Source organism: Actinomadura pelletieri DSM 43383 (assembly GCF_003634705.1).
GTDB lineage: Bacteria > Actinomycetota > Actinomycetes > Streptosporangiales > Streptosporangiaceae > Spirillospora > Spirillospora pelletieri.
In genome coordinates this window covers 173,015-230,685 of record NZ_RBWU01000008.1, presented here as the reverse complement: position 1 = coordinate 230,685, position 57,671 = coordinate 173,015, and the positions used below count along the sequence as shown (strand labels likewise).

At 72.2% G+C, this 57,671-nt stretch carries 12 protein-coding genes (2 of these 12 running past the window's edge); 9 read left to right on the top strand and 3 right to left on the bottom strand.

All coding sequences use genetic code 11. The annotated features are described in order from the left end of the window. The 5 genes in view from BZB76_RS31795 to BZB76_RS31775 are tightly spaced (at most 40 nt apart) and all read left to right on the top strand, a layout consistent with a single transcriptional unit that may run on beyond the window. A protein-coding gene (locus BZB76_RS31795; RefSeq protein ID WP_121438126.1) for an NAD(P)/FAD-dependent oxidoreductase crosses the window boundary here: on the top strand, positions 1 to 164 show its 3' portion. 1,198 nt of this gene lie to the left of the window's left edge; only the last 164 of its 1,362 coding nucleotides appear in the window; the start codon falls outside the window, past its left edge; it ends in the stop codon at positions 162 to 164. A 23-nt stretch (positions 165 to 187) separates the two neighbouring features. Then, the gene (locus BZB76_RS31790; RefSeq protein ID WP_121438125.1) at positions 188 to 457 is read left to right on the top strand and encodes an acyl carrier protein; all 270 of its coding nucleotides are present in this window, start codon (positions 188 to 190) and stop codon (positions 455 to 457) included. A gap of 40 nt (positions 458 to 497) precedes the next feature. Continuing rightward, positions 498 to 1,832, top strand: a complete 1,335-nt coding sequence (gene ccrA, locus BZB76_RS31785; protein WP_121438124.1) for a crotonyl-CoA carboxylase/reductase — start codon at positions 498 to 500, stop codon at positions 1,830 to 1,832. Between the two features lie 25 nt (positions 1,833 to 1,857). Next, entirely contained in the window at positions 1,858 to 2,952 is a 1,095-nt protein-coding gene (locus BZB76_RS31780) for a 3-oxoacyl-ACP synthase III family protein (protein ID WP_246007339.1), read from the top strand. Continuing rightward, positions 2,949 to 4,703: a 3-hydroxyacyl-CoA dehydrogenase family protein gene (locus tag BZB76_RS31775; protein WP_211343297.1), complete on the top strand. Its 1,755-nt coding sequence runs from the start codon at positions 2,949 to 2,951 to the stop codon at positions 4,701 to 4,703. The genes BZB76_RS31780 and BZB76_RS31775 overlap by 4 nt, the downstream gene beginning before the upstream one ends. 7 nt (positions 4,704 to 4,710) lie before the next feature. Here the strand turns inward: BZB76_RS31775 and BZB76_RS31770 are convergent, their stop codons facing one another. Genes BZB76_RS31770 through BZB76_RS35060 form a run of 3 tightly spaced genes read right to left on the bottom strand, consistent with a single transcriptional unit; the run spans position 4,711 to position 24,515 of the window. After that, entirely contained in the window at positions 4,711 to 5,781 is a 1,071-nt protein-coding gene (locus tag BZB76_RS31770) for a glucose-1-phosphate thymidylyltransferase (protein ID WP_337959800.1), read from the bottom strand. Next, positions 5,778 to 11,285 (bottom strand): type I polyketide synthase, encoded by a 5,508-nt coding sequence (locus BZB76_RS31765; RefSeq protein ID WP_121438121.1) that lies wholly within the window; start codon positions 11,283 to 11,285, stop codon positions 5,778 to 5,780. The genes BZB76_RS31770 and BZB76_RS31765 overlap by 4 nt, the downstream gene beginning before the upstream one ends. Before the next feature lie 18 nt (positions 11,286 to 11,303). Then, positions 11,304 to 24,515 (bottom strand): type I polyketide synthase, encoded by a 13,212-nt coding sequence (locus BZB76_RS35060; protein ID WP_246007363.1) that lies wholly within the window; start codon positions 24,513 to 24,515, stop codon positions 11,304 to 11,306. Positions 24,516 to 24,864: 349 nt separating this feature from the next. Here BZB76_RS35060 and BZB76_RS36505 point away from each other — a divergent pair, with 349 nt between their 5' ends. The 4 genes in view from BZB76_RS36505 to BZB76_RS36195 are tightly spaced (at most 44 nt apart) and all read left to right on the top strand, a layout consistent with a single transcriptional unit that may run on beyond the window. After that, positions 24,865 to 29,493: a type I polyketide synthase gene (locus BZB76_RS36505; RefSeq protein ID WP_121438120.1), complete on the top strand. Its 4,629-nt coding sequence runs from the start codon at positions 24,865 to 24,867 to the stop codon at positions 29,491 to 29,493. A 44-nt stretch (positions 29,494 to 29,537) separates the two neighbouring features. Next, a complete protein-coding gene (locus tag BZB76_RS36200) occupies positions 29,538 to 45,029 on the top strand; it encodes a type I polyketide synthase (protein ID WP_121438119.1) in 15,492 nt (5,163 codons plus the stop codon). A 31-nt stretch (positions 45,030 to 45,060) separates the two neighbouring features. Beyond that, positions 45,061 to 50,424, top strand: coding sequence for a type I polyketide synthase (locus tag BZB76_RS35055; protein ID WP_170180853.1), 5,364 nt, complete (start codon positions 45,061 to 45,063; stop codon positions 50,422 to 50,424). Further along, positions 50,421 to 57,671, top strand: partial view of a type I polyketide synthase gene (locus tag BZB76_RS36195; RefSeq protein ID WP_121438118.1) — the 5' portion only. 4,482 nt of this gene lie beyond the right edge of the window; 7,251 of the gene's 11,733 nt are visible here — the first part of the coding sequence; the start codon lies at positions 50,421 to 50,423; its stop codon lies beyond the right edge, outside the window. Before BZB76_RS35055 ends, BZB76_RS36195 begins: the two co-directional genes overlap by 4 nt.

Sequence of the window (57,671 nt, the reverse complement as noted above, 5' to 3'; positions counted from 1 at the left end):
TCGACGTGATCAAGATGCTGCAGGGCGACTTCTACGACGGCGAGGAGCCGGCCGCGCTGGTCGCGATGAAGAAGCTCGTCACGACGGTCGAGAACGACCCGGACCATCTGTGGCACCCCTACCTCGGCACCCTGCGCGCCCCCACCGCGGCGCCCACCTTCTGACCCCGTCCCGCGAAGGAAGCGCCATGACACAGGAAGAGATCACCGGCAGGCTCGTCGCCTTCATCCAGGAGAACCTGCTGGCCGACGAGCAGGACATCACGATCGCCGCGGACACCCCGCTGCTGGAGCTGGGCATCCTCAACTCGCTCAGGACGGCGATCCTGCTCAACTACATCCGCGACGAGCTGCGCGCCCACTTCCCGCCCGAAATGATCACCGCGCGCAACTTCGGGACGCCGGACGGCATCGCCGCCATCGTGCACGGCACCATCGCCCTCACCCCCGGCAGCTGACCCGGCAGACCGCAGACACGCCGAGCCACTGGAGGTCACGGTGCAGAAGATTCTCGACGCGATCCTCGCCGACGAACTCAATGTCGTCGGCGCCCTGGAGGTCCCCGAGTCCTACCGGGCGGCCACGGTCCGCGCCGAAGACGTGGAGATGTTCGCCGGGCTGCCGGTCCGGAAGAAGGACCCGCGACGGTCGATGCGCGTGGCGGAGGTGCCGACGCCGGAGCTCGGCCCCGGGGAGGCGCTGGTCGCCGTGATGGCGAGCGCCGTCAACTACAACACCGTCTGGAGTTCGATCTTCGAGCCGCTGCCGACCTTCCCGTTCCTGCGCCGGTACGGGAAGACGTCGGCGCTGGCGGCCCGGCACGACCTGCCGTACCACGTCCTCGGGTCGGACCTCGCGGGCGTCGTGCTGCGCACCGGCCCCGGCGTGCAGTCCTGGCGGCCCGGGGACGAGGTCGTCGCGCACTGCCTGTCGGTCGAGCTGGAGCATCCGGACGGGCACGACGACACGATGCTCGACCCCCAGCAGCGCATCTGGGGGTACGAGACCAACTTCGGCGGGCTGGCCGAACTCGCGCTGGTGAAGGCGAACCAGCTGATGCCGAAGCCGGACCATCTGACCTGGGAGGAGGCCGCCGCCTCCGGTCTGGTGAACTCCACCGCGTACCGGCAGCTCGTGTCCCGCAACGGCGCGGGGATGCGGCAGGGCGACACGGTCCTCATCTGGGGCGCGTCCGGCGGTCTCGGCTCCTACGCGACCCAGCTGGCGCTGAACGGCGGCGCGACGCCGGTGTGCGTGGTGTCCAGCGAGGAGAAGGCCGACATCTGCCGCAGGATGGGCGCCGAGCTGATCATCGATCGGAACGCCGAGGACTACCGGTTCTGGTCGGACGAGCACACCCAGGACCCGCGCGAGTGGCGCCGTTTCGGGGCCCGGATCCGCGAACTCACCGGCGGGGACGATCCGGACATCGTCGTCGAGCACCCGGGCCGGGAGACCTTCGGCGCCAGCCTCTACGTGACCCGGCGCGGTGGCACCGTGGTGACCTGCGCGTCCACGTCGGGGTTCGAGCACACCTTCGACAACCGCTACCTGTGGATGCACCTGAAGCGGATCGTCGGCACGCACTTCGCCAACTACCGGGAGGCGTGGGCGGCGAACCGGCTGATCGCCAAGGGTCGGATCCATCCGACGCTGTCGCGGACCTACCCGCTGGCGGAGATCGGGCAGGCCACCTACGACGTGCACGCCAACGCCCACCGCGGGAAGGTGGGCGTGCTCTGCCTCGCGCCGACGGAGGGCCTCGGCGTCCGGGACCCGGAAATGCGCGCGCGGCACCTCCCGGCCATCGACCGGTTCCGCACCGCGCCGTGACCCGGGGAAGGAGCGGGATCCTGCCGTGAGCGAACCGTGGGCCGGGTCGTCCGGTGGTGGAGTGCCCGGTGGTGGAGTGCCCGGTGTCGGCGTGGTGGGCGTCGGCGGGTATCTGCCGGCCGAGGTGGTGCCGAACGGCGTGGTGGCCGAGCGGGCGGGCGTCACCGAGGAGTGGATCGTCCGCAAGACCGGCATCCACGCCCGCCGGTACGCCGCCCCCGACGAGGCCACCTCGGACATGGCGGCGGAGGCGGCGACGGCCGCGCTCGCCGACGCCGGGATCACCCCGGACCGGCTGGGGTGGATCGTGCTGGCGACCTCGACCCCGGACCACCCGCAGCCGCCGACCGCCGGTCTGGTGCAGGCCCGGATCGGGGCGGAGCGGGCCGCCGCCTTCGACGTCAACGCGGTGTGCGCCGGGTTCGTGTTCGCGCTGGTGACCGCGGCCCGGCTGCTGTCGGGCGGGTCCGCGGGCCGGCCTGCCGAGGGGGCCGACCACGCGCTGGTCATCGGCGCCGACCTCTATTCGCGCATCATCGACCGGAGCGAGCGCCGCACGGCGGTGCTGTTCGGGGACGGCGCGGGCGCGGTCGTCCTCGGCCCGGTGCGGCCCGGTTACGGGCTGACCGGCGCCGAGCTGTCGACTCGCGGTGAGCGGCACGACCTCATCCGGGTCCCGGCCGGGGGAAGCAGGCTGCCCGCATCGGAGAAGACCCTGGCCGACGGGTTGCACCATTTCGCGATGGAGGGCCGCGGCGTCCGCGAGTTCGTCACGGCGGAGCTGCCCCGTACCGTCCGGCGTCTCCTCACCGGGCACGGCGTCGACCCGGCGCTCGTCGACCACTTCGTTCCGCACCAGGCCAACGGGGTGATGCTGGACGAGGTGTTCCCGCTGCTCGGACTGCCCCGGGCGCGGACGCATCTCACGGTCGCCGAGCACGGCAACACCAGCGCGGCCTCCATCCCCCTCGCCCTCGACGACGCCGTCCGCAGGGGCGTCTTCGACGACGGCGACCTTCTGCTGCTGGCCGGATTCGGGGGCGGCATGTCGATGGGCGGAGCGCTGGTCCGCTGGGGCGGACTCGTGGAGACCAACGGCGAAAGGAACCAGGGGACATGACCGATGTGGAGATGACGGGGCCGGACGCGACGGTCGCGGTCCTCGGGCTCGGCACCACCGGTTCGGCGATCGCCGCGGCACTGGCCCGCGCCGGTCGTCGTGTCGTTGCCGTGGAAGCGGACGACACGGCGCTGGCGCGCGGACGCGCCCGGGTGGAAGAACTCACCGGGCCGGACGGCGGCGACATCGCGTTCACCACCGCGACGGGCCGGATCGCCGACGCGGAGCTGGTGATCGAGGCGGTGCCGGAGAGCGCCGCCCTCAAGATCGAGGTCCTGCGCGCGGCGAACACCGTGTGCCCGCCCGCGACGGTGTTCGTCACCACCACGACGGCGCTGCCGGTCGCCGAGATCGCCGCCGGGTCGGGACGGATGGCCCGCACCACCGGCCTGCACCTGGCCGATCCGGCGTCGGGGACCGTGGCGGAGGTCGTCACGACCCCGGTGACCGACGCGGACGCCCAGGACGGCACGCTGGCCTTGGCGCGGGCGCTCGGCAGGACCCCGGTGCGGGTCGGCGACCGGGCGGGGTTCATCGGCGGCGCGCTGACGATGGGCTATCTCAACGGGGCCGCCACGATGTTCGAGCGGCGCCACGGCACCCGCGACGACATCGACGCGGCGATGATGCTCGGCTGCGGTCTGCCGCTCGGTCCGCTGGCGCAGCTCGACCGGATGGGCCTTGACGTGGCGCACGACACGCTGCGGATCCTGTACGAACGCACCGGGGACCGGCGGTACGCGCCGTCGCCGGTGCTCGCGCACATGGCGGCGGCGGGCCTGCTGGGACGCAAGTCCGGCCGCGGCTTCTACGACTATGGCGAAGCGGGTGAAGGGGCGGGCGGCGATACGGGGACCGCGGCGACGGAACCCGCCGGCGAGGAGGGGGCGGCGCGGCCCGTCCGGCGCGTCGGGGTGGTCGGCTCCGGGACCATGGCGGCCGGGATCGCCGAGGTCTGCGCCCGCGCGGGGCTGCCGACCGTGCTGGTCGCGCGCACCGACGTCCGGGCGAAGGAGGCCCTGGCGGCGGTGGAGCGCTCGCTCGAACGGCGGGTGCGCCGAGGCAAGGTGTCGGCGGAGGACGTGGCGGCGACGATGGCACGACTGTCCGGCGCCTCCCGGTTCGACGCGCTCACCGACCGCGATCTGGTGATCGAGGCGGTCGTGGAGGACCTGAAGGTCAAGCGTGAGACGTTCCGGTCGCTGGACGAGGTGTGCCGACCGGGGACGGTCCTCGCGACGACGACGTCCAGCCTGCCGGTCATCGAATGCGCCACGGCCACGAGCCGCCCGCACGACGTGGTCGGAATGCACTTCTTCAACCCGGCGCCGGCGATGAAGCTGGTGGAACTCGTCCGCACCGCGCTGACCGGGGAACAAGCGCTCGCGACGGCCCGCGCGCTGTGCGCCGCGCTGGGCAAGCGCCCGGTCGACTGCGCGGACCGCACCGGGTTCATCGCCAACGCGCTGCTGTTCCCCTACCTCAACCACGCGGTCACGATGCTCCAGGACGGTCATGCCACCGCCGACGACATCGACGCGGTCATGACGCAGGGCCTCGGTCTTCCGATGGGCCCGCTGCAACTCCTGGACGTGGTCGGGCTGGACGTCTCCCTCGCCATCCAGCGCGAGCTGCACGCGGCGCACCGGGAGCCCGCGCTCACCCCGGCCCGGCTCCTGGAGGAACTGGTGCTGGCCGGATACACGGGCCGCAAGGCCGGACGGGGATTCCGCGCCCACGAACCGCGGTGACCCACGCTCAGGTGGGGACCTCGATCTGGCCGTGGTCGCCGATCATCAGCCGGTGGGCGGTCGCGACGCGCCGCCCCCGGCTGGCCTTCCCGCCCTTGCCGATGATGGAGCCGTGCACGGTGTGCAGCCCGTCGACGGACGCGTCCTCCAGGAGGATCGAGTACAGGACGCTGGCGTCGCGGAGCCGGCACCCGGCGCCGATCGAGGCGAACGGTCCCACCCTGCTGCCCTCGACGGTGGCGCCCGCACCGATGATCAGGGGACCGGCGAGGACCGAACCCGTCACCCGTGCCCCCTCCTCGATCAGTACCGGGCCGTAGATCCGGGTGGTGTCGTCGACCGTCCCGTGCACGCCGGGCGTGATGTTCTCCAGCAGTACCTCGTTGCACTCCAGCAGGTCCGCGGGGGTTCCGGTGTCCTTCCAGTAGCCGGCGACCGCGCGGGCGCGTACATTCCGTCCTGCCGCGACCAACCACTGGATCGCGTCGGTGATCTCCAGCTCGCCGCGGCGGCTCGGCGTGATGGCCCGCACCGCCTCGTGGATCCGCGAGGTGAAGAAGTAGGCGCCGGTCACCGCCAGGTCGCTGGACGGGACGGCGGGCTTCTCCTCCAGCGCGAGCACCCGCCCGTCGGCGTCCATGTCGACCACGCCGTAGGCGGTGGGGTCGGCGACCTTCGACACCACGAGTTGGGCGTCGGGGCGGTGCGTCCGGAAGTCGTCCAGCGGCGCGGCCAGCCCGGCGGAGAAGACGTTGTCGCCGAGGAACATGACGAAGTCGTCGTCGCCCAGGAACTCACGGGCGATCATGACGCAGTGCGCCAGCCCGCGCGGCTCGTTCTGCGGCAGAAAGGTGACCTTCATGTCGAAGAGCCCGCCGTCGCCGACGGCGGCGCGGATGGCGTCACCCGAGTCGCCGATGATGATCCCCGTCTCGGTGACCCCGATGGCGCGGAGCGCGTCGAGGGCATGGAACAGCACCGGCCTGTTCGCGACCGGGACGAGCTGTTTCGGCATGCTGTAGCTGAACGGACGCAACCGCGAACCGGTGCCTCCCGCCAGGACGAGCGCCTTCATCATGGTCCTCTCAGGTCGGGGATTCCGAGTTCGTTGTCGATGAACTCGAAGATCTCGTCGTCTCCGGCCGACTCGATCCTCGCGGTCACCGTCGCGCCGTTCGCGGCGTCGTCCGTTTTCAGGTCGTCCAGCTTCAGCAGGACCTTTCTGAGCCGGTCCGCGAGCCTCGCGCGTGCGTCCGGTGTGATCGTGTCGAGGGCCGACTCGATGCCCTCGATCTCGGCGAGTCCCGGCGTGTGCTCGCCCGCGCCGGCGGCGAGTTCGCCGTGCAGGAAGTCCGCGAGGCGGCCGAGGTCGGGGTGGTCGAAGGCCAGGGTGGAGGGCAGCCGCAGCCCGGTCGCCGCGGCGAGCCGGTTGCGCAGCTCGACGGCGGTGAGCGAGTCGAAGCCCATCTCCAGGAAGCCGCGTTCCGCGTCCACCCGGGCCGGTGAGTCGTGGCCCAGGACCGCGGCGATCTGATCGCGGACGAGGCGGAACACGGCGTCCCGCCGCTCCGGTTCCGGCAGGCCCGCGAGCTGCTCGGCGAGCGCTGCGGCACCCGCCGCATCGGCGGTGTCCCGGCCGCGGCTCGGCGCGGGCAACAGCCCGCGGAGCACCGGCGTCAGCATTCCCGTTTCGGCCTGGGGCCGGAGCCGCTGGAGGTTCAGCTTGGCGAGGACGGCCAGCGGCCGGTCGAGGGCGAGGGCCGCGTCGAAGAGCGCGAGCCCCGCTTCGGAGGTGAGCGGAAGGATGCCGGTGCGGGCGAGGCGGGTCCGGTCCGATCGGTCGAGCCGGTCGGTCATGCCGCTGCTCTCGGCCCACAGCCCCCAGGCCAGCGAGATGCCGGGCCGTCCGGCCGCCCGCCGGTGTGCGGCGAGTGCGTCGAGGTAGGTGTTGGCTGCGGCGTAGTTGGCCTGGCCTGGGCTGCCGAGGATGCCTGCGGCGGAGGAGAACAGCACGAACGCCGACAGGTTCGCGTCCTTGGTGAGGTGGTGCAGGTTCCAGGCGGCGTCTGCCTTCGGCCTGAGCACGATGTCGAGTTGCTCGGGAGTGAGGCTGGTGATGGTGGCGTCGTCCAGGACTCCGGCGGTGTGGACGACGGCGGTGAGCGGATGCTCGGCCGGGATGGTGTCGAGCAGCTTGGCGAGTGCGTCCTGGTCGGCGGCGTCGCAGGCGGTGATGGTGACATGCGCGCCGAGGTCTTCGAGTTGGCGTTGCAGGTCGGTGGCGCCTGGGGCGTCGAGCCCCCGGCGGCTGACGAGCAGCAGGTGCCGGGCGCCGTGGGTGGTGACGAGGTGGCGGACGACGAGGGCGCCGAGGGTGCCGGTGCCACCGGTGATCAGGACGGTGCCGTCCGGGTCGAACGGCGGCGGTGCGGCGTCGTCCGGAAGGGGCGCGCGGACGAGCCGGGGCGCGAGCACGACACCGTCCCGCACGGCCACCTGGCTCTCTTCACCGGACAGCGCGGAGGCCGGTGGCTCCGCGTCGTCCCGGTCGATGTCCACCAGGACGAACCGGCCGGGATGCTCCGACTGCGCGGCCCGTAGCAGACCCCAGATCGAGGCGGCGCCAAGGTCTGTGACATCGCCGTCCGCGCCCGTGGCGACGGCGCCGCGTGTCAGCACCACGAGCCGGGACGCCGTCCAGCGGTCATCGGTGAGCCACTGCTGCACCAGCTTCAGCGCTCGATGGGCGGCCGAGTGCCCGGACGGGTCGTCGTCCGCGTACGTTCCGATGAGCGAGGTGACCACGACGTCGGGTGCCGGGTCGCCGCTCTCGACGGCCTCGACGGCTTCGCCCGGCGAGGCGACGGTTCCGGTGAACGGGTCCGCGGGAGCGGTAACCGGGAGCCAGTCGAGCGAGAAGACCGGGCTGTGACCACCCGCCGCCCGCGCGAGCCGACCGGCGTTGACCGGTCGGACGACCAGTGACTCGACCGAGGCGACCGGGCGACCCGAGTCGTCGGCGAGTTCCATCGACAGGCCGTCCGCTGCCGTGGTGGTCAGGCGCACGCGGAGTGCCGAGGAATCCGGGGAGTGGATCGACACCCCACGCCAGGTGAAGGGCAGCGGGACGGTCGGTTCACCGTCACCGCCGTCGGGCCGCTGGTCGGGGTGGAGGAACGCGGCGTGCAGGGCGGCGTCCATGAGCGCGGGGTGGAGGCCGTACCCTTCGGCGGCGGCCGTCTCGGGGAGGGCGACCTCGGCGAGGATCTCCTCGCCGTGCCGCCAGGCGGCGCGCAACCCCTGGAAGGCGGGGCCGTAGCCGAGGCCGATGTCCGCCAGGCGTGCGTAGAGGTCGCCGACGTCGATCGGCTCCGCCCCTGCGGGCGGCCAGGCCTCCGCCGCGCCCGTGGCGGGAGCGGGCCGGGCTTGCGCGCCGCTGGTCAGGGCGCCGGTGGCGTGCTGGGCCCAAGGCGCCTCGGCGTCGGCGGGACGGGAGCGGATGACCACGGACCGGCTTCCGGTCTCGCCGGTCGCTCCGGTGACGACCTGGAACTCCACCGCGCCCCGCTCCGGGAGCACGAGCGGCGCCTCCACGGTCAGCTCGTCGATGTCGCCGCCACCGGTGGCCTCGGCGGCCCGCGACGCCAGCTCGACCAGGGCGGTGCCGGGCAGCAGGACGGTGTCGAAGACACCGTGGTCGGCCAGCCAGGGATGGTCGTCGAGCGACAGCCGCCCGGTGAACAGGTGCCCACCGCCCGGAAGGTCGGTGGCGGCGCCGAGCATCGGATGCCCGACCGGTCGGAGACCGGCCGCCGGGGCGCCGTCGGCGGCGGCGCCCGCGTCGAGCCAGTACCGGCGGCGCTGGAACGCGTAGGTGGGAAGGTCGACGTGCGCGCCCGTGTCGGCGAAGATCTCGTCCCACTGCACGGGCAGGCCGTGGACGTGCGCCCGGGCGAGCGAGGTGAGCAGCCGGTCCCTGCCTCCCTCGCCGCGCCGGAGCGTCTCGATGACCGTCGCGCCGCCGCGCTCGTCGGCCGTCTCCTGGATCGGCACGGTCAGGACGGGATGCGGGCTGGCCTCGACGAAGAAACGGTGACCGTCGTCGAGCAGGGCCCGGGTGGCGTCTTCGAGGAGGACGGTCTGGCGAAGGTTGCGGTACCAGTAGCCGGCGTCCAACTCCGAGGTGTCGATCACTCCCCCGGTCACGGTGGAGTAGAAGGGGATGTCGCCGGGTTTGGGGGTGATGTCGGCGAGCGCGTCGAGCAGGCGGTCGCGGATCCGCTCGATGTGGGGGGAATGGGAGGCGTAGTCGACGGGGATCGTCCGGGCCCGGACGTCGTCCGCCCGGAGTTCCGCCACCAGTTCGTCGACCGCGCCGGGATCGCCGGAGACGACGCAGGAGGCGAGCCCGTTGACGGCGGCGACGGCGAGCCGGTCGCCCCAGCGTTCGAGGGTCGCCCGGACGTCGGCGCCGGGGAGGGCGACGGAGGCCATGGCCCCCGTGCCGGAGAGCGTGGTGATGGCCTGGCTGCGCAGCACCACGGCGCGGGCGGCGTCCCGTAGGGACAGCGCCCCGGCGACGTGCGCGGCGGCGATCTCTCCCTGGGAGTGGCCGACGACGGCGTCGGGTTCGATCCCGTACGAACGCCAGGTCGCGGCGAGCGAGACCATGACGGCGAACAGGGCGGGTTGGACGACATCGACCCGGTCGAGGCTCGGGGCGTCCGCCGCCCCGCGAAGGACGTCGGCGAGCGACCAGCCGGTGAGGGCGTCGAGTTCGGCGGCGCACGACTCCAACCGCCGGGCGAAGACCGGGGAGGCGTCCAGCAGTTCGGCGGCCATGCCCGTCCATTGGGAACCCTGGCCGGGGAAGACGAACACCGTTCTGCCCCGTGTCCCGGCGACCGTGCCGTGGACGAGGTTCGCGGCGGGTCGGCCGGCGGCCAGTGCGTCCAGCCCGGCGAGGAGGTCGTCCCGGTCCCGGCCGAGCAGCACGGCGCGGTGATCGTGGCCGGTCCGGGTGGCGACCAGGGAGCGGCCCACGACGGCCGGGTGCCACGTGGGACGCTCATCGGCCCGCGCGCGCAGTCGCCCGGCCTGGTCCCGGAGCGCTTCCTCGCTCTTGGCCGAGATGATCCAGGGGACGGTTGCGGGGTCGGGCGGCGTGTCGTGGTGGGTTGGTGTGTCGGTGGGGGGTGCCGCTTCGAGGATGACGTGGGCGTTGGTGCCGCTGATCCCGAAGGACGACACGGCCGCGCGGCGCGGATGCGGGTTCTCCGGCCAGGGAGTCGAGGTGGTCAGCAGTTCGACGGTGCCGTCCGACCAGTCGACGTGAGGTGTGGGCTCGTCGACGTGCAGGGTCGCCGGGAGACGGCCGTGGCGCATGGCCTCGATCATTTTGATCACTCCGGCGACACCTGCGGCGGCCTGGGTGTGCCCGATGTTGGACTTGACCGAACCCAGCCACAGCGGCCGGCCATCGGGACGGTCTCGCCCATACGTGGCCAGCAACGCCTGAGCTTCGATGGGGTCGCCGAGGCTGGTTCCGGTGCCGTGCGCCTCCACCACGTCGACGTCCCGCAGACGGACACCGGCGTTGGCGCAGGCCGCCTTGATGACGCGCTGCTGGGCGCTTCCGCTGGGTGCGGTGAGCCCGTTGCTGGCGCCGTCCTGGTTGATCGCGGAGCCTCGGATCACTCCCAGCACCTGATGGCCGTTGGCGACGGCGTCCGACAGCCGCTCCAGCAGTAGGAGACCGACGCCTTCGCCCCAGCCGGTGCCGTCCGCCGACGCGGCGAACGACTTGCACCGGCCGTCCGGAGCCAGCCCACGCTGCCGGCTGAACTCGATGAAGCTGATGGGAGTCGCCATGACGGTGACGCCTCCGGCCAGGGCGAGGGAGCACTCCTCGTTGCGCAGGGACTGCGCGGCCAGGTGCAGCGCCACCAGCGACGACGAGCACGCGGTGTCGACGGTGACCGCCGGGCCCTCGAAACCGAACGTGTAGGCGACCCGGCCGGACGCGATGCTGCCGGCGCTTCCGGGGCCGACGAGCCCTTCGACGCTGCGCGGGATCCGGTCGGCGAGACGGTTCCCGTAGTCGCCGTACATGATCCCGGTGAATACCCCGACGGGGGTGCCGCTCACGTCGTCCGGCGGGATGCCCGCGTGCTCGAACGTCTCCACGGCGGTTTCGAGCAGCAGGCGCTGCTGCGGGTCCAGGGAGACCGCCTCCCGGGGGCTGATGCCGAAGTAGTCGGCGTCGAAGCGGTCCGCGTCGTGGAGAAAGGCGCCTTCGCGCGCGTAGCTCGTCCCGCTGTGGTCGGGGTCCGGGTCGTAGAGCCGGTCGAGCCTCCAACCGCGGTTATCGGGGAAGCCGCCGACGGCGTCGACGCCGCCGTCCACCAGGCGCCACAGGTCGTCCGGTCCGGTGACGCCGCCGGGGTAGCGGCAGCCGATCCCGATGACGGCGATCGGCTCGCGGGAGGCGTTGAGCAGCCGTTCGTTCTGCTGCCGGAGCCTCCGGTTCTCCTGGACGGACGCGCGCAGCGCCTTGACGATCCTCTCGGGAGACTCGGTCATCTTCCCCAACCTCCTCGATCAGGACTCTGAATCGGCATCGGAGAGCTCATCGTTCAGGGCCTGGCGGATGAGGTCCTCCACTCCCATGGCGTCGACCTCCTCGGGGTCGTGGTCGCCGTTCACGGGCGGCGACCAGTAGGGGGTGTCGGCCAGTTCCAGCAGGGTGTCGATCAGGCCGGCCTCGCGGAGCCGGCTCAGCGGGATCGAGTTCAGCGAGCGCCGGATGTCCGCCTCCCGCACATCGAGCCCGGCATCGGCGGAGCCGTCCGTGCTCGTGGGGTCGTCCCCGTCGGGGAACAGGAGGTCCTCCACATGGTGGGACAGGGCCGTGGCCGTCGGGTGGTCGAACACGAGGGTCGCCGACAGCGAAAGGCCGGTCGCGGCGCCGAGCCGGTTGCGCAGTTCCAGCGCCATGAGCGAGTCGAGGCCCATCTCGTTGAACGGCCGCTCGGTGTCGATGCCGTGCGCCGGTCGGCCGGTGACACCGGCGATGTGCGCGACCACGAGATCGGTGATCTCCCTGCGCCGGGCGGCGGCCGGGAGGGCGCCGAGGCGCCGGACCAGGTCCGCGCGGTCGGCGGCGACCCGCGCGGGTGACGCCTGGTCGGCCGACGCGCCGGCCGGTTCGCGGACGAGACCTCGGAGGACGGCGGGCACGGGATCGCCGTCGCGCGGGGGCGCGGGGTCGAGCCGGGCGGGCAGTTGTGTCTCCGGGCCGGGGGCCTGCGCGCCGTCGAAGAGCGCCAGGGCGTCCCGTGCGGTGAGCGGTTTCATTCCGCCGCGCGCGATGCGCCGCAGGTCCGCGGTGCCGAGGTGGCGGGTGATGCCGCTGGGCGTCTCCCACAGGCCCCAGGCGAGCGAGAGGGCGGGCAGTCCGGCGTCCCGGCGATGCCGGGCCAGCGCGTCGAGGAAGGTGTTCGCGGCGGCGTAGTTGGCCTGGCCGGGCCCGCCGAGGATCCCCGCGGCGGCGGAGAACAGCACGAAGGCCGACAGGTCGAGATCGCGGGTCAGCTCGTGCAGGTGCCAGGCCGCGTCCGCCTTGGGGCGCAGCACGCCGTCGAGCGCGTCGGCGGTCAGTTCGGTGACGACCGCGTCGTCCAGGACGCCGGCGGTGTGGACGATCGCGGTGAGGGGACGGTCCGCCGGTATCTCGGCGAGCAGCGCGGCCACCGCGTCGCGGTCTCCGGCGTCGCAGGCGCGGACGGTGACCTCGGCGCCGAGCCCGGCGAGTTCCCGTTCCAGCTCGGCCGCGCCGCCGGCCGCGGGGCCGCGGCGGCTGGTGAGCAGGAGATGACGGGCGCCGTGCTCGGTCACCAGGTGCCGAGCGAGCAGGCCGCCGAGCGTTCCGGTGCCGCCGGTGACGAGGACCGTCCCGGCGGGGTCGAGCAGCGGCGCCGGGTCCCGGTCCTGGTCGGCGGGTTCGGGCAGGCGCGTGAGTCTCGGCACGTATGCGTCGCCGTGCCGGAGCGCGAGTTGCGGCTCGTCCTCGGCCCGTGCCCCGGCCAGCGCTGCGAGCAGCGTCTTCACGGAGGCGGGCCGGTCATCGACGTCGATCAGTGTGAACCGTCCGGGTTGCTCGCGCTGGGCGGAGCGGAGCAGCCCCCAGATCGCGGCGGTGGACGGCTCGTCGATCCGGTCGGTGTCCAGGACGGCGACCGCCCCTCGGGTGACCACGGCCAGGTGCGATGCGCTGAGGCGCGGGTCGGCGAGCCATGCCCGCACCAGTTCCAGGACTCGTCCGGTCACGGTGTGCACGGCCGCCGCTTGGTCGTCCGTGTCGCCGCCGGAGCAGGGGACGAGCACGATTCCGGGCACCGGGGTCCCGTCGTCGATCGCCGAGCGCAGGGCGTCGAGGCCCGCGTAGACCGGGGTGGACGCGACGTCCAGCACGGTCTCCGGGTCGTCGTCGCCGAGACCGATCACCGCCACGTCCTCCGGGGGCGCTGTCTCGGACGTGGCCAGCGGGTTCCAGCCGAGGCCGAACCGGGCGGCCGTTCGGGCGGCGCCGAGCGCGTCCTTGAGTTGCCGCAGGGAGACCGGGCGCAGGACGACGGAGTCGACGGTCGCGACCAGCCCGCCGGTCTCGTCGGCGATGGTGAGCGCCACGCCGTTGTTCTCCGCGCCGGTGGGCGTCAGCCGCACCCGCAGGGAGCGTCCACCACCGCCGTGCAGGCTGACGCCGCGCCATGCGAAGGGGATGCGGGGACGTTCGGTGTCGTCCTCACCGTTCGCGAGCAGGGACGTGAGACCCTCGTTGATCTTGTCGAGGCCGAGCGCGTGCATCGTGGCGTCCAGGAGCGCGGGATGCAGATCGAACCGGCCGGGCTCCGTGCCGTCGGCGAGCCGGATCTCGGCGAACAGGTCGCCGTCGCGGGTCCACGCCGACCGCAGTCCCCGGAAGTACGGTCCCCAGAGGTAGAGGCGGAGCGAGTCGAAGTGTTCGTAGAAGCGGTCGGCGTCCAGCGCGACCGCGTTCTTCGGCGGCCACACCCGCAGGTCGTCCGGCGCCGGGCGGCCGGCGACGTCCTCACCGGGTCCGAGGACTCCGCGTCCGAGCACCTTCCAGGGCTGGGGCTCGGTGGCCTCCACCGGGCGGTAGCGCAGGGTGACCGTTCTGCGGTCGTTCTCGTCGGCGGTTCCGAGGCGCAGTTGGAACTCCGCGACGCGGCCCTCGGTGAGCAGCAGCGGCGACTCGTGGGCGAACTCCTCCAGCCGGTGGCAACCGGCCTGCCGGCCCGCCCAGGTGCTGAGCTCGATCCAGGTCGTGCCCGGTACGACGTAGTCCTCGAACACGATGTGGTCGAGGATCCACGGCTGGGAGCGCAGCGAGAGCCGTCCCAGGAAGAGCAGCCCGCCGTCGTCCAGCTCGACGCGCGAGTCGAGCAGCGGATGGTCGGGGGTCTCATGGCCCCTGTCCGTGGCGTGGGACGCCGGGGCCGGTTCGAGCCAGAAGCGCCGCCGCTGGAACGGATAGGTGGGCAGTTCGATCGGGCGGGCCGGAGTCCGCGGGAAGAACACCGCCTCCCAGTCGACCGGGAGGCCCCGGGTGTGGGCGCGGGCGAGCCCGGCGGCGAAGGTCCTCGTCTCGGACCGCCCGTCGCGGAGAAGGGGGACGAAGCCGGAGGCGTCACCGTCCTCCGCGATGGACCGGACGGTGCCTTCGGCGAGAGCGGAGAGGGCGGTGCCGGGGCCCACCTCGACGTAGGCCGTGACGCCGGCCGCGTGGAGGGTCTGGACGCCGTCGTGAAACCGGACCGCCTCGCGCAACTGCCGGACCCAGTACTCCGGGGTGCGCAGCTCGTCGCCGCAGGGCGCGCCGGTCACATTGGAGACGATCGGGATGGCGGGCGGATGGTAGGTGACCTTCCGCGCGGCCCGCTCGAACTCGTCGAGGACGGCGTGGACGTGCGGGGAGTGGAAGGCGCCGGAGACGCGCAGCTCCTTCGTCCTGCGGCCCTGCTCTTCGAACCGTGCGGCGAGGGCGTGGACGGCGTCGCGGTCGCCGGAGACGACGACCGACCGGGGCCCGTTGACGGCGGCGACCGCGGCGCCGTGCCCCTCGTCCATGACGGTGAGCGCGTCGCGGACCTCGGGCTCGTCCGCGTCGATCGCGATCATCGCGCCGTTCTCGGGAAGCGACCGCATCAACCGGCCACGGGTGGCGATCAGCGCGGCGGCGTCGGCGAGGGTGAGGACGCCGGACACGTGCGCGGCCGTGATCTCGCCGATGGAATGGCCGATGAGGTGGTCGGGGCGCAGGCCGCAATGCTCCAGCAGCCGGTACAGCGCGACCTGGACGGCGAACAGGGCGGGCTGGGTGTAGGCGGTCTGGTCTAGCAGCGCCGCCTCGGCCGAACCCCGGTCCGCCCACATGATCGGCTTCAGGGGCCGGTCGAGGTGGGGGTCGAGTGCGGCGACGACCTCGTCGAGCGCGCGGGCGTACACGGGGAACGCCTCGTACAGCTCCCGTCCCATGCCGGGACGCTGGCTGCCCTGCCCGGTGAACATGAACGCCGTCTTGCCGGGGGTGGTTCTCCGGCCGGTCACAATGCCGACCGTGGCGGCGTCCCCTCGGGCCAGGGCGTCCAGGGTGTCCAGTAGCTCGGTCCGGTCGCCGCCAACGAGCACGGCGCGGTGGTCGAAGTCGTGGCGTGTCGTCGCGAGCGCGTGGCCGACATCGGCGGTGCCCAGGTCGGGATGCGCGCGGACGTGCGTGGCCAACTGTTCCGCCTGCGCTTTCAGCGCGTCCTCGGACTTCGCGGAGATGATCCAGGGGACGGTTGCGGGGTCGGGCGGTGTGTCGTGGTGGGTTGGTGTGTCGGTGGGGGGTGCCGCTTCGAGGATGACGTGGGCGTTGGTGCCGCTGATCCCGAAGGACGACACGGCCGCGCGGCGCGGATGAGGGTTGTCGGGCCAGGGGGTCGGGTCGGTGAGCAGTTCGACGGTGCCGTCGGACCAGTCGACGTGGGGTGTCGGCTCGTCGACGTGCAGGGTCGCCGGGAGACGACCGTGGCGCATGGCCTCGATCATCTTGATCACTCCGGCGACACCGGCGGCGGCCTGGGTGTGCCCGATGTTGGACTTGACCGAACCCAGCAGCAGCGGCCGTCCCGGAGCCCGGTCACGACCGTAGGCCGCGATCAACGCCCGCGCCTCGATCGGGTCGCCGAGACTGGTTCCGGTGCCGTGCGCCTCCACCACGTCCACCTCGCGCGGAGACACCCCGGCGTCGGCGCACGCGGCCTTGATGACGCGTTCCTGGGCGCTTCCGCTGGGTGCGGTGAGCCCGTTGCTGGCGCCGTCCTGGTTGATCGCGGAGCCTCGGATCACTCCCAGAACCTGATGGCCGTTGGCGACGGCGTCCGACAGCCGCTCAAGCAGCAGGAGACCGACGCCTTCACCCCAGCCGGTGCCGTCCGCCGACGCGGCGAACGACTTGCACCGGCCGTCCGGAGCCAGCCCACGCTGCCGGCTGAACTCGATGAAGGCTCCGGGGTTGGCCATCACGGTCGCGCCGCCCGCCAGCGCGATCGTGCATTCGCCGGACCGCAGCGACCGCGCGGCCAGGTGCAGCGCCACCAGCGACGACGAGCACGCGGTGTCGACGGTGACCGCCGGGCCCTCGAAACCGAAGGTGTAGGCGACCCGGCCCGAGGTGACGCTGGTCGCGCCGCCGGTGACCATGTAGCCGCGCGCCTCCTCGGACGCTCCGCCCATCCCACCGCCGTACTCCTGCGACCAGGCGCCCACGAAGACGCCCGCGCGGCTCCCGCGCAGGGACGCCGGGTCGATCCCGGCGCGTTCGAACGACTCCCACGCGGTCTCCAGCAGCAGCCGCTGCTGCGGGTCCATGGCGAGCGCCTCGCGCGGGGTGATGTCGAAGAACTCGGGGTCGAAGTCGCCGGCGTCGTAGAGGAAGCCGCCGGTGTCGGTGTGGGAGATGTCGTGATCGCCGGGGCCGGGGTCCGGGTCGAGCAGCCGGTCCAGGTCCCAGCCCCGGTCGGCGGGGAAGCCGCCCATGGCGTCGGCGCCCGAGTCGACCAGCCGCCACAGGTCGCCCGGCGACCGGACGTTCCCCGGGTAGCGGCACGCCATCGCGACCACGGCGATCGGCTCGTCCGCCGGTCCGGCGACGGTCTCGTGGTCGGCGACCGTACGCCGCTCGCCGGACAGGAGGTCGTGCAGGTGCGCGGCGACGGCGGCGGGCGTCGGGTGGTCGAAGGTGAGCGTCGTCGCCAGGTCGAGGCCGGTGCCGGCGACCAGCTGGTTGCGCAGTTCGACGGCCATGAGCGAGTCGAAGCCCAGGTCGCGGAACGGCCGCTCCGGATCGATGGCGCGTTCGTCGGGACGGCCGCTGACGGTGGCGGAGTACGACCCCACCAGCCGCACCAGCCAGGGCAGCCGGTCGGCGGCGTCCAGCTCGTCCAGCTTTCGGCGTAGCTCCTCGGCCGCGCCGGAGCGGGAGGCGGTCGGCGTGGCCGTCTCGGTGGCCCGCCCGGCTTCCGGCAGTTCGTCGAACAGCGGGTGCGGCCGGACGGCGGTGAAGGCCGGGAGGAAGCGGCGCCAGTCCACGTCGGCGATGGTGAGGGCGGTCTCGTCGTCGTCCAGGGCCCGCCACATCGCGTCGATCGCGCGCTCCGGCGGCATCGCGCCGATGCCGTGCCGGCCCATCCGCCCGCCGAGGTCGTCCTGGGCGCCCATGCCCGCGCCCGCCCACATTCCCCAGGACAGCGCCGTCGCCGGACGGCCGTGCGCGCGGCGCCGCTCGGCGAGCGCGTCCAGGGACGCGTTCGCGGCGGCGTAGGCGGCCAGGCCTCCGCTCCCCCACACCCCGGCGATCGACGAGAACAGGACGAACGCGTCGAGCCGATCGGGCTGTTCGGCGTCGAGGAGGTCGCTGAGGTTGTCTGCCATGACGGCCTTGGCGGTGGCGGACTCCAGCTCCGCCACGGTCAGGTCGGTCAGCGGGACGGGCCGTACCGTTCCGGCGGCGTGCACCACCGCCCGGATCGGCCCGTGGTCGGCGCGCTCCTGGTCGATGAGGGCCTTCAGTGCGGCGCGGTCGGCGACGTCGCAGGCGACGACGGAGACGTCCGGCCCGAGGCCGCGCAGTTCCGTGGCCAGGTCGTCCGCCCCCGGGGCGGCGGGGCCGCGCCGGCTGACCAGCAGGAGACGCTCGGCTCCGCGGTCGGCGAGCGATCGGGCGACATGGGCGCCGAGCCCGCCGGTACCGCCGGTGATCAGGACGGTGCCGCGTGGCCGCCATCCGGTCCCGGTCGGCATGTCGCGTGCGGGCGCCGGGACGAGCCGCCGGACGAACAGGCCCGAGGGTCGGACGGCGAACTGGTTCTCGCCCGCCGGGGCGGACAGGGCGAGGCGCAGGTGCGCGAGCGTCCGGGCGTCGGGCGTCTCCGGCAGGTCGACGAGACCGCCCCAGCGTCTCGGATGCTCCAGCGCTGCGGTCTGGCCGAGCCCCCACACCTGCCGTTCGGCCGGGTGCGGCGGCTCGTCGCGGTCGCCGGTGCCGACCGCGCCGCGGGTGGTCGCCCACAGCGGCGCGGGGATCTCCGCGTCGCCGAGGGCCTGGATCAGGGTGAGCGCGCCGACCGGGCCGGTGAGCAGCGACAGCACTCCACGGATCGAGGTGGAGCCACCCGTCACCGCCTCGCGGAGCCGGGCCGCCAAAGTCTCGCGGTCGTGTTCGGTGGGGTCGTGGACGATCGTGGTGACGTCGGCGCCCGCTTCGGTCAGCATCGCCGCCGACGCGGTCGCCCATTCGTCGTCGGTGTGACCGGCCGCCACGACCATCAGCCATCCGCCGTCGACGGGCCCCGCCTGGACGGAGGCGAGCGGCCGCCAGGCGATGCGGTGGCGCCCGGTGTCGCCGGCTTCGTCCGGCGTGGCCCGGTACCAGTACGACTGTCGCTGGAAGGGGTAGGTGGGCAGGTCGACCGGACGGGCGGGTGACCGGGTGAAGAACGTCTCCCAGCGGACGGCGTGACCGGCGGTGTGGAGCCGGGCGAGGGCGATGAGGACGGCCTGGGCCTCGGATTCCCCGCCCCGCAGCGCGGGGATGAGCGTCCGGTCGACGCCGTCCGCGGCCCCGGCCACCGTCTCGGCGGCCATCGCGGTGAGGGTGCCGCCCGGCCCGATTTCGAGAAGCGTCGTGACGCCGGACGCCAGCAGCGACCCGACGCCATGGTGGAACCGCACGGCTTCGCGGACGTGCCGCACCCAGTACTCGGGGTCGGTGATGTCCGCGACGGCGGCGGGCTCCCCGGTCAGGTTGGAGATGATCGGGATCCGCGGCGGGTGGTGGTCGAGGCGGGCCACGGCGTCCCGGAAGTCGTCGAGCATGCCGTCCATGTGCGGCGAGTGGAAGGCGTGGCTGACGTTGAGCCGTTTCGTCCTGCGGCCGCGGGCCCGCCACTCCTCGGCGACCGCCATGACGGCGTCGTGGTCACCGGAGATGACGGTGGAGGCCGGTCCGTTGACGGCGGCGACCGCGACCGCGCCCCGATGGCCGTGCAGCGACTCGGCCGTCTCGTCCTCGGTCGCCTCGATGGCGACCATCGCGCCGCCGGTGGGCAGCGCCTGCATGAGGCGGGCGCGGGCGGTGACGAGGGCGCAGGCGTCCGGGAGCGTCAGGACGCCCGCGACGTGGGCGGCCGCGATCTCGCCGACGGAATGGCCGATCAGGCGGTCAGGGCGGACGCCCCACGACTCGAACAGGCGGAACAGCGCCACCTCGAAGGCGAACAGGCCGGTCTGCGTGTATCGGGTCTGGTCGAGCAGGGCGGCTTCGGCGGTGCCTTCTGCCGCGAACATCACCGTGCGGAGCGGCACGTCGAGGTGCGTGTCGAGGTGACCGGTCACCTCGTCCAGGGCACGGGCGAAGACGGGGAAGGCGTCGTGGAGCTCGCGGCCCATGCCGGGGTACTGGCTGCCCTGGCCGGTGAAGAGGAAGGCCGTCGCGCCGGTGCCGCCGACGGTCGTCCCGAGGACGAGGCCCGGCGCCGTCTCGCCCCGGGCCAGGGCCCGCAGGCCGTGGAGGTGGCCGTCCCGGTCGGTGGCGACCACCGCAGCCCGGTGTTCGAGCGTCGCGCGGTTCCTGGCGAGCCAGTGGCCGATGTCGGCGGCGCCGAGGGTCGGGTCGGCGGTCACATGTTCGGCGAGCCGTGCCGCCTGGGCCCGGAGCGCCTCCTCGGTTCTGGCCGACAGGAGCCAGGGCGTGGGCTCGGAGTCGCCGGGGCCCGTGGCGGAGCCGTCCTCGGACGGTTCGTCCGCGGGGGCCGCCTCCTCGAGGATGACATGGGCGTTGGTGCCGCTGATGCCGAAGGACGACACCCCGGCCCGGCGCGGACGGCCGGTCTCCGGCCAGGGCACGGCCGTGGAGAGCAGCGCCGCCGCGCCGCGCGACCAGTCGACCCGCGGCGTGGGCTCGTCGAGGTGCAGGCTCGCGGGGAGCACGCCCTCCCGCATCGCCAAGATCATCTTGATGACGCCGGCGACTCCGGCGGCGGCCTGGGTGTGCCCGATGTTCGACTTGAGGCTGCCCAGCAGCACGGGCCGGTCCGCGGGACGGTCGTGCGCGTACGTCTCCAGAAGCGCCTCGGCCTCGATCGGGTCGCCGAGGGACGTCCCGGTGCCGTGGGCCTCGACGGCGTCGACATCGGCGGGGGTCAGACCGGCCGCGTCCAGCGCCCGCAGGATCACCCGCCGCTGGGACGGGCCGCTGGGCGCGGTCAGCCCGTTGCTGGCCCCGTCCTGGTTGACCGCGGACCCGCGGACGACGGCGAGGACGGGATGGCCGTTGCGGCGCGCGTCGGAGAGCCGTTCGAGCACCAGCATGCCCGCGCCCTCGGACCAGGCGGTGCCGTCGGCGGCGGCGGCGAACGGCTTGCAGCGGCCGTCGGCGGCCAGGCCTTTCTGGCGGCTGAAGTCGACGAACACGCCCGGAGTGGCCATGACGGTCACACCGCCCGCCAGCGCGAGCGTGCACTCGCCCTGCCGCAGCGCCTGCCCGGCGAGGTGCAGCGCGGTCAGCGATGAGGAGCAGGCGGTGTCCACGGTGACCGCGGGGCCGGTCAGGCCGAGCGTGTAGGCGATGCGGCCGGACGCGACGCTGGCGGTGCCGCCCGTGAGCAGGTATCCGGCGAGTTCCTCGGGGGCCTCGTGCGCGCGGGGCCCGTAGTCCTGCGCGGTCGTCCCGACGAACACCGCCGCGGGCGTGCCGTCCAGCGTGGTCGGGTCGATGCCCGCCCGTTCGAGCGCCTCCCAGGACGTTTCCAGGAGAAGCCGCTGCTGCGGGTCCATCGCCACGGCCTCGCGGGGGCTGATCCCGAAGAAGTTCGCGTCGAACCGGTCCGCGTCGTGCAGGAACCCGCCCTGGCGGACGTAGGTCTTGCCGTGCGTCCCCGGGACGGGGTCGAACAGGCCGTCGACGTCCCATCCGCGGTTCGCGGGGAAGTCGCCGATGGCGTCGTGCCCGCCGGCGACCAACTGCCAGAGCTGCTCGGGGGAGGACACGCCGCCCGGGAACCGGCAGGCCATGCCCACGACCACGATCGGATCGCCGTCCGCGGGCGGGGCCTTCACCTCGTTCCGCGCGGCGTCGTCGGCGGCGTCCTCGGCGGCGTCCGGTGCCGCGCCGGTGAGTTCGTCGTGCAGGTACCGGATCAGCGCGGCGGGCGTCGGGTGGGCGAACAGGAGGCCGGTCGGCAGCCGCAGCCCGGTCGCGGTCGCCAGCCGGTTGCGCAGCTCGACCCCCGAGGCGGAGTCGAATCCGAGGTCCTTGAAGGAGCGGTCGATGTCCACCGCCTCGTCCGTGACGTGCCCGAGGACGATGGCGACCTGGGTGCGCAGCATCTCCAGCAGCGCACGCTCGGCATCGGCGCGCGACAGCCCGGACAGCCGCACGGACCATGGAGCGGCCTCCGCCGGGACGTCGTCCTCCTCGGGAAGGTCGCGGGGTTCGGTGGCGGTGGCCGGCGCCGGGGTCGCGGATGACGCGGCGGCGGAAAGGTCCGGCCAGTAGCGCCGACGTTGGAACGCATACGTCGGAAGCGCGACGCGGCGGGGTTCGCCGCCCGCGAGGACGGCCTGCCAGGAGACCGCGGTCCCCCGGACGTGCACCTCGGCCAGCGCGGTGAGGACGCGCTGCCAGACGTCCTCGTCGCGGCGCAGGGTGCCCACGGTGACGGACCGGCCGCCCGGCCCGTCCGGACCACGCGTCTCCTCGGCGTCCTCCAGCGTCTCCTGCACGCTGACGGTCAGCATGGGATGCGGGCTGGTCTCGACGAACACCCGGTGCCCGGCGGCGATCAGCGCCCGCGTCGCCCGTTCGAACTCGACCGGCTCGCGCATGTTCCGGTACCAGTACGCGGCGTCGAGCCGAGTGGTGTCGAGCAGCCCGCCGGTGACGGTGGAGTAGAACGGGACGCTCGACGGGCCCGGCGAGACGGGGGCGAGTTCGTCGAGGAGAAGGTCACGGAGGGCTTCGACCTGCGGCGAGTGGCCCGCGGTGTCGACGCCGGGGATGGGCCGGGCGCGGATCCCCTCGCCGGTCAGTTCCCGCACGAGTTCGTCGAGCGCGTCCGGGGAACCGGCGACGGCGGCGGTGCCCGGTCCGTTGACGGCGGCGATGGACAGCCGGTCGTCCCAGCGTTCCAGTCGGGGACGCAGCTCGTCGGCGTTGAGCGACACGGCCACCATGCCGCCGTGCCCGGCCAGCGTCCGCCAGGCCCGGCTCCGGACGGTCACGATGCGGGCCGCGTCGTCGAGGGTCAACGCCCCGGCGACATGGGCGGCGGCGATCTCGCCCTGGGAGTGGCCCACGACGGCGTCCGGTTCGACACCGAACGAACGCCACAGCGCGGCGAGGGAGACCATCATCGTGAACAGCACCGGCTGGACGACGTCCACGCGGTCGAGGCCCGGCGCGTCCGGCCGGCGGCGCAGCACGTCGAGGACCGACCAGTCGAGGTAGGAGCGCAGGGCCTCGTCGCAGGCGGTCGCGGCGTCGCGGAACACGGCCGAGGTGTCCAGCAGGTCGAGCGCCATCCGGTCCCACTGGGAGCCCTGGCCAGGGAACACGAACACCGTCGCGCCCGGGTCGCCGGCCCGTCCGGTGACCAGCCCGGCACCGTCCACGCCCTGCTCAAGGGCGGCGAGCCGGTCGAGCAGGCCGTCCCGGTCGGAACCCAGGACGACGGCCCGATGCTCGAAGGAGGCGCGGGTGGTGGCGAGCGACCAGCCCACGTCCTCGGGCGTCGGATCCGGGTCGGCGGCGACGTGCTCCCGGAGCCGCGCCGCCTGCGCCCGTAGCGCCGCCGGGTCACGACCCGAGACCACCCAGGGCACCAGCGACGGGGAGGCCGTCCCCGCCGGGCGCTGCGCGGGCCGGGGCGCCGGCGGCTCCGACACCGTGACGTGGCAGTTCGTCCCGCCGACACCGACCGAGTTCACGCCCGCGACGAGCGGACGGTCCGGGCGCGGCCACCCGGTGAGGGCCGTCTGCACCCGCAGCCGCAACCCGTCCATGTCGATGCGCGGGTTGGGGGTCTCGAAGTTGAGGCTCGGCGGTATCCGGCGATGCTCGATGCTCAGCGCGGTCTTGAGCAGGCCGACGATGCCCGCCGCGCCCTCCGGATGCCCCACGTTGGTCTTGGCCGAACCGACGATCAGCGGCGAGTCCGGGGAGCGCGGCGCGCCGAAGGCGGCGCCCAGCGCGGCGGCCTCCACGGGGTCGCCGACCGGGGTGCCGGTGCCGTGCAACTCCACGTACTGGACGTCCGCCGGGTCCACCCCGGCCCGGCGGCACGCCAGCCGCATGACCTCCCGCTGGGCGTCGGCGTTCGGGACGGTCAGCCCGTCGGAGGCACCGTCGTGGTTGACGGCGCTGCCGTCGATCACGCAGTACACGTGGTCGCCGTCCGCCACCGCCCGGTTGAGGGGTTTCAGGACGAGGAAGACACCGCCCTCGCCCCGCACATAGCCGTTCGCCCGCGCGTCGAAGGTGTGGCAGCGGCCGTCCGGGGAGAGCCCGCCGAACCCGACGGCCCGCGCCGTGCTGTCCGCGTCGATGATCAGGTTCACGCCGCCGACGAGCGCCAGTGTCGACTCGCCCTTGCGCAGGCTCTCGCAGGCCAGGTGGACGGCGACCAACGAGGACGACTGCGCCGCGTCCACGCTCAGGCTCGGCCCGTGCAGTCCCAGGACGTAGGAGAGCCGGTTGGCGATGACGCCGCGGTTGGTGCCGGGCAGCGTGTGCGGGGTGGCCGTCCCGCCGCCGCGGCGCGACAGCAGGATGGCGTAGTCGTCGGCGATCGCGCCGACGAACACACCGGTCCGGCTGCTCGCGAGCGTCCCCGGGACGATCGCGGCGTCCTCCAACGCCTCCCAGCCGAGTTCCAGCGCGAGGCGCTGCTGCGGGTCCATCTCCACGGCCTCGCGGGGCGAGATGCCGAAGAACCCCGGGTCGAACCGGTCGACGTGATCGAGAAGCCCGGCGTACCGGGCGCCGGGCGGCGGCACCGAGCCCGGCTCCCGGCCCGGTACGTCCCACCGGTCACCGGGCGTCTCCGAGATCGCGTCCCGCCCCTCGCAGAGCAGACGCCAGAAGGCCGCGGGGTCCGGCGACCTGGGCAGACGGCAGGACATGCCGATGATCGCGACGGATTCATCGGCGGAGTTCGCCGTACCGGCGACGCGGTTCTGCTCGACAGGCATCGTCAAGTTCACGGCCTTCCGTAGCCTGAAATATCAGGGACGTACCCAGGCGTCAGCCTCCGCGCCGCGGCTAACGACGAACTTGCTTCGCACTAAAGCCAGAAGCCGCGAAATTCCGAGCATTAATGACAAAGAATTCCGGTGCCGGGACTCGGCGATATGACACAGATCTCAAATGCGCGAGAACTTTAGAGTGAAGCAAGTCCGTCGTTAGCCGCGGCGGCCAATCTCTCCTGCAGGTGTCCGAGTGCAGGGAGAACCGGCGTCGCCCGCGGTCCGCGACCGGGCCGACGGCGGCGACGGGACCACCTGCCAGCCAGCGCGCCGAAGGCAGAGGGTCAGCACCGATATGAACAACGAGGACAGGCTCCGGCACTATCTCAAGCGGGTGACCGCCGAGCTGCATCAGGCCCGGCGGCGTCTCGCCGAGGTCGAGGACGGCGGCCCCGAGCCGATCGCCGTCGTCGGGATGGCGTGCCGCTACCCCGGCGGCGCCACCACCCCCGACCGGTTGTGGGACCTGGTCCGGGACGGCCGCGACGCGATCTCCGAATTTCCCGGCGATCGCGGCTGGGACCTCGACGCGCTCTACGACCCGGACCCGGACGCGACGGGAAAGAGCTACGCCCGCTCCGGTGGATTCCTCCACGACGCCGACCATTTCGACCCCGCGTTCTTCGGGATCGGCCCGCGTGAGGCCCTGGCCATCGACCCCCAGCAGCGGCTCCTTCTGGAGACCAGCTGGGAGAGCATCGAGCGGGCCGGGATCGCGCCCACCGCGCTGCGCGGCAGCCGCACCGGCGTCTTCACGGGCATCATGTACGGCGACTACGGGGCCCGCTTCGTCCATGAGGCACCGGAGGAGCTGGAAGTCCATCTGGGCATGGGCAGCGCGGGCAGCGTCGCGTCCGGGCGTATCTCGTACACCTTCGGGCTCGAAGGCCCGGCCGTGACCGTGGACACGGCCTGCTCGTCCTCACTGGTCGCCCTGCATCTGGCCGTCCAGTCGCTCCGCAACGACGAATGCGACATGGCGCTGGCCGGTGGCGTCAGCGTGATGGCGACCCCCTCCACCTTCATCGATTTCAGCCGCCAGCGCGGCCTGGCGGCCGACGGGCGCTGCAAGGCGTTCGGGGCCGGTGCGGACGGCACCGTCCTCGGCGAAGGCGTCGGCGTCCTGGTACTGGAGCGGTTGTCGGACGCGCAACGCAACGGCCACCCGATCCGGGCGGTCATCCGCGGATCCGCGGTCAACCAGGACGGCGCCAGCAGCCAACTGTCCGCCCCCAACGGCCCGTCGCAGCAGCGCGTCATCCGCGCCGCGCTGGCCAACGCCGGGCTGAGCGCCGCGGATGTCGACGCGGTGGAGGCGCACGGCACGGGGACCAGCCTCGGCGACCCCATCGAGGCGCAGGCGCTGCTCGCCACCTACGGGCAGGACCGGCCCGCCGACCGGCCGCTGTGGCTGGGATCGATCAAGTCGAACATCGGTCACGCGCAGGCGGCCGCCGGGGTCGCGGGCGTCATCAAGATGGTCGAGGCGATGACCCACGGGCTGCTGCCCCCGACCCTGCACGCCGACGAGCCGTCCCCGCACGTCGACTGGGCGACCGGCGACCTTTCCCTGCTGACGGAGCCCACTCCGTGGCCGGAAACCGGTCGGCCGCGCCGCGCCGCCGTGTCCTCCTTCGGGATCAGCGGCACCAACGCCCACGTCATCCTGGAACAGGCGCCCGAATCCGGCCCGCGACAACTCCCCGCCGAGACCGCCGCGCTGCCCTGGTTGCTGTCCGCGAAGACTCCCGCCGCGCTCGACGAACAGATCCAGCGCCTCCGGGACCACGTCACCGCCCGTCCCGACCTGCACCCGGCCGAAATCGCCTACACCTTGGCGACCGGCCGCAGCCACTTCGAGCACCGGGCCGCCCTCATCGGCGACGAACTCGTCCGTAACACCGCCACCGCGAGCGGCAAAACCGCGTTCCTGTTCTCCGGGCAGGGCTCCCAACGCGCCGGCATGGGCCGCGACCTTTATGACACCTATCCCGTCTTCGCTCAGGCTCTCGACGAGGTCTGCGCCCACTTCGACGAGCCGTTGCGCGACATCATGTTCGCCGACGACGACCCTCGCCTCCACCAGACGCAATACGCCCAACCGGCGCTGTTCGCGCTCGAAATCGCGCTCTACCGGCTCCTGGAGCACTGGGACGTCCGCCCCGACTATCTGGCCGGACATTCCGTCGGTGAAATCAGCGCCGCTCACGCCGCGGGTGTCCTGTCTCTTCCCGACGCCTGCACTCTGATCACGGCGCGGGGACGGCTCATGCAACAGGCCGACCCCACCGGCACCATGATCGCCATCCAGGCCACCGAGCAGGAGATCCAGCAGTCCCTGACCGATCAGATCTCCATCGCCGCCATCAACACGCCCAGCTCGATTGTGCTCTCCGGCGACCACGACCAACTCCAGCGCATCGCCGCCCACTGGCGCGACCAGGGCCGCAAGACCAAGCAACTACAGGTCAGTCACGCGTTCCACTCCCCACACATGGACCCTGTTCTCAAAGAGTTCCGGGAGACCGCGTCCGAACTGACCTACCACCCGCCGACCATCCCCGTGGTGTCCAACCTCACCGGACGCCTCGCCACGGACGAGCAACTGCGCTCACCCGCCTACTGGGCCGACCACCTCCGCCACACCGTCCGCTACGCCGACACCATCACCACCCTCCACGAACAAGGCGTCACCACCCACCTCGAACTCGGACCCGACACCACACTCACAGCCCTGACCCCTGACACCACACCCCTCCTCCAACAAGACCAACCCGAAACCCACACCCTCACCACCGCACTCGCCACCGCCCACACCCGCGGCACGAGCGTCAACTGGACCAAAATCCTCCCCACCACACCACCCGCCGACCTCCCCACCTACCCCTTCCAACACCGCCCCTACTGGCTCGACGGGCCCGCGAAGGTCACTCCCGGCTCGTCGATCGACCAGTGGCGCTACCGGGTGGCGTGGCGGGCGGCGGGTGACGCGGCGCCTCCCTCGTTGCGGGGAACCTGGCTGGTGGCGGTGCCTCGTGCCCACGCTCTCGACGCCTGGTCGAGCGGTTGTATGCGTGCGCTCGTCGAGCATGGCGCCCAGGCCGAGATGCTGATCGTGGAGACCGGCGAGGTCGACCGCGACTGGTTCGCCGACCGCATCCGTGCGGCGTCGGCGGACGGTACGGAGATCGCGGGAGTCCTCTCCCTGCTCGCCTGCGACGACGCTCCGCACGTCCGGTATCCGGCCGTGCCCACCGGCGTCGCCGCGACGCTCGCCCTCGCCCAGGCCGTGATCGACACGGGCATCGACGGCCCGTTGTGGTGCGCCACCCGTGGAGCGGTGGTGACCGGCCGGGACGATCCGCGGCCCCGGGCCGCCCAGGCCCAGATGTGGGGGCTCGGACGGGTGATCGCCCTCGAACATCCCAAGCGCTGGGGTGGGCTGATCGACCTTCCCGACACGGTCGACGACGGGGCGGTGCGGCACGTGGCGACCGCGCTCACCGGTGTCGGGGCCGAGGATCAGATCGCCGTGCGTCGCGGGGGCCGGTTCGTCCGGCGGCTGGTGCGTGCTCCGCTCCGGACCGGGTCCGCCGCCAAGGAGTGGCGTCCGACGGGAACGGTGCTCATCACCGGCGGCACCGGTGGTGTCGGCGCGCAGGTCGCCAGACGGCTCGCCGCCGAGGGCGCGGAGCATCTGGTGCTGGCGAGCCGCCGCGGCCCGGCGGCGCCCGGGGCCGCCGACCTGGAAGCGGAACTGGTCGCGCTGGGCGCCGGGGTGACCGTCGCGGCCTGCGACATGACCGACCGCGCGGCGGTGGCGGACCTGCTCGACCGCGTTCCCGCGGACCGCCCGCTGACGGCGGTGGTGCACGCGGCCGGGGTGGGGCGCCGGTTCCGCGCCGTCGCCGACACCGAACTCGACGAGTTCGCCGAGGTGATCGCCGGGAAGGTCGTCGGCGCGACCGTCCTGGACGAACTGCTGGGCGATCGGGAGCTGGACGCGTTCGTGCTGTTCTCGTCCAACGCGGGCGTGTGGGGAAGCGGCGGCAACGACGCCTACGCGGCCGGGAACGCGTTCCTGGACCATCTCGCCGAGCAGCGACGCAGCCGCGGCGCGACCGCCACGTCGATCGCGTGGGGCGCCTGGAAGGGCGACGGCATGATGTCCTCGGTCGAGGACATCGGCGAGTACATGCATCGCCGCGGCGTCCTCGAGATGCCGCCGGAGGACGCGACGACCGCGATGATCCAGGCGGTCGAGCACGACGAGACGTTCGTCGCCGTCGCCGACATCGACTGGGAACGGTTCGTGGTCGGCTTCACCTCGGGCCGGGTCAGCCCGCTCCTCCTGGAGATCCCCGAGGCACGGCGCGCGCTTCAGGACGAGAACACCGGGACCGGCGACGCGGCCTCGGTGGGATCGGCGCTGCGGGACCGGCTGTCGGGCCTCACGCCCGACGCACAGGCCGAACTCCTGCTGGAGACGGTGCGAGGCGACGCGGCGACGGTGCTGGGCTACTCGGCGGCCGACCAGATTCCACCCGACCGGCCGTTCAAGGATTCGGGTTTCGACTCGCTCATGGCGATCAAACTGCGGAACCGGCTCGCCGCATCGACGGGTCTTCGCCTGTCGTCCAGCCTCGTTTTCGACTATCCGACCCCATCGGCTCTGGCCGACCATCTGCTGCCCCTCATGGCGCCGGACGTGGTGACGGGTCCGCCGCCCGTGGTGGACGCACTTGACGCGCTGGAGAAGGCCATCTCGGAGTTGCCCGAGGAAAGCGGGTTCATCACCGAGGTCACCGACCGGCTCACGTCCGTTCTTCGCGGGCTCAGACGCGAACCGACCGACGTGGACATCGATTCGGCCACGGCGGATGAGATCTTCACGATCATCGATCAGCAATTGGGCAGTTCCTGACCGCCCGAAATTGTTTTCTGCATAGCACTGGAGAGAGCGGCCAAATGGCGGAGAACGACGAGAAGCTTCTCGCGTACCTCAAGCGTGTCACGGCGGACCTGCGTCAGACCCAGCGCCGCCTGGACGAGGCCGAGGCCGCGAGCCATGAGCCGATCGCCATCGTGGGGATGTCCTGCCGGTTCCCCGGCGGGGTCACCTCGCCCGAGGGCCTGTGGGAGCTGGTCGCCGAGGGCCGCGACGCGATCTCCGACTTTCCCGACGACCGCGGCTGGGACCTCGACGCGCTCTACGACCCGGACCCGGACGTGAAGGGCACGACGTACGCGCGCCGGGGTGGTTTCCTCCATGACGCGGGCGATTTCGACGCGGACTTCTTCGGTATCAGCCCACGCGAGGCCCTGGCCATGGATCCGCAACAGCGACTGCTGTTGGAGACCACGTGGGAGGCGCTGGAAAGGGCCGGGATCGAACCCGCCGCGCTGGCCGGTGACAACGTCGGCGTCTTCACCGGCATGGCCGGACAGGAATACGCCTCTCTCCGATACCCGGAGCCCGACGCCGACGGATATCTCTCTACCGGCGTCTCCTCGAGCATCGCGTCCGGCCGTATCGCCTACACGTTCGGGCTTGAAGGTCCGGCCGTGACCGTGGACACGGCCTGCTCGTCCTCGCTGGTCGCCCTGCACCTGGCCATCCAGTCGCTCCGCAACGGCGAGTGCGACATGGCGCTGGTCGGTGGCGTCACGGTGATGGCGACGCCGATCGTCTTCACCGAGTTCAGCAGGCAGCGTGGCCTGTCCCCCGACGGGCGCTGCAAGGCGTTCGGGGCCGGGGCCGACGGCGCGGGCTTCTCCGAAGGTGTCGGACTGCTGCTCGTCGAACGCCTGTCGGACGCGCAGCGCAACGGTCACCCGATCCGGGCGGTCATCCGCGGATCGGCCGTCAACCAGGACGGGGCCAGCAACGGCCTCACCGCCCCCAACGGCCCGTCCCAACAACGCGTCATCCGCGCCGCACTCGCCAACGCCCGCCTCACACCGGACGACATCGACGCCGTCGAAGCACACGGCACCGGCACCACCCTCGGCGACCCCATCGAAGCCCAAGCCCTCCTCGCCACCTACGGACAGAACCGCCCCACCGACCGGCCCCTACACCTCGGCTCCATCAAATCCAACATCGGCCACACCCAGGCCGCCGCCGGAGTCGCGGGCATCATCAAGATGGTCGAGAGCATCTCCCACGGGCTGCTGCCCGCGACGCTGCACGCGGACGAGCCCTCCCCGCACATCGACTGGGACGGCGGCAACCTCACCCTGCTGACCGAGCCCACCCCCTGGCCGGACGACACCGACCGGCCCCGCCGCGCCGCCGTGTCCTCCTTCGGGATCAGCGGCACCAACGCCCACCTCATCCTGGAACAGGCACCAGAACCCGCACCGCAACAGCCTCCCGCTGAATTCACGCCGCTGCCCTGGCTGCTGTCCGCCAAGACTCCCGCCGCGCTCGACGAACAGATCCAACGCCTCCGCGACCACGTCACCGCCCGTCCCGACCTGGACCCGGCCGGAATCGCCTACACCCTGGCCACCACCCGCACCCACTTCGAACACCGCGCCGCCCTCATCGGCGACCAACTCATCCGCAACACCACCGGCGGCGGCAAGACCGCATTTCTGTTCTCCGGGCAGGGCTCCCAACGCCCCGGCATGGGCCACGACCTCTACAAGGCCTTCCCCGTTTTCGCCCAGGCCTTCGACGAGGTGTGCGCCCACTTTGACCAGCCGTTGCGCGACATCATGTTCGCCGACGACGACCCCCGCCTCCACCAAACCCAACACGCCCAGCCCGCGCTGTTCGCCCTCGAAATCGCCCTCTACCGGCTCTTGGAGCATTGGGGCGTCCGTCCCGAGTACTTGGCCGGGCACTCCCTGGGCGAAATCACCGCCGCTCATGCCGCCGGTGTCCTGTCCCTGGCTGACGCCTGCACCTTGATCGCGGCCAGGGGACGGCTCATGCAGCAGGCCGACCCCACCGGCACCATGATCGCCATCCAGGCCACCGAACAAGAAATCGAGCAATTCCTTACCGACCAGGTCTCCATCGCGGCCATCAACACCCCGACCTCGATCGTCATCTCCGGCGACCACGACCAACTCCAGACCATCGCCGCCCACTGGCGCGACCAAGGCCGCAAGACCAAACAGCTAGAGGTCAGTCACGCGTTCCACTCCCCACATATGGACCCCGTCCTCGAAGAGTTTCGAGAGATCGCCTCTGCCCTGACCTATCACCAGCCGACCATCCCGGTCGTGTCGAACCTCACCGGGCATATGGCCACGTCCGACCAACTCACCGCACCCGACTACTGGGTGGACCACATTCGCGGCACCGTCCGGTTCGACGACGGCATCGGCACCCTCCACGAAGAAAACGTCACCCGATACCTCGAACTCGGACCCGACGCCACCCTCACCACCCTCGCCACCGACCGACTCCCCGCCGATTCCACTCTGATCCCGCTCCTGCACCACGACCGACCCGAACCGCAAGCACTCATCACCGCCATCTCCACCGCCCACACTCACGGCATCCGGGTCGACTGGACCGAAGTCCTTCCCGCCACACAGTCCGTCGACCTCCCCACGTACCCCTTCCAGCACCGCCCCTACTGGCTCAAGGCCTCACCGGCCGCCAGTCCGGGCGGGCTCGGTCAGGGCACGTCGGAGCACCCGATGGTCAAGGCGGTCGTGGACGTTCCAGACGGCGGGGGATGGATCTTCACCGGCCGGATCTCCCTCGACACCCACCCGTGGCTTGCCGATCACACCGTCCACGACACCACCCTCTTTCCCGGCACCGCCTTCGCCGACCTGGCCGTCCACGCCGCACATCACACAGGCTGCGACCAGGTTCAGGACCTCACTCTGGAGGCTCCTCTCGTCCTGGCCGATCGCGGAGCGGTACACGTACAGGTCACCGTCGGCGGTGAAGGCGAACCAGGGCAGCGAACCGTATCGATCCATTCGCGGCCTGCGGACGCCGAACTCGACGCGGAGTGGACGCGGCATGCGATCGGCGTGCTCGGTTCGGAGCCGGCGGCGGGCTCTCTCGGCGTGGACACCCGACCACCTGACGGAGCATCTCCTGTCGATCTAAATGACTTCTACTCCCGTCTGGAGGACATCGGGCTCAGCTATGGCCCGGCCTTCCAAGGGCTGAAGTCTGCCTGGCGGAACGGCGACGACATCTACGCCGAGATCGCCCTGCCCGACAACCTGGACGTCACCGGTTTCGGCATCCATCCCGCGCTTCTGGATGCCGTCTTCCATCCGCTGGTGGTTGACGCACAGCCGGAAGACATCCGCGTGCCTTTCGCATGGAGCGGCGTCAGTCTGCACGCGTCGGGCGCTTCAACGTTGCGTGTGCGGCTGACCCCCACCGACACCGACACCATCGCCCTCACCGCCACCGACACCACCGGCGCACCCGTCATCACCATCGACGCCCTCACCGTCCGCCCCATCAACACCCACCACCTCCCCCAAACCACCAACCACCTCTACCAACTGAACTGGACCCCACACCCCACCCCGACCCAACCCGCACCGCAGACACTCCAGACCGCGTCACCCGGCACCGTCCACGAAGCACTCACCACCATCCAGGACGCCCTCACCCAAGACACCTCCCTCGTCATCACCACCCACAACGCCATCAGCATCAACAACCAACAAGCCCCCGACCTCACCGCCGCCGCCATCTGGGGCCTGGCCCGCACCGCACAGAACGAACACCCCAACCGAATCACCCTCATCGACACCGACGACACCGATGCGTCCCGTGAGGTCCTCCCGCACGCCCTGGCCACCGGCGAACCCCAACTCGCCATCCGCGATGGACACCTCTACACCCCGCGCCTCACCACCACCGAACCGCCGACCGAACCAGCACCGTCGTTCGACCCGGACGGCACCGTCCTGATCACCGGCGGCACCGGCACCCTCGGCGCCCTCATCACCCGCCACCTCATCACCACCCACGGCGCCCGGCACCTCCTCCTCACCAGCCGCCGGGGGCCCGACGCCCCAGGCGCCACCGACCTCCAACACCAACTCGAAGAACTCGGCGCGCACGTCACCATCACCGCCTGCGACGCCGCCGACCAAGACGCACTTGCCGAACTCCTCGACACCATCCCGGCCGAACACCCACTCACCGCCGTCATCCACACCGCCGGGGTCCTCGACGACGCCACCATCACCAGCCTCACACCCGAACAGCTCGACACCGTCCTGCGTCCCAAAGCCGACGCCGCGTGGAACCTGCACCACCTCACCAGGCACACCGAACTATCGGCGTTCGTGCTGTTCTCCTCCGTCGCGGGCGTTCTGGGCAACCCGGGCCAGGCCAACTACGCCGCAGCCAACACCTACCTCGACGCCCTCGCCGCACACCGACACGCCAACGGGCAACCCGCGCACTCCCTCGCCTGGGGACTCTGGGATCAGACCAGCGGTATGACCGGTCACCTCACCCAGGCCGACCAGTCGCGATTCGGTCGCGGTGGCGTCACCGCGCTGGGCACCGAGGAGGCCCTGGCGCTCTTCGACGCCGCGCTTCGAATGCCGGACGCCCCCTTCCTGGTGCCTGCCCGTTTCACCACGTCGGTGCTGCGGCGCCAGGCCGAGTCGGGAACGCTTCCCGCGCCTCTGCGGGGTCTGGTGCGTGTGCCGATCCGGCGGGCCGCGGTGTCGGGGCAGCCGGGGGGTTCGCTGGTCGAGGCGTTGTCCGGGGCGAGTGCGGACGAGCAGCGGCAGCGGCTCCTCGAACTGGTGCGCGGGCAGATCGCCGCCGTCCAGGGGCATGACTCTCCAGGCGGTATCGACCCCGACCGTCCTTTCCAGGACCTCGGCTTCGACTCCCTCACGGCGGTCGAGCTGCGTAATCAGCTCGCGGGTGCCACCGGTCAGCGGCTGTCCGCCACGCTCGTCTTCGATCACCCGACGCCGCGCACGCTGGCGGACCATCTGCATTCTCTGCTGTTCGGCGGGGACGCCTCGGCCACGGTTCGCCGTGCCGGTGCCGCCGTCGACGAGCCGATCGCGATCGTCGGCATGGCGTGCCGTTTTCCCGGCGGGGTGGCGTCCCCGTCGGACCTGTGGCGGCTGGTGGCCGACGGGACGGACGCCATCTCCGGCTTCCCGCGCAACCGCGGCTGGGACGTCGACGACCTGTACGACCCGGATCCCGAGGCGATCGGCAAGACCTACACCAGGACCGGCGGGTTCCTGTACGACGCCGACCATTTCGACCCCGGGTTCTTCGGCATCAGCCCGCGTGAGGCGTTCGCGATCGACCCGCAGCAGCGGCTGCTGCTGGAGACGACGTGGGAGGCGGTGGAGCGGGCCGGGATCACGCCCGACGAACTCCATGGCAGCAGCACCGGCGTCTTCACCGGGATCATGTACGGCGACTACGGGGGTCGGCTGCTGGACCGGGTGCCCGACGGGTTCGAGGGATACATCGGGACGGGCAGCTCCTACAGCATCGCCTCGGGCCGCATCGCCTACTCGTTCGGGCTGGTGGGCCCGGCGGTGACGATCGACACGGCGTGCTCGTCGTCTCTCGTCGCGCTGCATCTGGCCGCTCAGGCGCTCCGCAACGGGGAATGCGATCTGGCGCTCGCCGGTGGCGCGACGGTGATGGCCACGCCGAGCCCGTTCGTCGAGCTGAGCCGGCAGGGCGCGCTCTCCCCGGACGGGCGTTGCAAGTCGTTCTCGGCCGCCGCGGACGGCGCGGGCTGGGGCGAGGGCGCGGGGATGATCCTGCTGGAGCGTGTGTCGGACGCGCGGCGCAATGGCCACCCGATTCTGGCGATCGTCCGCGGTTCGGCGGTCAACCAGGACGGGGCCAGCAACGGCCTGACCGCCCCCAACGGCCCGTCCCAGCAGCGCGTCATCCGGCAGGCGCTGGCGAACGCGCGCCTCACGCCGGACGAGGTCGACGCCGTCGAGGCGCACGGCACGGGCACGGCGCTCGGCGACCCCATCGAAGCCCAAGCACTGCTCGCCACCTACGGGCAGGACCGCCCCGACGACCGGCCCCTGCACCTCGGCTCGATCAAATCCAACATCGGCCACACCCAGGCCGCCGCCGGAGTCGCGGGCATCATCAAAATGGTCGAGAGCATCTCTCACGGGCTGCTGCCCGCGACGCTGCACGCCGACGAGCCGTCCCCGCACATCGACTGGAACTCCGGCAACGTCAAGCTTCTCACCGAGGCCGTGCCCTGGCCGCGGGCCGACCGGCCCCGCCGCGCGGCGGTGTCGTCGTTCGGGATCAGCGGCACCAACGCCCACCTCATCCTCGAACAGGCGTCCGGCTCCTCGAACACCCCCGCCGGCACCGAACCCGCCCCCGACACGGCCGTGCGTCCCTGGGTGCTTTCGGCCAAGACGGACGAGGCCCTCCGCGACCAGGCCGAGCGGCTCCGGACCCACCTGACGGACGCGGCGGCCCCGGCGCTGCTGGACGTGGCGTACTCGCTGGCCACGACCCGTTCCCATCATGACCACCGAGCCGTGGTCGGCGGCGACCGGGAGGAGCTGCTCGCGGGGCTGACCGCGTTGAGCGAGGGAGAACCCGCACCGAACGTGACGCTGGGACGCGCCCGCCCGGGAAGGACGGTGTTCGTCTTCCCCGGCCAGGGGTCGCAGTGGCCGGACATGGCGGTCCGGCTCATGGAAGCCTTCCCGGTCTTCCTGGAGCAGGCGGAGGCCTGCGACCGGGCTTTCCGCGCCCACCAGGACTGGTCGGTCCTGGACGTGCTCAACCGGCGCCCCGACGCTCCGCCCCTCGACCGGGTGGACGTCGTCCAGCCGGTCCTGTTCACGATGATGGTCTCCCTGGCCCGTCTGTGGCGCTCCCACGGAGTCCACCCCGACGCCGTCGTCGGCCACTCCCAGGGCGAGGTCGCCGCCGCCTACATCGCGGGGGCGCTCACCCTCGACGACGCCGTCCGCGTCATCGCCCTGAGGTCGCAGGCCTGGTTGCGGCTCGCCGGACAGGGCGGCATGCTCAGCGTCGCCCTCGACGCCGAGCAGGTCGCCGCCCATCTGGAGCCGTGGCGGGACCGCCTTTCGATCGCGGCCGTCAACAGCCCGACGAGCGCGACCGTCGCCGGCGACCCCGGCGCCCTCCAGGAGTTGGCCGCCCGCCTCACCGACCACGGCATCCGGAACCGGATCATTCCCGGGATCGACACCGCCGGGCATTCCCCGCAGGTGGACGTCTTCCACGACCATCTGCTCGACATTCTCAGCCCCATCGTCCCCGGCCCGGCCGAGATCCCCTTCTACTCCACCGTCACCGGGAACGTCCTCGACACCACCGGCCTCGACGCCGCGTACTGGTACCGCAACATGCGGGAGCCGGTGCGTTTCCACGAGGCGACCGCCGCGCTCCTCGCCACCGGCCACACCACGTTCGTCGAGGTCGGCCCGCATCCGCTCCTGTCGGGGTCCATGCAGGAGACGATCAACGAGACGGACGCGGAGGCCGTCGTGCTGGGCACGCTGCGCCGCGACGAGGGCGCCGCGGAGCGTTTCCTCCTCTCGCTCGCGCAGGCGCACGTCCACGGGATCGACGTCGACTGGGAACGGGCCTTCGCCGGGACTGGCGCACGCGCCGTCGAACTGCCCACGTACGCGTTCCAGCACGAGCCGTTCTGGCTGGACGCCATGGCCGGCAGGTCGGACGTCGCCGCGGCCGGGCTCGACCCGTCGGACCACCCGCTGCTCGGTGCCGCGACCGGGCTGCCGGACGAGGGCCATCTGTTCAGTGGGCGGATCTCCCTCGCCGAGCAGCCATGGCTCGCCGACCACGCCGTCGCGGGCACGGTCCTGTTCCCCGGCACGGCCTTCGTCGAACTCGCGCTGCACGCCGCGACCCAGACGGGCGGAGGCGACCTGGAGGACCTCACCCTGGAGGCTCCGCTCGTCCTGCCCGAGCAGGGCGCCGTCCAGCTTCAGGTGCTCACCGGTCCTCGGGACGACACCGGGCACCGTTCCCTCATCATCCGCGCCCGCACGATGGACGCGGACGGCGGCGACGGCGACCCGCCGTGGACACGGCACGCGACCGGCACGCTCGGGCCCGCGTCCCCCGAACCGACCGGCACCGGCGGGACGTGGCCGGTCAAGGGAGCCGCCCCCGTCGACCTGGCCGACGCCTACCCTCGCCTGCACGACGCAGGTCTCGAATACGGGCCGGCCTTCCAGGGCCTCCGGGCCGCATGGCGGCACGGAGACGACCTCTACGCGGAGGTCGCCCTCCCGGAGGAGCAGCACACCGAGGCCGACCGTTTCCACCTCCACCCGGCCCTGCTCGACGCCGTCCTCCACATCCTGGCGATCGACGGGCTGACCAAGCAGGACGGCGGCGACGACACGCTGTTGCTGCCGTTCTCCTGGAAGGGGGTCGGCCTCCACGCCGTCGGCGCCACCGAACTACGGGCGCACCTGTCCCCCACGGACGGCGGCGTCACCCTGACCATCGCCGACGGCACCGGCGCCCACCTGGCCACCATCGAGACGCTGGCGGTCCGGGCGATCGACCCGGGCAGGCTTCCGGCCCTGCGCACCCGCCGTCACAACTCCCTGTTCCAGGTCGACTGGCCCGCCCTCCCCGTCCCCGGCGGCCCACCCACGGTCGACCGTGTGGCGGTCATCGGCGGGGACGCAGACCTGGCCGGCAGTGGATACGGGACGGGCACCACCATCACCGTCCACGACGACCTGACCCACCTGCGCGACGGCCTCACCGGCGACACGGTCCCGGACGTGATCCTGGCCGAGTGCGCCACCACCGACACCGACGCGGATCCGGTGGATCCGGTGGCGGGCACACGCGTCACCGCCCATCGCGTGCTCGGCCTCGTCCAGGAGTTCCTGGCCGACGACCGGCTCACCGACACCCGCCTGGCCGTGGTGACCCGCGGCGCCGTGGCCGCCGGTGACGGCGAAGACGTCCGCGACCTCGCCGCGTCCTCGGTGTGGGGGCTGGTGCGGTCGGCGCAGACCGAGAACCCCGGCCGGTTCGTCCTGATCGACTCGGACGACCGGCAGGACGCCGGGACGGCGGCCGTGGCCACGGCCCTCGCGACCGGCGAACCCCAGATCGCGGTGCGCGACGGCGTGCTCCGCGCGGCCCGCCTGGCCCGCGCGACCGCCACCGACCCGGCCGAGTCCGGTGGTCTCGACCCCGCGGGCACCGTACTGATCACCGGCGGCACCGGCACCCTCGGCGGTCTCCTGGCGCGGCACCTCGTCACCCGGCACGGCGTCCGGCATCTGCTGCTCACCAGCCGCCGCGGCCGCCTGTCCCCCGGCGCCGACGACCTGCACGCCGAGCTGTCGGAGCTGGGCGCCGACATCACCATCGCCGCCTGCGACGCCGCCGACCGGGAGGCGCTGGCGGAGCTGCTCGACGGCGTTCCCGACGACCGTCCGCTCACCGCCGTCGTCCATGCGGCCGGAACGCTCGACGACGGCGTCGTCGGCTCGCTCACCCCCGACCGGTTCGACACCGTGCTGCGCCCCAAGGTCGACGCCGCGTGGAACCTGCACCATCTCACCAGGGACCACGACCTCGCCGCGTTCGTGCTGTTCTCGTCCGCCGCCGGTGTCCTCGGCGGGCCGGGCCAGGCCAACTACGCCGCCGCCAACACCCACCTCGACGCCCTCGCCGCCCACCGCGCCGCCCGGGGACTGCCCGGCCTCTCCCTCGCCTGGGGATTCTGGGCCGAGGTCAGCGGCATGACGGGCACGCTCGACCACACCGACCAGGCCAGGATCAGCCGCAACGGCCTCACCGCCCTGCCGTCCGAACAGGGCCTGGCCCTGTTCGACGCCGCGCTGGCCGCCGGGGGCCGCGGACTGTTCGTGCCCGCCCGGCTGGACCTCGCCGCCCTGCGCGGCATGGCCACCGCCGGGACACTGCCCGCGATCCTGCGCGGACTCGTCGCACCGGCCGCGCGCCGCGCCGACCAGGCGACGCGGCCCCTGCACGACCGGTTGACCGGGCTGGACGCCGCCGAACAGCACCAGATCCTGCTCGACCTCGTGAACACCCACGTCGCCGGGGTCCTCGGCCACACCGCAACGGCCGCCACCGACCCGGAACGCGCGTTCCAGGACCTCGGCTTCGACTCCCTCACGGCCGTCGAGCTGCGCAACCGGCTCAGCGCCGCCGCCGGCATCCGGCTCCCGGCCACCCTCGTCTTCGACCATCCCAACCCTCGCGCGCTCGCCGCCGAACTGTGCGCGCGACTGCTCGACGAGATCCCGGCCGTGCCGGTCGTCCAGGCCGGACCCGACACCGGCGACCCGATCGCGATCGTGGCGATGGCCTGCCGGTATCCCGGCGGGGTGCGGTCCCCAGAGCAACTGTGGGAGCTGGTCGCCGAGGGCCGCGACGCCATCTCCGACTTCCCCGACAACCGTGGCTGGGACGTCGACTCTCTCTACGACCCCGACCCTGACGCATCCGGGAAGAGCTACACGCGCAGCGGCGGATTCCTCTACGACGCCGACCGGTTCGACGCCGACTTCTTCGGCATCAGCCCCCGCGAAGCCCTGGCCATCGACCCCCAACAACGCCTCCTCCTGGAGACCGCCTGGGAGACGTTCGAACGCGCCGGGCTCGACCCCGGCACGCTGCGCGGCAGCCGCACCGGGGTGTTCACGGGCATCATGTACAACGACTACGCCGGTCGTCTGCTGAACCAGATCCCCAAGGGCTTCGAGGGGCAGATCGGCACCGGGGGCTCCAACAGCGTCGCCTCCGGCCGTATCTCCTACACCTTCGGGCTCGAGGGTCCCGCGGTCGCGATCGACACGGCCTGCTCCTCGTCGCTGGTCGCCCTCCATCAGGCGGCCCAGGCCCTGCGCAACGGCGAATGCGACCTGGCGCTCGCCGGTGGCGTCACCGTCCTGGCCACCCCGATTCTCTTCACCGAGTTCAGCAGGCAGCGCGGCCTGTCCCCCGACGGGCGCTGCAAGGCGTTCGGGGCCGGGGCCGACGGCGCGGGCTTCTCCGAAGGCGTCGGACTGCTCCTGGTCGAACGCCTGTCGGACGCGCAGCGCAACGGGCACCCCGTCCTGGCGGTGCTACGCGGGTCGGCGATCAACCAGGACGGTGCCAGCAACGGGCTGACCGCCCCCAACGGTCCGTCCCAGCAACGCGTCATCCGGGCCGCCCTGGCCAACGCCGGATTGAGCGCCGCCGAGGTCGATGCGGTGGAAGCCCACGGCACCGGCACCAGCCTCGGCGACCCCATCGAGGCACAGGCTCTCTCGGCCACCTACGGGCAGGAACGGCCCGACGACCAGCCGCTCTGGCTCGGGTCGATCAAGTCGAACATCGGGCACACCCAGGCCGCCGCCGGGGTCGCGGGCGTCATCAAGATGGTCGAGGCGATGAACCATGGGCTGCTACCCGCGACCTTGCACGCGGACGAGCCCTCTCCGCACATCGACTGGGACAGCGGCAACCTCTCCCTGCTGACCGAGCCCACTCCTTGGCCGGACGGCACCGACCGGCCCCGCCGAGCGGCGGTGTCCTCCTTCGGGATCAGCGGCACCAACGCCCACCTCATCCTGGAACAGGCACCGCCCGTCCAGGACGACGACAGCGAACGTCCCGCCGACCCCGAGGTACTGCCCTGGCTGTTCTCCGCCAAGACCGAGGACGCCCTGGACGCTCACATCCAGCGGGTACGCGACCACATCACGGCCCGTCCAGAGCTGAGCCTCGCCGACATCGCCTACTCGCTGGCGACCGCCCGGGCTCACCACGACCATCGCGCCGCCATCGTTGGCGACCTGTTCGCAACCGACGAACCGAGCCGCGCCACCGTCGCACGAGGGAAGACCGCGTTCCTGTTCTCCGGGCAGGGCTCCCAACGTCCCGGCATGGGCCGCGACCTTTATGACACCTATCCCGTCTTCGCTCAGGCTCTCGACGAGGTGTGCGCCCACTTCGATGAGCCATTGCGCGACATCATGTTGGCCGACGACGACCCCCGTCTTCACCAAACCCAGTACGCCCAGCCCGCACTGTTCGCCCTCGAAATCGCGCTCTACCGGCTCTTGGAGCATTGGGGTGTTCGTCCCGATTACCTGGCCGGGCACTCCCTAGGCGAAATCAGCGCCGCCCATGCCGCCGGTGTCCTGTCCCTGCCGGACGCCTGCACCCTCATCGCGGCGCGGGGACGGCTCATGCAACAGGCCGACCCCACCGGCACCATGATCGCCATCCAGGCCACCGAACAAGAAATTCAGGACACTCTCACCGACCAGGTCTCCATCGCGGCCATCAACACCCCGACTTCACTCGTCATCTCCGGCGATCAGGAACAACTCCAGCGCATCGCCGCCCACTGGCGCGACCAGGGCCGCAAGACCAAACAGCTTCAGGTCAGCCACGCGTTCCACTCCCCTCACATGGACCCCGTCCTGGACGAGTTCCGGGAGATCGCGTCCAAACTGGCCTACCACCCACCGGCCATCCCCGTCGTCTCCAACCTCACCGGCAAGATCGCCACGGACGAGCAACTCTGCTCGCCCGACTACTGGACCGACCACATCCGCGGCACCGTCCGGTTCGACGACGGCATCGGGACCCTCCACAAAGAAGGCGTCACCCGATGCCTCGAACTCGGACCCGACGCCACCCTCACCACCCTCGCCACCGACCGACTCCCCGCCGAGTCCGCTCTGATCCCGCTCCTGCACCACGACCGACCGGAACCGCAAACGCTCGTCACCGCCCTCTCGACCGCTCACGTTCACGGCATCCGGGTCGATTGGGAGGCGTACTTCGCCCCCACCGGAGCACGGCTTACCGCGCTGCCCACCTATCCGTTCCAGCGCCAGTCCTACTGGCTCGACCCGCCTGTCGGCACCGGCGATGTCGCCAGCGCTGGACTCGACGCCACCGACGGTCATCCGCTGCTGGCCGCGGCGGTCGAGCTGCCGGACGGGCAGGGCACGCTGTTCACGGGTCGCCTGTCCTCACAGACCCATCCCTGGCTCGCCGACCACGTCGTTCACGGCTCGGTCATGCTGCCCGGGACCGCCTTCGTCGAACTAGCCCTGCACGCCGCACACCACACCGGGTGCGGCCAGGTTCAGGACCTCACCCTGGAGGCGCCTCTCGTCGTCCCCGCGCAGGGAGCGGTACAGCTACGCGTGACGGTCGGGGCCGCTGGGGAGACCGGCGCCAGGCCGTTGACCGTCCACTCCCGGCCGGTCGCCACCGAAGACGGCGACGGGGACTGGACACGCCATGCCCAAGGGCTGCTCGATCCCGAACCGCCGGCCGATCCAGCCGTTCCGCCGCCCGCGCGTCCCTCGGACGCGACACCCCTCAGCGTCGAGGACCTGCACGCCCGCTTCGAGGACTTGAGCGTCGCCTATGGTCCGGCTTTCCAAGGGCTGGAGGCAGCCTGGCGGCACGGCGACGACCTCTATGCCGAGATCGCCCTGCCCGACAACCTGGACGTCACCGGTTTCGGCATCCACCCGGCGCTTCTCGACGCCGTCCTCCATCCCCTCGCCTCGCTTGCCGAGGACGACACCACCCGGCTCCCCTTCTCGTGGAGCGGCGTCAGTCTGCACGCGTCGGGTGCTTCAACGTTGCGTGTGCGGCTGACCCCCACCGACACCGACAGCATCGCCCTCACCGCCACCGACACCACCGGCACACCCGTCATCACCATCGACGCCCTCACCGTCCGCCCCATCAACACCCACCACCTCCCCCAAACCACCAACCACCTCTACCGACTGGACTGGACCCCACACCCCACGCCGACCCAACCCGCACCGCAGACATTCCAGACCGCGTCACCCGGCACCGTCCACGAAGCACTCACCACCATTCAGGACGCCCTCAGCCAAGACACCTCCCTCGTCATCACCACCCACAACGCCATCAGCATCGACGATCAGGAAGCCCCCGATCTCACCGCCGCCGCGATCTGGGGCCTGGTCCGCACCGCACAGAACGAACATCCCAGCCGGTTCGTCCTCATCGACACCGACGACACCGCCACGCTCGACGCCGCCATCGCCACCGGCGAACCCCAACTCGCCATCCGCGATGGACACCTCTACACCCCACGCCTCACCCAGATCCCACCGTCCACCACCACACAGCCGGCCTTCGACCCGGACGGCACCGTCCTGATCACCGGCGGCACCGGCACCCTCGGCGCCCTCGTCGCCCGCCACCTCGTCACCACCCACGGCGCCCGGCACCTGCTGCTCGTCAGCCGCCGGGGGCTCGACGCGCCCGGCGCCACCGACCTGCAACGCCAACTTGAAGACCTCGGCGCGCACGTCACCATCACCGCCTGCGACGCCGCCGACCAAGACGCACTCGCCAAACTGCTCGACACCATCCCGGCCGAGCACCCGCTCACCGCCGTCGTCCACACCGCCGGAGTCCTGGACGACGCCACCATCACCACCCTCACCCCCGAGCAACTCGACACCGTGCTCAGGCCAAAGGCAGACGCCGCCTGGAACCTGCACCACCTCACCCAGCACACCGAACTATCGGCGTTCGTGCTGTTCTCCTCCGCCGCAGGCATCCTCGGCAGCCCAGGCCAGGCCAACTACGCCGCAGCCAACACCTACCTCGACGCACTCGCCGCACACCGACACGCCAACGGCCAACCCGCCCACTCCCTCGCCTGGGGACTCTGGGACCAAACCGGCGGCATGACCGGCCAACTCACGCACACCGACCAGACTCGCCTGGCTCGCAACGGGCTGCTCCCGCTCAGCGCGCGACAAGGACTCGACCTCTTCGACGCCGCCCTTCGGAGTCAGGACGCACCGCTGACGTTGCTCGCCCGATTCAGTCTCGCGGCGTTGCGCGGCCAAGCGTCCGAGGGCACGCTTCCGGCTCCCCTGCGCGGACTGGTCCGCGCGCCCAACGGCCGTCACCGGCAGTCGGCGCGATCTCTTGTGCAGCGCCTGAGCGGGCTGGACGAGGCGGAGCGGCACCGGACGATGCTCGATCTGGTTCGCACGCACATCGCCACGGTTCTCGGCCATGGCGCTCCCGGTGGCATCGACGCCGAGCGTCCCTTCCAGGACCTCGGTTTCGACTCCCTCACCGCCGTGGAACTCCGCAACCGGCTCAACGCCGCCACCGGTCAGCGGCTCCCGGCGACCCTCGTCTTCGACTACCCCACGCCCCAAGCCCTGGCGGAGGTGCTCCTCGAACGGCTCGTCCCCGAGGGAACGGCGGCCGCGGGCGACGGTGATGCCGAACTTCGGGAGGCCATCGCGTCCGTTCCACTGTCCCGGCTCCGCGAAGCGGGCCTCCTGGAAAGTCTGCTGCGGCTGGCGGGTCTTGAGACGAGCCCTCCGCCACCGCCCGAGGAAGACCAGACGGACGCGATCAGAACAGCGGACGCCGACGCCCTGGTCGCCAGGGCACTCGCGAACCGGGACTCCTGATGCGACCGACACGACGCAAAGCGGGGAACAGATGACGGCTACCTCTCGCGACGACGTGGTCGAGGCGCTGCGCGCCTCCTTGCTGGAGAACGAACGGCTACGGCAGCAGACACAGCGGCTCACCGCGGAGTCGAGAGAGCCCATCGCCATCGTCGGAATGTCATGCCGGTATCCGGGCGGAGTCACCTCGCCCGAGGAACTGTGGGAGCTGGTCGCCGAGGGCCGCGACGCCATCTCCGACTTCCCCGACAACCGTGGCTGGAACGTCGATTCCCTTTACGACCCCGACCCTGACGCGCCGGGAAAGAGCTACACGCGCAGCGGCGGATTCCTCTACGACGCCGACCGATTCGACGCCGACTTCTTCGGCATCAGCCCTCGTGAAGCCTTGGCCATCGACCCCCAACAACGTCTCCTCCTGGAGACCAGTTGGGAGAGCATCGAGCGGGCCGGGATCGCGCCCGCCGCGCTGCGCGGCAGCCGCACCGGTGTCTTCACGGGGCTGATGTACGGCGACTACGCGGGCCGGTTCCATCATCAGGCTCCGGACGGCTTCGAGGGATACATCGGCACCGGCAGCGCCTACAGCATCGCGTCGGGGCGCATCTCCTACACCTTCGGGCTCGAAGGCCCGGCCGTGACCGTGGACACCGCCTGCTCGTCCTCGCTGGTCGCCCTGCACCTGGCCGTTCAGTCGCTTCGCAACCGTGAGTGCGAGTACGCCCTTGCCGGTGGTGTCACCGTCATGGCGACCCCTGTTTCCTTCATCGAGTTCAGTCGGCAGCGAGGACTCGCTCCGGACGGCCGCTGCAAGGCGTTCGCCGCCACCGCTGACGGTGTGGGGTGGAGCGAGGGCGCCGGTGTCGTGTTCCTGGAGCGGTTGTCGGACGCGCAGCGCAACGGTCACCCGATCCGGGCGGTCATCCGCGGATCGGCCGTCAACCAGGACGGGGCCAGCAACGGCCTCACCGCCCCCAACGGCCCCTCTCAGCAACGCGTCATCCGCGCCGCGCTGGCCAACGCCGGTCTGAGCGCCGCCGAGGTCGATGTGGTGGAAGCCCACGGCACCGGCACCAGCCTCGGGGACCCCATCGAAGCCCAAGCACTGCTCGCCACCTACGGGCAGGACCGCCCCGACGACCAGCCTCTGCACCTCGGCTCGATCAAGTCGAACATCGGGCACACCCAAGCCGCCGCCGGGATCGCGGGCGTCATCAAGATGGTCGAGGCGATGACCCACGGGTTGCTGCCCGCCACCCTCCACATCGACGAGCCCTCTCCGCACATCGACTGGGACAGCGGCAACCTCTCCCTGCTGACGAAACTCACGCCTTGGCCGGACGACACCGACCGGCCACGCCGCGCGGCTGTGTCCTCCTTCGGGATCAGCGGCACCAACGCCCACCTCATCCTCGAAGACGTCCCACCCGTCCAGGACGACGACCGGCCCCCTGCCGACTCCGGCGCGCTGCCTTGGCTTCTGTCCGCCAAAACCGAGAGTGCCCTGGACACCCAGATCCAACGGATACGCGACCACGTCAGGGCCCACCCCGAACTGCACCCCGCTCAGATCGCCTACACCCTGGCGACAAGCCGCACCCACTTCGAACACCGGGCCGCCCTCATCGGCGACCAAGTCATCCGCAACACCACCACCGGTGGCAAAACCGCATTTCTATTCTCCGGGCAAGGCTCCCAACGTTCCGGCATGGGCCGCGACCTCTACAAGACCTTCCCCGTCTTCGCCGAGGCCCTCGACGAAGTGTGCGCCCACTTCGACGCACCACTACGCGACATCGTCTTCGCCGACGACGACCCTCGCCTCCACCAGACCCAACACGCCCAGCCCGCGCTCTTCGCCCTCGAAATCGCGCTCTACCGGCTCCTGGAGCACTGGGACGTCCGCCCCGACTACCTGGCCGGGCACTCCGTCGGCGAAATCAGCGCCGCCCACGCCGCAGGCGTCCTCTCCCTGCCCGACGCCTGCACCCTCATCGCGGCCAGGGGACGGCTCATGCAACAGGCCGACCCCACCGGCACCATGATCGCCATCCAGGCCACCGAACAGGAAATCCAGGAAACGCTCACCGACCAAGTCGCCATCGCCGCCATCAACACCCCCACCTCGATTGTCGTCTCCGGCGACCACGACCAACTTCAGGCCATCGCCGCCCACTGGCGCGACCAGGGCCGCAAGACCAAGCAACTACAGGTCAGTCACGCGTTCCACTCCCCACACATGGACCCCGTCCTGGACGAGTTCCGGGAGATCGCTTCCACCCTGACCTACCACCCGCCGACCATCCCGATCGTTTCCAACCTCACCGGGAAGATCGCCCCACCCGACCAACTCACCACACCCGGCTACTGGACGAACCACATCCGCCATACCGTCCGCTACGCCGACACCATCACCACCCTCCACGAACAAGGCGTCACCACCCACCTCGAACTCGGACCCGACACCACCCTCACCACCCTCACCCCCGACACCACACCCCTCCTCCAACAAGACCAACCCGAAACCCACACCCTCACCACCGCACTCGCCACCGCCCACACCCGCGGCACCAGCGTCAACTGGACCAAAATCCTCCCCACCACACCACCCGCCGACCTCCCCACCTACCCCTTCCAACACCACCCCTACTGGCTTGATACGCCGACCGTCGCCGGTGACTCCACGGCCTTCGGGCTCGACGCGACTCACCACCCCTTCCTGGCCGCCGCCGTGGAACTCCCCGACGGCACCCGGGTCCTCACCGGCCGGGTCTCCCTGGACGACCATTCCTGGCTCGCGGATCACGCCGTCCACGGCTCCGTGGTGCTTCCCGGTGCCGCCTTCGCCGACATGGCCCTGCACGCCGCACACCACGCCGACTGTGACCAGGTGGCGGAACTCGTGCTGCAGGAGCCGATGACGCTCCCCGCGGACGGCGCCGTACGGCTCAGGGTCACGGTCGGAGGGCCGGACGAGGCAGGCAGGCTTCCGGTCACCGTCCATGGGCAGCCCGAGAGCGCCGAGCCCGGCGGTCCTTGGACGTGCCACGCCACCGGTCTGCTCAGCCCCGCCGACGTCCACGAGCCGGAGGCGTCGGCCGGTCCGTGGCCGCCGCGTGGAGCGTCTCCGATCGACGCCGGCGAGTTGTACGACGGGCTGTTCCAGGCGGGAGCGGAGTACGGCCCGGCGTTCCAGGGTGTGAGCGCGGCCTGGCGTGACGGCGACACGCTCTACGCGGAGGTGGACCTGCCGGACGACATCGACGTCACCGGCTTCGACGTTCATCCGGCTCTGCTGGAGGCCGCCTTCCAGCCGTTCCTCCACGACGGTTCCGCAACACCGCAGATGCCCGCCTCGTTCACCGGCCTGTCGTTCCACGCCTCCGGTGGCACCGCGCTCAGGGTCCGCCTGGTGCGGTCGGGCGACTCCGCCGAGGTGACCGTCTGGGACGGCGACGGCGTTCCGGTGGCGGCCATCGCGGCTCTGACGTCCCGTTCGGTCTCCCCGGATCAGGTCGGCCGCACGGTCGGCCACGGCGACGCGCTGTTCCATGTGGAGTGGCCGCCTCTTCCCGTCCCCGAGAGCGCGAGCGTGCAGTGGACGGTCATCGACATCGACCAGGACATGTCCGCGCTGGGTGAGGCGACCGACACGGGAGCCCCGGTTCCGGAGTTCCTGCTGCTCCCCTTCACCGCGGAGCAGGGCGACGACGCGTCCGCGGTTCACACCGGGACGCGCCGCCTCCTGGCACTGGTCCAAGGCCTGCTCACCGAGAGCCGCCTGGACGCCACCCGCCTTGCCGTCGTGACCGAGCGCGCGGTCGCGACCGGCGGCGGAGAGGACATCGAGAATCTGGCCGGGGCGGCGCTGTGGGGGCTCATCCGGTCCGCGCAGAACGAGCATCCGGACCGGTTCGTCCTCATCGACACCGACGGCACCGATGCGTCCCGTGAGGCCGTTGCGCACGCGCTGGCCACCGGCGAACCTCAGCTCGCCGTCCGCGACGGCCGCCTGTACACGCCGAGGCTCACCCGAACCCGGGCCGTTCCGGACGACCGTCCCACGTTCGACCCGGACGGCACCGTCCTGATCACCGGCGGCACCGGCACCCTCGGCGCCCTCATCGCCCGCCACCTCGTCACCACCCACGGCGCCCGCCACCTGCTGCTCGTCAGCCGCCGCGGACCCAACGCACCGAACGCCCCCACACTCCAACACCAACTCCAAGAACTCGGCGCGCACGTCACCATCACCGCCTGCGACACCACCGACCAGGACGCACTCGCCGAACTCCTCGAAACCATCCCGGCCGAACACCCCCTCACCGCCGTCGTACACACCGCCGGAGTCCTCGACGACGCCACCATCACCACCCTCACACCCGACCAACTCGACACCGTCCTCCGCCCCAAAGCAGACGCCGCCTGGAACCTGCACCACCTCACCAAGGAGCATGACCTCACAGCCTTCGTGCTGTTCTCCTCCGCCGCAGGCATCTTCGGCAACCCGGGCCAGGCCAACTACGCCGCCGCCAACACCTACCTCGACGCACTCGCCGCACACCGACACGCCAACGGGCAACCGGCGCACTCCCTCGCCTGGGGACTGTGGCAGCAGGAAACCGGTATGACCGCGCGGCTCGACGCGTCCGGCACGGTGCACGGTGGAGTCGTCCCGCTCACGGCGGACCAGGCGCTCGGGCTGTTCGACACCGCCCTGGCAAGCGATCACGGGCTGCTGGTGCCGGTCGGGCTGGACCTCACGAGGCTGCGGGCGGAGGCGGCGGGCGGCCAGGTCCCGGCGTTGGCGCGGGGCCTCGTGCGGGTGCCGGCCCGGCGGCGAGGGACGGGCGGGTCCTCGCTCGCCGCCCGGCTCGCCGCGCTGGACCAGGCCGAGCGGGAGCGCGTCCTGCTGGACGTGGTTCGCGGGCATGTGGCCGAGGTGCTCGGGCACGCGTCGCCGCGAGGGGTGGGCCCGGAACGGGCGTTCCGCGATCTCGGGTTCGACTCGCTCGCCGCGGTCCGGCTCCGCAACCGGCTGGGCGCCGCCACCGGGCTGCGGCTGAGCGCGACCGTCGTCTTCGACCATCCGACGCCGCTCGCGCTCGCGCGCCATCTGCTGCCGGAGATCGTGCCGGAGGAGCCGGACCGGTCACCGGCGTTCGCCGGCCTGGACGCGCTGGAGTCCGCGCTGCTGGACGCCCCGCTCGGGGACGACGTCCGCGCGAGGGCCGCGCGACGCCTGCGGGCGCTGCTGTGGAAGTTGACCGACGACCCGGGGACGGCCGCGGGCGGCCGTCCCGATGACGATGACCTCGACTCGGTGAGCGACGACGAACTGTTCGCCGTTCTCGACGATGAGCTGGGAACCTCTGGGAGCGGTGAGGGCCGATGACCGAGCAGAAACTGCGTGACTACCTCAAGCGGGCCACCGCCGACCTGCGCCAGGCCCATCGGCGGCTGCGCGAGGCCGAGGACAAGGAGCACGAGCCGATCGCGATCGTCTCGATGAGCTGCCGCTTTCCCGGCGGTGTCTCCTCGCCGGAGGACCTGTGGAGACTGGTCGCGGACGGCACGGACGCGGTGTCGGAGTTTCCGGACGACCGGGGCTGGGACCTCGAGGGCGTCTACGACTCCGATCCCGACCGTCCGGGGAAGACCTACACGCGCGAAGGCGCGTTCTTGGACGACGTCGGCGGGTTCGACGCGGACTTCTTCGGTGTCAGCCCACGTGAGGCCCTGGCCGTCGACCCCCAGCAACGACTCCTCCTGGAGACGAGTTGGGAGGCCATCGAACGGGCCGGGATCCTTCCCGCGTCGCTGCGGGAGAGCCGGACCGGCGTGTTCGTCGGCTCGAACGGGCAGGACTACACGCTGAGCCTGCTCGGCATCCTCGACAAGGTCGAGGGATACCTGGCGACGGGCACCTCGGCCAGTGCGATGTCCGGCCGTGTCGCCTACACGTTCGGTTTCGAGGGTCCGGCGGTGACGATGGACACCGCGTGCTCATCCTCCCTGGTCGCGCTGCACCTGGCCGCCCAGTCGCTGCGCAACGGCGAATGCGAGTTGGCGCTGGCCGGTGGCGTCACGGTGATGGCGACGCCCGGCGGTTTCGTCGAGTTCAGCCGGCAGCGGGGGCTCGCTCCCGACGGGCGCTGCAAGGCGTTCGCGGCCGCGGCGGACGGCACCGGATGGGGTGAGGGCGTCGGCGTCGTGCTCCTGGAGCGGTTGTCGGACGCCCAACGCAACGGCCACCCGATCCGGGCGGTCATCCGCGGATCGGCCGTCAACCAGGACGGCGCCAGCAACGGCCTCACCGCCCCCAACGGCCCGTCCCAACAACGCGTCATCCAAGCCGCACTCGCCAACGCCCGCCTCGGCCCCCACGACATCGACGCCGTCGAAGCACACGGCACCGGCACCACCCTCGGCGACCCCATCGAAGCCCAAGCCCTCCTCGCCACCTACGGACAAAACCGCCCCACCGACCGGCCCCTACACCTCGGCTCCATCAAATCCAACATCGGCCACACCCAGGCAGCCGCCGGAGTCGCGGGCGTCATCAAGATGGTCGAAGCCCTCGACCACGGCGTCCTGCCCGCCACCCTCCACATCGACGAGCCCTCCCCGCACATCGACTGGAACAGCGGCAGCCTCACCCTGCTGACCGAGCCCACCCCCTGGCCGGACGACACCGACCGGCCCCGCCGCGCCGCCGTGTCCTCCTTCGGCGTCAGCGGCACCAACGCCCACCTGATCCTCGAACAGGCCCCGCCCCAGCCCGAGCCCGAAACCGAGGCCGAGCCCGTCGAGCGTGCTTCCACCGCGCTGCCCTGGCTCGTCTCGGCGAAGACCGAGGCGGCGCTCCGGGCCCAGGCGCAGCGCCTCCGCGACCGTGTCACGGCCGACCCGGATCTGGATCCGGTCGACGTCGCGCACTCCCTCGCGACCACCCGCACCCATCACGAGCATCGCGCGGCCGTCGTCGGAGAGGACGTCGGCGACCTTCTGAGCGGGCTGGACGCGCTGGCCGGTGGGGAGCCCGCGCGGAACCTCGTCGTGGGACGCGCCCGGCCGGGCAAGACCGTGTTCGTCTTCCCCGGCCAGGGGTCCCAGTGGGCGGGGATGGCGCGGGAACTGCTCGACGCCTCGCCCGTCTTCCGCGACCACCTGCGGGCCTGCGACGAGGCGCTGGCCCCCTACACCGGCTGGTCCCTCCTGGACGTGCTCCGCGGCGAGCCGGACGCCCCCTCCCTGGAACGCGTCGACGTGGTGCAGCCCGCGCTGTTCGCCGTGATGGTGTCGCTCGCCCGCGTGTGGGAGGCGGAGGGTGTGCGGCCCGACGCCGTCATCGGGCACTCCCAGGGCGAGAACGCCGCCGCGCACATCGCCGGGGCGCTCAGTCTCGACGACGCCGCCAGGATCGTGGCATTGCGGAGCCAGGCCATCACCCGGCTCGCCGGTTCCGGCGGGATGGCTTCGGTGCCGCTTCCCGTCGATCGTGTTCGCGCGTCGCTCACCGAGAACCTGCACGTCGCCGCCGTCAACGGCCCCTCCTCCACCGTTGTGGCCGGTGAGGCGAAGGCGCTTCGCGAACTCGTCGACGCCTTCCAGCGGGACGGCGTCCAGGCGCGGCTCGTCCCGGTCGACTACGCCTCCCACACGCCGTTCGTGGAGGAGCTGCGCGAAACGCTGCACGAACTTCTCGACGGTGTCGCACCACGCTCGTCCGACATCGAGTTCTACTCCACCGTCACCGCCGCGCCCATCGACACCCGCGAACTCGACGCCGCCTACTGGTACCGGAACCTGCGGCAGCCCGTCCGGTTCGACGAGGCCACCCGCGCGCTTCTGGACGACGACCACACGCTTTTTATCGAGGTCAGCCCGCATCCCGTGCTGACCGTTCCGATCCAGGAGAGCATCGAGGAGACCGGCGGCACGGCCGCCGTGATCGGCACCCTGCGCCGCGACGACGGTGGCCCGGTCCGCCTCCTGACGTCCCTCGCGCAGGCGCACGCGAACGGCGCCGAGCCCGGCTGGGACCGGTGGATCGCGGGTGGACGGCCGATCGACCTGCCGACGTACGCGTTCGACAGGCACCGGTACTGGCCGGACTCCACCGGCGCCCCCGGCGACCTGTCCGCGGCGGGCCTCGGGTCCGCCGACCATCCGCTGCTGGCCGCGGGGACGGAACTCGCGGGCGGCGCCGGGCACCTGTTCACCGGACGGATGTCGCTGCGGACCCATCCCTGGCTGGCCGACCACGAGGTCATGGGGGAGGTCGTCCTGCCCGGGACCGCGATGGTGGAACTCGCCCTCCACGCCGCGCACCGCACCGGCTGCGACCACATCGAGGAGCTGACCCACGAGGTTCCGCTCATCGTGCCCCGGCAGGGCGGGATCCAGCTTCAGGTCCTCGTCGGCGAGGCCGACGGGAGCGACGCGCGCCCGGTGAGCGTGCACTCCCGTCCGGAGAGCACCGACCCCGACGCCGACGACGCCCCCTGGACGTGCCACGCCACCGGGCTGCTCACCACGTCCACCGCCCCGGCCCCACCGGCCGACGCGGACGGGGCATGGCCGCCCACGGGGGCGACTCCGGTGTCCGCGGACGAGGTCTACGAGCGGTTCGCGGAACTCGGACTGCGTTACGGTGCCGTGTTCCGCGGCCTGCGGGCGGCGTGGCGGGACGGTGACGACGTCCACGCCGACGTCGAACTGCCGGAGGGCACCGACACGGGCGGGTTCGCCGTCCATCCCGCGCTGCTCGACGCCGCCCTGCACGCGGCCGTGCTCACCGCCGGCGAAGGGTCCGACCAGGCCCGGCTGCCGTTCTCCTGGAGCGGGGTGTCCGTGCACGCGGTGGACGCGTCCGCCGTCCGGGTGCGGCTGTCCCCGCGCGGAGACGACACCGTCGCGGTGTTGATCAGCGACCACGCCGGGACACCGGTGGTGACGGTCGACGGGCTGACCGCGCGGCCGGTCACCGCCGACCAGCTCGCGTCCCGCCCGGCGCGGCACGACTCGCTCTACCAGGTCGGCTGGACGACGATCCCCACGGACGGCGCGGCAGGCGAACCCCCCGCGGTCATCGGTGACGTCCCGTCCTGGGCCGCGAGCCTGGAACTCGGTGACCGGATCGACCTCGGACGGCACGACGAGGACACGGCGGCGCCCGCCACCGTCGTGACGTTCCTCGACCTCGGCGACACCGACCCGGTGGCAAGCGCCCACGAAGCCGCGCACCGGACCCTCGACCTCGTCCAGGAATGGCTCGCGGACGAGCGGTTCCAGTCGTCCCGGCTCGCCGTCGTGACCCGAGGCGCGGTCGCCGCGCGCACCGGCGACCGGGTGGACGTCCCGTCCGCCGCCGCAGTCTGGGGATTCCTGCGCGCCGCGCAACTCGAACACCCCGACCGCTTCGTCCTGATCGACACGGACGGCGGCGCGAAGTCCGCGGAGCTGCTGCCCGCCGCGCTCACCTGCGGGGAACCGCAGACGGCGCTGCGGGACGACGGCGTTCGCGCCCCCCGGCTGGAACGGGCCGACACCGCCGATCTCCTGGCCCCGCCCGCCGGCGCCGAGGCATGGCGGGTGGACACCACCGAGCCGGGCACCGTGGAGAACATCGCCCTCGTCGCGGCGCCGGACCACACCCGGGACCTCGCGGACGGCGAGGTCCGCGTCGAGGTGCGGGCGGCGGGCCTGAACTTCCGGGACGTCCTCATCGCGCTGGACCTGTATCCGGGGAACGGCACCATCGGCGGCGAGGCCGCCGGGATCGTCGCCGAGGTCGGTCCCGGAGTCACCGGCCTCCGCCCCGGCGACAGGGTCATGGGCCTGTTCGGCGAGGGGGCGATGGGTCCGGTCGCGGTCACCGACCGGCGACTGCTGGCCCCCATGCCCCGCGGCTGGACGTTCGCGGAGGCGGCCGCGGCCCCGGTCACCTTCCTCACCGCCTACTACGCGCTGGTCGATCTGGCCGGGTTGCGGCCCGGGGAGCGGCTGCTCCTGCACGCCGCCACCGGCGGTGTCGGCGTCGCCGCCACCCAGCTCGCCCGGCACCTGGGCGCGGAGGTGTTCGCGACCGCCAGCCGCCCCAAGTGGGACGCCCTGCGCGCCGCGGGCTACGACGAGACCCACATCGCCGACTCCCGGACACTGGACTTCGAGGAACGGTTCCTCGCCGCCACCGGCGGGGAAGGGTTCGACGTCGTCCTCGACTCGCTCGCCCAGGAGTTCGTCGACGCGTCCCTGCGGCTGCTGCCGCGCGGCGGCAGGTTCCTGGAGATGGGCAAGACGGACGTGCGGGACCCGGACGAGGTCGCCGCCCTCCACCCCGGCGTCACCTACCGCGCGTTCGAGATGTTCGAGGCCGGACCGGACCGCATCGCCGAGATGCTCTCCGAACTCGGTGCGCTGTTCGACTCCGGGGTGCTGCGGCCCCACACCGTCACCGCGTTCGACGTCCGCCGGGCACGGGAGGCGTTCCGGTACCTCAGCCACGCCCGCCACGTCGGCAAGCTCGTCCTCACCGTCCCCCGCCCGCTCGACCCGGACGGCACCGTGCTGATCACCGGCGGCACCGGCACGCTCGGCGGGCTGGTGGCCCGGCACCTGGTCGCCGAACACGGCGTGCGGCACCTGCTCCTCACCGGCCGCCGCGGGCTTGACGCGCCCGGCGCCGGCGAGCTGCGGGCCGAACTGGAGGCGATGGGCGCCGAGGTCGTCATCGCCGCGTGCGACATCGCCGACGCCGACGCCGTCGCCGCGCTGCCGGCCGCCGTCCCCGCCGGGCACCCGCTGACCGCCGTCGTGCACGCCGCGGGCGTCACCGCGGACGCCGCGGTGACCTCCCTCACCCCCGGCGACCTCGACACGGTGCTCCGGCCGAAGGCCGACGCGACCTGGAACCTGCACCGCCTCACCCGCGACCTGGACCTGGCGGCGTTCGTGGTGTTCTCCTCGGCCGCCGGAACGCTCGGCAACCCCGGCCAGGCCAACTACGCCGCCGCCAACGCGTTCGCCGACGCGCTGACCGCCCGCCGCCACACCGCGGGACTGCCCGGCGTCTCACTCGCCTGGGGCCTGTGGGCGCAGGCCAGCGGCATCACCGGGAAGCTCTTCGACAGCGACCGGGCCCGGGTCGGACGCGAGGTGCTCGTGCCGCTGCCGACCGGCGAGGCGCTCGGTCTCCTCGACGCCGCGCTCTCGGCGGGACGGGCCGGGCTCGTCCCCGTCAAGTTCGACCTCGCGGCGCTACGGGCCGCGGCCGAGATGGACACGCCGCCGCCGATGGTGCGCGGCCTGCTGCGCCGGTCCGCGCCGCGCGCCCGCGCCGGGACCGGCGGCGCGTCCGCCCTGCAACGGCAGCTCGCCGGCAAGGACGCCGCCGAGCGGAGGGACCTCCTGCGCACGCTGGTGCGCGGGCACGTCGGGACGGTCCTCGGCCACCCGGCGCCCGACACCATCGACCCGGGCCGCCCGTTCCAGGAACTCGGGTTCGACTCGCTCACCGCGGTCGAGCTGCGCAACCGCCTCAACGCCGCCACCGGCCTGCGGCTGCCCGCCACCCTGATCTTCGACTACCCGACGGTCACGGCGCTGACCGACCGCCTGCTCGCGCTGGTCACCGGCTCCGGCGACGAGACCGCCACGACCCCCTCCGCCGCGTCGGGGACGTCCGCCGACGCGGACGACCCGATCGCGATCGTCGCGATGGCCTGCCGGTTCCCCGGCGGGGTCCGGTCGCCGGAGGAGCTGTGGGAGCTGGTCGCCGGCGGCCGGGACGCGATCACGGGCTTCCCCGAGGATCGCGGCTGGGACCTCGACGCGCTCTACGACCCCGACCCCGACCACGCCGGGACGGCGTACGTACGGGAAGGCGGGTTCCTCCACGACGCCGGTGACTTCGACGCCGCGTTCTTCGGCATGAGCCCCCGCGAGGCCCTGGCCACCGACCCGCAGCAGCGGCTCCTCCTGGAGACGTCCTGGGAGGCCCTCGAACGGGCCGGGATCAGGCCGGACACGCTGCGCGGCAGCCGCACCGGCGTGTTCGTCGGCATGGCGTCGCACCCGTATCCGGGCGGCGCGATGCGGCCGTCCGGGGCGATGGAGGGCTACCTGCTCACCGGCGCCGCGAGCAGTGTGGCGTCCGGACGCGTCGCCTACACGCTCGGCCTGGAAGGGCCCGCCGTCACGCTGGACACGGCGTGCTCGTCCTCCCTGGTGTCCCTGCACATGGCCTGCCGGTCGCTCCGCGACGGCGAGTGCGACCTGGCGCTCGCCGGCGGTGTCACCGTGCTGACCTCCCCGGGCGTGTTCGTCGGCTTCAGCCGCCAGCGCGGGCTGTCCCCCGATGGCCGCTGCAAGCCGTTCGCTGCCGCCGCGGACGGCACCGGCTTCGCCGAGGGCGTCGGCATCGTCCTGGTCGAACGGCTCTCCGACGCCAGGCGGCGCGGACATCCGGTGCTGGCGCTGGTGCGCGGGTCCGCGATCAACCAGGACGGGGCCAGCAACGGCCTGACCGCGCCCAACGGCCCGGCGCAGCAGCGCGTCATCCGCGCCGCCCTGGCCGGCGCCGGACTCGAACCCGGCGACGTCGACGCGGTCGAGGCGCACGGGACCGGCACCACGCTC

Excerpts from the sequence above, each read along its gene's own strand:
- BZB76_RS31765 (WP_121438121.1), bottom strand. The coding sequence starts at position 11,285 with ATGACCGAGTCTCCCGAGAGGATCGTCAAGGCGCTGCGCGCGTCCGTC.
- BZB76_RS35060 (WP_246007363.1), bottom strand. The coding sequence starts at position 24,515 with ATGCCTGTCGAGCAGAACCGCGTCGCCGGTACGGCGAACTCCGCCGAT.
- BZB76_RS35055 (WP_170180853.1), top strand. The coding sequence starts at position 45,061 with ATGACGGCTACCTCTCGCGACGACGTGGTCGAGGCGCTGCGCGCCTCC.
- BZB76_RS31775 (WP_211343297.1), top strand. The coding sequence starts at position 2,949 with ATGACCGATGTGGAGATGACGGGGCCGGACGCGACGGTCGCGGTCCTC.
- BZB76_RS36200 (WP_121438119.1), top strand. The coding sequence starts at position 29,538 with ATGGCGGAGAACGACGAGAAGCTTCTCGCGTACCTCAAGCGTGTCACG.
- BZB76_RS31770 (WP_337959800.1), bottom strand. The coding sequence starts at position 5,781 with ATGATGAAGGCGCTCGTCCTGGCGGGAGGCACCGGTTCGCGGTTGCGT.
- BZB76_RS36505 (WP_121438120.1), top strand. The coding sequence starts at position 24,865 with ATGAACAACGAGGACAGGCTCCGGCACTATCTCAAGCGGGTGACCGCC.
- BZB76_RS31790 (WP_121438125.1), top strand. The coding sequence starts at position 188 with ATGACACAGGAAGAGATCACCGGCAGGCTCGTCGCCTTCATCCAGGAG.